46 protein-coding genes (2 of these 46 running past the window's edge) are annotated in these 57,671 nt (G+C 53.9%); 20 read left to right on the forward strand and 26 right to left on the reverse strand.

Translation table 11 applies throughout. The features are described 5' to 3' along the window. A protein-coding gene (locus tag H144_RS0116150; RefSeq protein ID WP_019943127.1) for a hypothetical protein crosses the window boundary here: on the forward strand, nt 1–229 show its end. It extends 353 nt beyond the left edge of the window; 229 of the gene's 582 nt are visible here — the last part of the coding sequence; the start codon falls outside the window, past its left edge; it ends in the stop codon at nt 227–229. Between the two features lie 26 nt (nt 230–255). Then, nucleotides 256–954: an aspartate/glutamate racemase family protein gene (locus H144_RS0116155; RefSeq protein ID WP_019943128.1), complete on the forward strand. Its 699-nt coding sequence runs from the start codon at nt 256–258 to the stop codon at nt 952–954. Nucleotides 955–1,018: 64 nt separating this feature from the next. Here the strand turns inward: H144_RS0116155 and H144_RS0116160 are convergent, their stop codons facing one another. From H144_RS0116160 to H144_RS0116210, 11 genes are all read right to left on the reverse strand, one after another. Beyond that, nucleotides 1,019–2,590 (reverse strand): M81 family metallopeptidase, encoded by a 1,572-nt coding sequence (locus H144_RS0116160; protein WP_019943129.1) that lies wholly within the window; start codon nt 2,588–2,590, stop codon nt 1,019–1,021. Nucleotides 2,591–2,685: 95 nt separating this feature from the next. Further along, entirely contained in the window at nt 2,686–3,993 is a 1,308-nt protein-coding gene (locus H144_RS0116165; RefSeq protein ID WP_019943130.1) for a glycoside hydrolase family 99 protein, read from the reverse strand. Nucleotides 3,994–4,120: 127 nt separating this feature from the next. After that, complete coding sequence (locus H144_RS0116170) at nt 4,121–4,810, reverse strand: DUF3823 domain-containing protein (protein ID WP_019943131.1); 690 nt, start codon at nt 4,808–4,810, stop codon at nt 4,121–4,123. A gap of 102 nt (nt 4,811–4,912) precedes the next feature. After that, complete coding sequence (locus tag H144_RS0116175; RefSeq protein WP_019943132.1) at nt 4,913–6,808, reverse strand: RagB/SusD family nutrient uptake outer membrane protein; 1,896 nt, start codon at nt 6,806–6,808, stop codon at nt 4,913–4,915. Nucleotides 6,809–6,820: 12 nt separating this feature from the next. Then, nucleotides 6,821–9,964, reverse strand: coding sequence for a SusC/RagA family TonB-linked outer membrane protein (locus H144_RS0116180; RefSeq protein WP_026350743.1), 3,144 nt, complete (start codon nt 9,962–9,964; stop codon nt 6,821–6,823). Between the two features lie 380 nt (nt 9,965–10,344). Beyond that, nucleotides 10,345–15,384 (reverse strand): Ig-like domain-containing protein, encoded by a 5,040-nt coding sequence (locus tag H144_RS0116185; RefSeq protein ID WP_019943134.1) that lies wholly within the window; start codon nt 15,382–15,384, stop codon nt 10,345–10,347. A 76-nt stretch (nt 15,385–15,460) separates the two neighbouring features. Then, nucleotides 15,461–15,769 carry a DUF6916 family protein gene (locus H144_RS0116190; protein WP_019943135.1) on the reverse strand — a complete coding sequence of 103 codons (309 nt, stop codon included), beginning with the start codon at nt 15,767–15,769 and terminating at the stop codon, nt 15,461–15,463. Next, entirely contained in the window at nt 15,751–16,248 is a 498-nt protein-coding gene (locus tag H144_RS0116195; protein WP_019943136.1) for a GNAT family N-acetyltransferase, read from the reverse strand. Before H144_RS0116195 ends, H144_RS0116190 begins: the two co-directional genes overlap by 19 nt. A 47-nt stretch (nt 16,249–16,295) precedes the next feature. Beyond that, complete coding sequence (locus H144_RS0116200) at nt 16,296–16,814, reverse strand: phage tail protein (protein WP_019943137.1); 519 nt, start codon at nt 16,812–16,814, stop codon at nt 16,296–16,298. A 46-nt stretch (nt 16,815–16,860) separates the two neighbouring features. After that, nucleotides 16,861–17,376 (reverse strand): phage tail protein, encoded by a 516-nt coding sequence (locus H144_RS0116205; protein ID WP_026350744.1) that lies wholly within the window; start codon nt 17,374–17,376, stop codon nt 16,861–16,863. Nucleotides 17,377–17,424: 48 nt separating this feature from the next. Continuing rightward, on the reverse strand, nt 17,425–17,934 hold the full coding sequence (locus H144_RS0116210; protein ID WP_026350745.1) for a phage tail protein: 510 nt from the start codon (nt 17,932–17,934) through the stop codon (nt 17,425–17,427). A gap of 564 nt (nt 17,935–18,498) precedes the next feature. Between H144_RS0116210 and H144_RS0116215 the strand changes: the two genes are divergently transcribed. The 8 genes from H144_RS0116215 (at nt 18,499) to H144_RS0116250 (ending at nt 35,187) form a co-directional block, all read left to right on the forward strand. Further along, the gene (locus H144_RS0116215) at nt 18,499–19,866 is read left to right on the forward strand and encodes a glycoside hydrolase family 140 protein (protein WP_019943140.1); all 1,368 of its coding nucleotides are present in this window, start codon (nt 18,499–18,501) and stop codon (nt 19,864–19,866) included. A gap of 151 nt (nt 19,867–20,017) precedes the next feature. After that, the gene (locus H144_RS33350) at nt 20,018–22,801 is read left to right on the forward strand and encodes a CshA/CshB family fibrillar adhesin-related protein (RefSeq protein ID WP_019943141.1); all 2,784 of its coding nucleotides are present in this window, start codon (nt 20,018–20,020) and stop codon (nt 22,799–22,801) included. 133 nt (nt 22,802–22,934) lie between these two features. Further along, nucleotides 22,935–23,507, forward strand: coding sequence for an RNA polymerase sigma factor (locus H144_RS0116225; protein ID WP_019943142.1), 573 nt, complete (start codon nt 22,935–22,937; stop codon nt 23,505–23,507). A 117-nt stretch (nt 23,508–23,624) separates the two neighbouring features. Next, a complete protein-coding gene (locus tag H144_RS0116230; RefSeq protein WP_026350747.1) occupies nt 23,625–24,710 on the forward strand; it encodes a FecR family protein in 1,086 nt (361 codons plus the stop codon). Nucleotides 24,711–24,952: 242 nt separating this feature from the next. After that, nucleotides 24,953–28,528 carry a SusC/RagA family TonB-linked outer membrane protein gene (locus H144_RS0116235; RefSeq protein WP_229207917.1) on the forward strand — a complete coding sequence of 1,192 codons (3,576 nt, stop codon included), beginning with the start codon at nt 24,953–24,955 and terminating at the stop codon, nt 28,526–28,528. Between the two features lie 12 nt (nt 28,529–28,540). Continuing rightward, nucleotides 28,541–30,259, forward strand: a complete 1,719-nt coding sequence (locus tag H144_RS0116240; protein WP_019943145.1) for a RagB/SusD family nutrient uptake outer membrane protein — start codon at nt 28,541–28,543, stop codon at nt 30,257–30,259. Nucleotides 30,260–30,430: 171 nt separating this feature from the next. Next, on the forward strand, nt 30,431–33,697 hold the full coding sequence (locus H144_RS0116245) for a DUF1553 domain-containing protein (RefSeq protein WP_019943146.1): 3,267 nt from the start codon (nt 30,431–30,433) through the stop codon (nt 33,695–33,697). Nucleotides 33,698–33,708: 11 nt separating this feature from the next. Next, nucleotides 33,709–35,187 carry a DUF1501 domain-containing protein gene (locus tag H144_RS0116250; protein WP_019943147.1) on the forward strand — a complete coding sequence of 493 codons (1,479 nt, stop codon included), beginning with the start codon at nt 33,709–33,711 and terminating at the stop codon, nt 35,185–35,187. A gap of 48 nt (nt 35,188–35,235) precedes the next feature. Here H144_RS0116250 and H144_RS0116255 read toward each other — a convergent pair whose 3' ends face one another. The 5 genes from H144_RS0116255 to H144_RS0116275 all read right to left on the reverse strand — a co-directional run bounded on the left by H144_RS0116255 (nt 35,236) and on the right by H144_RS0116275 (nt 38,094). After that, a complete protein-coding gene (locus H144_RS0116255; protein ID WP_019943148.1) occupies nt 35,236–35,679 on the reverse strand; it encodes a DUF3592 domain-containing protein in 444 nt (147 codons plus the stop codon). A gap of 12 nt (nt 35,680–35,691) precedes the next feature. Further along, the gene (locus H144_RS32040) at nt 35,692–36,042 is read right to left on the reverse strand and encodes a hypothetical protein (protein WP_019943149.1); all 351 of its coding nucleotides are present in this window, start codon (nt 36,040–36,042) and stop codon (nt 35,692–35,694) included. Nucleotides 36,043–36,054: 12 nt separating this feature from the next. Next, nucleotides 36,055–36,459 carry a hypothetical protein gene (locus tag H144_RS0116265; RefSeq protein WP_019943150.1) on the reverse strand — a complete coding sequence of 135 codons (405 nt, stop codon included), beginning with the start codon at nt 36,457–36,459 and terminating at the stop codon, nt 36,055–36,057. A gap of 2 nt (nt 36,460–36,461) precedes the next feature. Continuing rightward, the gene (locus tag H144_RS0116270; protein WP_019943151.1) at nt 36,462–36,962 is read right to left on the reverse strand and encodes a DUF4468 domain-containing protein; all 501 of its coding nucleotides are present in this window, start codon (nt 36,960–36,962) and stop codon (nt 36,462–36,464) included. A gap of 160 nt (nt 36,963–37,122) precedes the next feature. Beyond that, complete coding sequence (locus H144_RS0116275) at nt 37,123–38,094, reverse strand: GlxA family transcriptional regulator (RefSeq protein WP_019943152.1); 972 nt, start codon at nt 38,092–38,094, stop codon at nt 37,123–37,125. A gap of 180 nt (nt 38,095–38,274) precedes the next feature. Between H144_RS0116275 and H144_RS0116280 the strand changes: the two genes are divergently transcribed. The 4 genes from H144_RS0116280 (at nt 38,275) to H144_RS33915 (ending at nt 41,953) form a co-directional block, all read left to right on the forward strand. Beyond that, nucleotides 38,275–38,766 carry a VOC family protein gene (locus H144_RS0116280; RefSeq protein WP_019943153.1) on the forward strand — a complete coding sequence of 164 codons (492 nt, stop codon included), beginning with the start codon at nt 38,275–38,277 and terminating at the stop codon, nt 38,764–38,766. Between the two features lie 8 nt (nt 38,767–38,774). Next, a complete protein-coding gene (locus H144_RS0116285; protein WP_019943154.1) occupies nt 38,775–39,185 on the forward strand; it encodes a VOC family protein in 411 nt (136 codons plus the stop codon). A 50-nt stretch (nt 39,186–39,235) separates the two neighbouring features. Beyond that, on the forward strand, nt 39,236–41,488 hold the full coding sequence (locus H144_RS0116290; RefSeq protein WP_019943155.1) for an ATP-binding cassette domain-containing protein: 2,253 nt from the start codon (nt 39,236–39,238) through the stop codon (nt 41,486–41,488). A gap of 174 nt (nt 41,489–41,662) precedes the next feature. Then, a complete protein-coding gene (locus tag H144_RS33915) occupies nt 41,663–41,953 on the forward strand; it encodes a hypothetical protein (protein WP_026350750.1) in 291 nt (96 codons plus the stop codon). A 60-nt stretch (nt 41,954–42,013) separates the two neighbouring features. Here H144_RS33915 and H144_RS0116300 read toward each other — a convergent pair whose 3' ends face one another. The 8 genes from H144_RS0116300 to H144_RS0116335 form a co-directional block, all read right to left on the reverse strand. Further along, nucleotides 42,014–42,595: a hypothetical protein gene (locus H144_RS0116300; RefSeq protein ID WP_019943157.1), complete on the reverse strand. Its 582-nt coding sequence runs from the start codon at nt 42,593–42,595 to the stop codon at nt 42,014–42,016. A gap of 1 nt (nt 42,596) precedes the next feature. Further along, the gene (locus H144_RS0116305) at nt 42,597–43,442 is read right to left on the reverse strand and encodes a metallophosphoesterase family protein (protein ID WP_019943158.1); all 846 of its coding nucleotides are present in this window, start codon (nt 43,440–43,442) and stop codon (nt 42,597–42,599) included. A 12-nt stretch (nt 43,443–43,454) separates the two neighbouring features. After that, nucleotides 43,455–43,844, reverse strand: a complete 390-nt coding sequence (locus H144_RS0116310) for a hypothetical protein (RefSeq protein ID WP_019943159.1) — start codon at nt 43,842–43,844, stop codon at nt 43,455–43,457. Nucleotides 43,845–43,883: 39 nt separating this feature from the next. Beyond that, complete coding sequence (locus H144_RS0116315) at nt 43,884–44,282, reverse strand: hypothetical protein (RefSeq protein ID WP_169409403.1); 399 nt, start codon at nt 44,280–44,282, stop codon at nt 43,884–43,886. 1 nt (nt 44,283) lies between these two features. Next, on the reverse strand, nt 44,284–45,114 hold the full coding sequence (locus tag H144_RS0116320) for a hypothetical protein (RefSeq protein WP_019943161.1): 831 nt from the start codon (nt 45,112–45,114) through the stop codon (nt 44,284–44,286). A 94-nt stretch (nt 45,115–45,208) separates the two neighbouring features. Next, nucleotides 45,209–46,108 carry a hypothetical protein gene (locus H144_RS0116325; RefSeq protein WP_019943162.1) on the reverse strand — a complete coding sequence of 300 codons (900 nt, stop codon included), beginning with the start codon at nt 46,106–46,108 and terminating at the stop codon, nt 45,209–45,211. Nucleotides 46,109–46,119: 11 nt separating this feature from the next. Further along, entirely contained in the window at nt 46,120–46,686 is a 567-nt protein-coding gene (locus H144_RS0116330) for a hypothetical protein (RefSeq protein WP_019943163.1), read from the reverse strand. An 11-nt stretch (nt 46,687–46,697) separates the two neighbouring features. Then, on the reverse strand, nt 46,698–47,207 hold the full coding sequence (locus H144_RS0116335) for an RNA polymerase sigma factor (protein WP_019943164.1): 510 nt from the start codon (nt 47,205–47,207) through the stop codon (nt 46,698–46,700). Between the two features lie 810 nt (nt 47,208–48,017). On the opposite strand from H144_RS0116335, the gene H144_RS0116345 reads away from it, so the two are divergent. The 6 genes from H144_RS0116345 (at nt 48,018) to H144_RS32050 (ending at nt 56,061) form a co-directional block, all read left to right on the forward strand. Beyond that, nucleotides 48,018–51,374 (forward strand): SusC/RagA family TonB-linked outer membrane protein, encoded by a 3,357-nt coding sequence (locus H144_RS0116345; RefSeq protein ID WP_157504768.1) that lies wholly within the window; start codon nt 48,018–48,020, stop codon nt 51,372–51,374. 12 nt (nt 51,375–51,386) lie between these two features. After that, nucleotides 51,387–52,865, forward strand: coding sequence for a SusD/RagB family nutrient-binding outer membrane lipoprotein (locus H144_RS0116350; protein WP_019943167.1), 1,479 nt, complete (start codon nt 51,387–51,389; stop codon nt 52,863–52,865). 16 nt (nt 52,866–52,881) lie between these two features. After that, nucleotides 52,882–53,964: an alkaline phosphatase family protein gene (locus tag H144_RS0116355; RefSeq protein ID WP_019943168.1), complete on the forward strand. Its 1,083-nt coding sequence runs from the start codon at nt 52,882–52,884 to the stop codon at nt 53,962–53,964. Between the two features lie 120 nt (nt 53,965–54,084). After that, on the forward strand, nt 54,085–54,240 hold the full coding sequence (locus H144_RS34605) for a hypothetical protein (protein WP_019943169.1): 156 nt from the start codon (nt 54,085–54,087) through the stop codon (nt 54,238–54,240). Then, a complete protein-coding gene (locus tag H144_RS0116365; RefSeq protein ID WP_019943170.1) occupies nt 54,241–54,834 on the forward strand; it encodes a GNAT family N-acetyltransferase in 594 nt (197 codons plus the stop codon). Between the two features lie 84 nt (nt 54,835–54,918). Further along, entirely contained in the window at nt 54,919–56,061 is a 1,143-nt protein-coding gene (locus H144_RS32050) for a metallophosphoesterase family protein (protein ID WP_019943171.1), read from the forward strand. A gap of 2 nt (nt 56,062–56,063) precedes the next feature. Here the strand turns inward: H144_RS32050 and H144_RS0116375 are convergent, their stop codons facing one another. Together H144_RS0116375 and H144_RS0116380 are read right to left on the reverse strand one after the other, a co-directional pair. Then, entirely contained in the window at nt 56,064–56,849 is a 786-nt protein-coding gene (locus H144_RS0116375; protein ID WP_019943172.1) for a LytR/AlgR family response regulator transcription factor, read from the reverse strand. A 4-nt stretch (nt 56,850–56,853) separates the two neighbouring features. Next, on the reverse strand, nt 56,854–57,671 hold the 3' portion of the coding sequence (locus H144_RS0116380; protein WP_019943173.1) for a sensor histidine kinase. Its footprint extends 292 nt past the window's final position; 818 of the gene's 1,110 nt are visible here — the last part of the coding sequence; its start codon lies beyond the right edge, outside the window; the stop codon is at nt 56,854–56,856.

Here is a 57,671-nt window from a genome sequence, read left to right on the forward strand (position 1 = left end):
GATTTACCTGCTGATCGCCTGGGTGATCAACCTGCTGATCGACTACACGGCCTACCAGACCTGCCTCTATTACAAACTCAAAATAAACAACATCATCGCCGAACAGTCTTCGGAATGGGTGATCATATTGTTTTTTAAGAACCTATCGGTTATTCCTCTCACACTGATTTTCAATGCATTATTCCTGCTCTGGGTGACAGGCAGCGTTTCGGGCCGTGATAATGCCTGAGTTTTTTTAACTACACCAGTACAAAAATGAAGAAGTTAGGTCTCGTAGGCGGTATGAGCTGGGTCTCGACCGTCGATTATTATCGTTTTATCAACGAGGGTATCAATGCAAAGTTAGGTGGGTTAAACTATGCCGAATGCATGATCTATTCGGTGAATTTCAATGCGTTTGTAAGTAATAACACGGCCGGTAAATGGGACGACACCTTTCGCATTCTGTTGGATGCCTGCCGGAATCTCGAAAAAGCGGGAGCCGAAGCCATTGTGCTTTGCGCCAATACGGCTCACGCCGTTGCCGACCGACTGGAAGCTGAAATTAGCCTTCCGATAATCCATATTGTCACCGCAACCGCCGCGGCTATCCGGCAGGCGGGGCTTCGGAAAGTGGGGCTGCTTGGAACGAAGTTTACGATGGAAATGGATTTTTATAAAGATAAACTGGTAAGCCTGGGCATTGAACCGATTATTCCCGCTGAGCAGGAAGCCCGTGATTTCATACAAAACACCCTGCGGGACGAACTGGGAAAGGGCATTATCAGGGACGAGACTAAAAAGGGCTATCTCGCGATCATCGATGAACTGATCGCGCAGGGCGCAGAGGGGATCATCCTGGGCTGCACCGAAATTCCGGTGGTGCTCAATCAGGACGACGTGCCGGTACCCGTGTTTGATACAACGCGTATCCATTCCGATGCCGCCGTCGCATTTGCGCTTGATAGCCGATAAATGTATTCATAAAAAAGCCGGCCGTTCGTGTAAATGGACAGCCGGCTTTGTATTTCAAATAACCTTAAAGCGAGTCTGACGACGGCACCAGTTTTGCCTTCAAATCGGGATCTTTCATATCCTTGTCGAGTGGAAACATGGGGCGTTTGATGCGTTTGTACGGCAACCGCTCCAAATCCTGATCCACGCCGCCCGGCGTGAGGGACAAAATCCAGTCGGCGCGCATGTTGTACAGTTCCGGTTCGAGGTACCCGATTTTCACCACCACGATATCCGATTCGCGGGGTTTGAGGCCCAATCTGGTGAAGTCCGCTTCTTTGTGGTAAGGCTTCCGTTTTTTCGTCACAATCACGCGCACGCTGCCCACTTTGACTACCACTTCCGTTTCCGCATTCACATCACCGTGATGGATCGCTTCCACCGTTCCCACCAAATGCACCGGCGGCGCAAATCGCGCATCGACTTTCGCGCCGGCATAGGCATCAATTTTACCGCCAACACCCGCTTTCACGGCAGCCTCCACGAGTTCGGGGCCTGGAATGGATGCATAAATGAGCGAAGGGCCATTTTCGGGCTGGAATTCAGGGCGTTTCAGGATTTCGGTGATCGTCCAGGTAACGTCGCCTGCACCGCCCGCAGTAGGGTTATCGCCCGAATCACTGATAAAAAACGGATGTTTGTTGCTGGCGAGCGCTTTGTTCAATGCCCCTTTGAGATCGTCGGTAGGCGCTACGAATGCGAATTCCTTGCGCACATCCCAGAAGCTTTTGGCAAGCATTTCGGCGCTTTCGGTCACTTTGGCCTTATCGTCGCCCGTAACCATCACGACGGCGTGGTTACGAGGCTCGTCCGCCCACGCGTAACCCACCCACATGGCGGCATCAATCACACCCGGCTGCACGGAAGCAGGTGCTACCTTCGCGTAAAGCGATTTTCCAGGCTCAATGCGGGTACTCGTTTTTTCGCCGGGAAGCAAGACGGGAACTGGAATCCACGCCTTGTACGCGGGTTTACCCTTCCCGCTTTCGAGACGCGATAGGAGATTGGCAACGGCCCGGCGCTTGGATTGCATAGCGTCCTCGTGGGGCGCCATCCGGTAGCAGGTAATGAGGTCGGTATGGTGCGCGAGGCGCCACGACACATTGCCGTGCAAATCCATACAGGTCGAAATGAGCACTTTTTTGCCGATCACCTCGCGAATGCGGGTAATCAGGTCGCCTTCGGGGTCATCCAGCCCCTCAACGCTCATCGCGCCGTGAATATCGAAGTACAAGCCGTCGTACGGGCCATTCGTTTTCAGTAATTCCAGCGTCTGCTTCACCAGCGATTCATATGCCGCACGTGTTACCATCCCGCCCGGCAGCGACTTTCCTACGAGTGCCGGCAGCCATTCCGCGCGCTTCCGCAAACTGGAATCCGCGGCCATGAAGGGGTAGGAGGTAAAGATCTGTTCGCCGTATTTGGCCTTGAAAGCCGGTTCTTCCGTCCGGGCAGGCGAGAACGTGCTCGACTCGATACCCAGGCCGGCGATCGCAATGCGGGGAAGTGCTTTCAAATTTTTGTCTTCCCCGGCAAAGGAAAACGCGTGAAATGACGCAACGAAGAAAGAAATGATCAGAGAAAATGTAATTTTCATATAATATGTTTTAACAAACAGACTTTTGGGTTCTATTTTGTTTAAACATAGTGAAAAATGGGGAAAAATGCGGCTTTGCGTTTTTCCGCTATCAACTACTTACGAGCCGGTTTCGCGATGCTGTATTCACCATTTCCATGAAACCAGTTCGCGCCTTGGCCCACCAGCCACAGGTAGTAGTCCGAAGGCAGATCTGCTTCGATCCCTACGAACCGGCCGTCGCCATTTAGCGGGGTTTGGCCTTCTTTGACGGTTTTGAAGATGGCCGTGCCTTCGTCGACCTCGTCGAACATGGCTACGTAGAGGGCTTCGGCGCCGGACATCTTGGCGCCGGCGATTTGCTGCCACAAGAACTCGCCTTTGTTGCGGGGGATCTGGTTGTAGAGCGAATGGTCGTTTTTGAGGTTACCCCAGCTGAAACCCGGGAATACCAGCGGCGCATAATCGATCTTGTTCGTTTTGCACCAGGCGATGTCCGCAGGAAGGTTCGGGCCGGCGACGTTGGTATAGGTAGCGGCATTATACCTGCCTACCGCCCAGGGCATGATAATGTCGGCCTGCTTGATGACCGTGTGCAGCAGGGGCGAGTTTTCCGTATCACGGCCGAGTTCGCGCCAGTAATAGGGCACGCCGAGTAATATGGACGCCTTCTTGGTCGGGCCTTTTACCTTTTCAACAAGTTTCTGAATGTCGGCGATGGTGTATTTGCGGCCGTCGTTGAAGCCAATGCCCCAGATGGCGAGTAACGGGCGGCCGTTGTGCCGTAGGTAAGTCGGGTTTTCCTGGCCATCGAAAAGCCTGAACAGCTGTTGCAGCTCTTCCCAGTCTTTGGCAATGAAGTCCATATCCGCGGACGTCGAGCCGCTGAGGTCGTACATGATGCTGATCGCCCGGCCGTACTTTTTGGCAGCTTTCAATGCGTTGGCCAGCACTTTGTTGAAATGGCGTTTGCCGCTTTCGCCTTTGACCTCTACTACGAACCGCTGCATATATACCCCGTCGATGCCGTGTTCTTTCATCCATTTAAAATGCAGGTCCACACTTTGTTCATCGTAGGGGCTGTACACTTTCGCGGCTTCGCCGTTGGCGTATTTGAATGTGGTCTTGTAAGTGTTGGCGTATTCGGTCACGTCCGGCCAGAAATCGATCGATGCGAAGCCAGGTTCAAACTTGCCGGATTTCTGGTAGTGGTGCCAGCCGCGTCCGGCGCCATCGCCTTCGGCAGTGAACCAGCCCTGGTAACCCGCCATGACCAGGCCTTTATAGCTTTTGAACAGAGAATGTGATTCGTCGTATTTGACTTCTTCAACCGGTTTCGGGTCTTCGGTTTTGGGAGCATCGCCGCCGCCTTTGCAGCCGATTGAGATGATCGAGAGGCAGAACAGGAGTTTGAATAATTTCATTGGGGGCTGTAAGCGTGGGGCTGTAAGCACTAGGCTGTAAGCTGTAAGCTTTTTGTTTAATTGAGTTTGGTTTAATATTCAAGACCGTAGGCATATAGCTTATAGCCTGAAGCCTACGGCCGTTCACTTACAATGCCAACCGCACCGCTTTGGCATAATTAAACTTCGATTCCGGGGCGTCTATGATGGCCCCGGCGCGGAAAAAATACTGATTGCCGCTTTTCAGGACGTTACTGTTCGACGGCAGGTCGATTTCCACCTGGTACACCTTGTTCGGGTCGATTTTGCCATTGATCTCCTGTTCGGCCAGCGCCACGCGTACGGGTTCGCCCACGGACGGCTCCGGGTGCACGTAAAGGCCGATTTTGCGCACATTATTGATCACGGTTTGCTGCAATTTGAATTTCGCTACGACTTTGGTGCCCACTTTTTCAATGCTCGCTTCCTTCACGCGAATGTAGGGCTGGACTTTGAAATCCAGTTTCGTTTCCCCTTTGATCGTTACTTCCTGCGCGGTCATCGGTACAAAATTCCCGCGTACGGGCGTGATCGTGTACGTGTTCGCGAAGATGAGGTTGTTGCGGTAACTCCCATCGTTTTTGACGATCATCGTCTGCTTGGTTTGCGAAGCATACCCGTGCTCGATGAATTCGATCGTGCTGCCGCGGATGATGTCCTGCTCCACGGGCTCATTGGTTTCGGCATCCAGAAAAGTACCGTAGAGTTGTGAATCGGGCGCCGGGTAATTGTCGACGCTGCATGCGCCTGCGCCGAAAAGCAGCAGCAGGGCGGGAATATAGGTTAGTATTTGTTTCATTGTTTAAATGGGGTTTTTGCTTTAAGCTGTATGCTGTAAGCTTTAAGCTTTTTTCGCACACGAGCGTGAGCATATAGCCTATTGCTTAAAGCATACAGCCTGTTAATACTGCGGATTCTGGACCAGGCCATTCGCCCCGATACCGGGGATGTAGCGGTAGTATTGGCGGTAGTCGAATGTCGACGGGTTGCTTCTTGGCACATTGATGCGCACGAAAATGTATTTCGCGGGCGTCGCGCGCAGGTCGAGGATCGGCAGCAATGCGTGGCGCATCGTGTTGTTGAACAGCGTATGGTATTCGCGGCGGCGGATGAGGTCCCAGAAACGCTTGTTTTCGAATGCCAGCTCCACGCGTCGTTCGCGGATCACATTGTTGATTGTCAATGGGATCTCGGTTTTGTGACCGGCCCGTCGGCGGATGTCGTTCAATGCTTTCGCACCTTTCACTTTGTCGCCCGTGCCGCTTTCGGCGATGGCCTCGGCGTAGTTGAGCAGGATTTCGGCATAGCGGAAATCCGCAAAGTCGGTCACGCATTGGTTCCAGCCCGGGGCGATGTTGAGTCCTTCATTTAAAAACTTCTTGAAACTCACGCCCGTACGGGTATTGTTGCCGCCCCAGGTATCGAAGCCCGAGTATTTGGTACGGTCGGACGCGCCGTAGGTATAGTACGTCGTGCCGTTGTGGGTGAACGGGTCGCCGCCCATGATCTGCGCCGCACCGTCGGGCTTGATAAATCCGGCCTGGATTACGATTTTCTGGCCTTTCCAGCTCGTTCCGGGCAGGATCATCGTCGCCCACATGCGCGCGTCGCGACCTTTGAAAATATCGTTTTCGGTATCGAACCTTTTGTATTGTTTCGACGCATTGAAACCGGTATAATCCGTAAGGTCGTTGGCGGCGGCGGATGTGGCAATCGGAGCGCTTTCACCGGGCTTGTCGTAGCTTTCGTAAATGTCCATCAGTTCCAGCGTCGGGTTCATGCGGCCCGGGTGCGGCCAGCCGTTGGCGGTCTGGTTAGGCTGGAACCAGATGCCGTAGTTGTGGCCTGTGCCCGAGCCCGGTCTCGCGTAACCTTTGATAAAAATCACTTCTTCCGGCGCGTTGTTGGGATCTTCGAAAAGCAGCCGGTAGTTGTTTGCCGCTTCGTCGGGCGTGGCGGGCGAGGGTTTGAACAAGCTGAATTTGCCTGAATTGATGATCGCTTCCGAAGCATCGATGGCCGCTTTGTAGTACTCTGCCGCCGCCGCTTTGTCCAGGCCCACCAGCTTCTGATCTACCGCGGTGCCTGAAATAGGGGCGCGGTCGCTGTATTTGGCGAGAGACGCGGCATGCAATGCGGCGCGGGATTTCAAGGCATAGGCTACCCATTTGGTCGCACGGCGTTCGCCTCCCGGCCACGAGTCGCCGAGGTTGGAGATAGCCGTATCGCATTCTTTCATGACAAAATCCCAGGTTTCCTTCTCGGTGCTGCGGGGCACTTTCAATGCTTCCACATCGCCCTCATACTTCTGTACGGAAGTGATCAAAGGCACACCGCCATAGCGTTTCACCAGCGCGAAATAGGCATATGCGCGAATGAATGCGCTTTCGCCGATCAGCGCTTTGCGTTCGTCGTCGGTAACGTCCAGGGTAGGGATAATGTCGATCAGGATATTCACGTCCCGGATCAGCTTGTAACCCTGGTCCCACCATTGAAAATCACCATCTCCGATAAAATCACCGAATTCGGTATGCACAGCCTCGTCGGTCGACATGGCCGGGGCGAAGCCGCCGTTGTTCGGGTCGCCGGTGTTCCAGTTGAAGCCCTGGCGGAAGAAGGTAAAGTCCTCGATCGGCAGCTGGTAATACAGGTTCGCCATGTACAGCTTCACGCCCTCAGGGTTCGAAAAGAGGTTTTCACCCTGTAACTTATCCAGCGGCTGCTTGTCGAGCACATTGCCGCAGCTCATCGCTACCAGCACGACCAGCAGGGTTAGGGTATGTTTTAAATATCTCATTATCAATTAATATTAAAATTTGACATTGATACCGAAGTTGTAGCTCCGCGTAACAGGGTAGGTAAGTCCCGCCCCGAAAAGCCCTTCCACTTTTTCCGGATCGAACGGTTTCACGAACGAATCGGCCCAGGTGAAGATGTTGTGCGCGTTGCCATACACCCGGACGTCGTTGATACCGATCTTTTTCAGCCACGGCAGGTTAAACGTGTAGCCCAGCTGTGCGCTTTTGAAACGCAGGTAGGAAGCATCTTTCCGCCATGCGCCGCTCTCGGCGTACATGGCGCCCACATTGTAATTGAAGCGCGAGGCAGGCCATTCGCCGGGAATCCACTGTCCGTCTTCGGACTGGTGCCATCTGTCATAGAAATACTCCGGCGTGTTGCCGCGGAACGCGAATACTTCGGCATACACCTCTCGGAAGCGCACGCTGTATTTGCCCGAACCCTGGAACAATGCCGTGAAATCGAAACCTTTCCACGATGCGTTCAGCGTCACGCCATAATACATTTTAGGATCGCCTCCGAAGAACAGCGGTATCGCATCGTTGCCGTCTATCACACCGTTGCCGTCCACGTCTTTGTATTTAAAATCCCCGGGCAGCTCGCGGGTGTTGCCGAGGTCGCCGTTCTGGATGGGGGCGTAAATAACCTCGTCCTTGCTCTGGAACTGGCCTTCGAGCTGGTAAGCCCATACCACGTCGTTCCACCGGTTGGTAGCTCCGCCGCGCCATTTGTCCATGCTGCTCAGGAACTCGCCGCGTTCAACATAGCGGTTTTGCGTGCGGGCGAAGTTGAAATTGCCCGAAATGCCGTATTTGAAATCGCGGATCTGGCCATTGTAGCCTGCCGAGAACTCGATACCGCGCACGCGGTCGCTGTTCAGGTTTTCCTCGGGCAACGTACCGCCGAAGGTGTTCGGCAGCGATACGTTCCGGCGCGCGAGCAGCCCTTTGCGGTCGCGCTGGTAGATGTCGAAGGTAAGGTCGATTTTGTTATCCCAAAGGCCGACATCGATCCCCACGTCTTTGATATTCGATTTAAACCAGGTCAGCTTCTCGTTCACGATCGCCGGCGAGGCGGCGCCCGTGGTGTAGTTGCCGTTGGTAAACTCATACCCGCCGCCGCCCGTAAGCGAGAAGCCGGGCACATACTGGAACGGCGCACCCGCATCCGCACCCACGAGCCCGTACGAACCGCGCAGTTTCAGCATTGAAATGAAGGGGATCTGTTTCATGAAACCCTCTTCCGAAACGCGCCAGCCTGCCGATACGACCGGGAACAAGCCCCAGCGGCGGTCGGGATGGTAGCGGTAGGAACCGTCGTAGCGCGCCGCCACTTCAAGCAGGTATTTCTCTTTGTAATCATAATTCAAACGGCCTACGTACGATTGGCTCGCATATTCCGACTCTGAACCGCTCGTGGTCTGGTTGTTCAGCCCCGCCTGGTCGATCTGGTCGTTCGTGAAGAATGCATATTCGCGGCCCAGCCCCGCCCAGCGGTTATGGGATTCCTGCTGCTCGTACACGAGCGTTGCGCCGAGGTTGTGGTTTTTCGCGATCACCGTGTTGTACAGCAACTGCCCCTGGAAAGTAATGCGGTTGTTGTCGGTAAAATTGTTGCCGATCCGCGACGGGTTGCGCTGCGCGTGCGGCGTGTATTTGTCCGTTGCCGCGTCGTAGGTATAGAGGTTATACGCTTTCGACACGGATTTCGCGCGGTAGTTGTTGCTGTCGTATGCCACCAGCCCCTTAATGCGCAGTCCCGGCACGAAAGGTACGGTGTAGGTCAATGCGAAAGTCGATTGGAAGAACTTGTTTGCCTCCTGCGAATAGCCCGTCAGTTCCCTGTCGGCCAAGGCCACGGGATTGTAGCCGCCGCTCAGCAATGCGGGGTAACGCGGGTTGTCGTTGGCGTATGGGCGCTCGGTAGGCAATGCAATGCGGGTTCCTTTATAGATGTTAAAAAAGTTATCGCCCGGCTGGTCCCGTTTATCGAATAGCCCGGAGAGAATCAGGTCCGCCCGGAGGTTCTTGGTGAGGTCGATGCCGATATTAGAGCGGAAAGTGTACTTCTGGTAGCCCATGTCGCCGCTTTTGAGCAGGCCGTTTTCTTTCTGGTAACCAAATGAAGTGAAATAGCTCACTACCCCTTCGCCGCCCGACGCCGAGATGAAATGCTGCTGCTGGCTGGCAGATTTGTTCAGAGTTTCCTTATACCAATCGGTGCCCTGGTAACCCGGCGCGCCGCTGCGGAACTTCGCGATTTCTTCCGGCGTGAACACAGGGTTTTCGCCCAGATTCTTCGCTGCATCGTTCCGCATCTCGGCCCATTGTAACGCACTCGTCATTTTAGGTACGTCGGTAGGGCTTTGGCGGCCGTATACCATGTTGTAGCTGAACTGCGGCTTGCCCTGCTTGCCTTTTTTCGTCGTCACGATCACCACCCCGTTGCCCGCGCGGATACCGAATATCGCCGCGGAGGCATCTTTCAGCACCGAAATGCTCTCGATATCGTCCGGGTTGATCTTTTGAAATTCATAACCGCCGTCACGGGCCACACCGTCGACCACGTATAATGGTTCGCCGAAGCCGCGTATGTTAATGCTGGTGCTGAACGAACCGGGCTCGCCGGAATTCTGGCGGATCTGCACGCCGGCCACCTTTCCCTGCAAGCTTTGAGCGAGCGAGGTGTGCGTCGTCGTTTTGATCTGCTCCGACACAATGTTGGAGATCGCGCCCGTCAGCGTTTGCTTGCGCTGTGTACCGTAGCCCACCACGACCACCTCCTGCAACTCGTCGGTGCTGGGCTGTAACTGCACATCGAAACTGGTGCGGTTGCCTACCGCGATTTCCTGCCGCTTGTAGCCCAGGAAGCTCACGATGATCACCGAGCCCGATTTCGGCACCGCGAGGGAAAATTTACCGTTTACATCCGTGGTGGTACCCTTGGCGGTGCCTTGTAACACAATGCTCGCGCCGGGGATGGCGCTGCTTTTTTCGTCTTTGACTTCACCGCTGATGAGCGTCTCATCGGCGGCCGTTTGCGCGAACGCGGCTGCCTGTACGAGCAGCGTCACGCATAATGCAACGCACACGCGCCAGAACATCGTCCGGAATGGCGGCCTGCATGGGGGTTTTGATAGAAGTTGTTTGTTCATACCGTAGGGTTAAGTTCCTGTTCGTTTAAATCGTTGTTCGTTCTTGAATTTCGCGGCCCTCGTCGGGGCGGCTGGGAGTCTGGTTTACCACATAGTTTTCTATCCCCGCACGGGCCTGTGCGGGATCTTGCCATAGTTAAATTGTGAATGGGATGGATGATAAAACGGTCGGCCGAACCGTGGGGTCAAAGTAATCCGGGGCTAATTAAGAAATGGTTAACAAACCATTAATGCGGCGCTTAATTAGCCTGTTTTTTACATTTTCCGGGTAAAAACTTGGGGATTTTCGGGGTTGGGGCAAAAAAAATCAGGCGGAGAGAACCTCCCCGCCTGATACTGTTTAACCTAAACAACACTTTACTATTTCATCGGTGTCGCATTTATCGGTTGATAAGCACTTTCCGGTTGATCACCTCACCGTTCTGGTGCGTGATCGTCAGGATGTACATGCCCACCGGAATGTTTTTCACATCGATCGTTTTTGATACGGTTTTGCCTGATTTATACACGGCTGTACCGGTCATGTTATGCATTTCCACCGATTTCACCTGGCTCCAATCCGTGCTTTTCAGGTGCAGCACCTCGGATACCGGGTTCGGATAGAATTCCGATTTCAGGGCCAGCTCTGCGAAGGAGACCTTGATGATCGTGCTGTATGCAAACGTCCTGTCCGCATCCACCATTTTCAGGCGGTAGAAGTTGTCGCCCTGCTCCGGTTGCTTGTCAATGAAAGAGTAGTTCAGCACCGCGTAGCTTTCGCCATTGGATTTCTGCGTACCGATCGTCGACCAGTTTTTAGCATTCGTACTGCGCTGGATTTCGAAACGGTCGCTGTTCGTTTCCTCGGCAGTCCGCCATTTCAGCGAAACCGTTTTTTCCACTTTTGAACCGGTGAAATCAATGAGCGTTACCGGCAGCGAGCAATCCTTGTAGGCCAGCAACGTATCCGAGCAGGCACCCAGTGTCGCAATGATGGTCGCCGTTTCCTTGCTAGGAATGCCGATTACGGTATTGCCGCTAACGGTTCCCTTGTCGGTGGTGATTACCGCGCCGTCCGTGGCCGTAAAGAATACCGTGTAGGTATTGAGGTCACTCGTACATTGATATTCCTGCCCTGAAAGTGCAATCGTCGGTTTCAAACCTACATTCACCGTCGCCGTTTGCCCTGAAATCGGGGTCGAAGCGCCGCCTGCGCCGCTTACATTGGTCAGGCTGTACACGAAGTTTCCGGTTACAGAAGTCGGTACGTTCACGGTCGCGGTGGTGTTTGCCCCCGTCGTTGTCACGGTCAGGTCGGTGCCCCCGTTGATTTTATAGGTAAATGTAAATGGCGCGACACCGTTCACTGCCGTAAACGTAACCGCCGGCTGCGCGTCTCCCTGGCAGGCGTTGGTGCTGCCCGAGATGGTAGCTGTGAGGTTGTTAGACACGGTTACCGTTGCGGTTTGTGCCGGCGACGGTGTCAGCGTGCAGTTTTGTGCGTCGGTTACAGTTACCAGTTCGTAGGTGAATACGCCTACGGTGCCTGTTGGCTGCGCGACCGTCGCAGTGGTGTTTACGCCGGTCGTTGCTACGGTCTGGTTCGAGCCGCCATTAACCTTGTAGGTAAATGTGTAAGGCAATGTACCGCCCGTTGCACCGAATGTTACTACCGGAGGCGTAGTGCCCTGGTTTACGGCAGTGGTACCGGTGAGGGTGGAAGCGGTGATCTGCTTCACGGTCAGGACGGCGGCGGCGGAAGTGCTGTTGTTACAAGGGTTTGTAATGATACAACGGTATTCCGAAAGATTATCCGAAGTCGGAACGTTGGTCAATACCAGCGTCGCGTCGTCGGCGGTCGGGTTGGTGCCGGTCGTAATGTTCGCGAATGAACCACCGAATGGCTTTTTCTGCCATTGGTAGGTGACGCCGGCCTGGGAACTCGCTACGGTGAACGAAGTACCGGTGCCTGCGCAAATGGTCACAGCGTCCGGCTCGTCCGTGATCGGCGGCGCCGGGGTAGGGGTTACCGTCACGTTGAATGAGCAGGTAGGCGCAGTGCCAATGCCGTTCGATGCCGTTACGACCACCGTGGTTTCACCCGCGGGGAATGTGTACGGGAATGTGATCGGGTTGCCGTTGACGCGATAGGTGAGCGTCGCCGCCGGGCATGCATCGGCTGTTGCCGCGAATGTCTTGGTGGAAGTACACGTTCCCGGATCGGGCGAGAATGTCTGGTTGCCCGGGCAGGAAGTGATCACCGGTGTCGACGTTACAGTCGTGGTGGTCGGGTTATTGGTACCTGCGGTGTTAGGATCGTCGGTCAGTACCGAGGCAAAATTGCTGCCGCTCACCGTTCCCTGGGTTGAAAGCTGGCAAACCGATGCCGGGATATTGGCATTGATGGTGACACGGAACTTAATGGTCGTGCTTTTGCCGGCAGGGAGCGTAAAGCCGCTTCCGGTACCATTTACCGTCACTGTTTCACCCGCCTGTGCGGCTTCGGTCCTGGCAGGGCTTGGGACTGTGGTTTCCGCCGGTTCATCAGCGGCAGGTTTGCTTGGAAGGGTCACCGGTGCTGCCGCCGCCGATTCCGGCTGCGCTGCGGCTACCTCCGGCTGCGCTGCGGCTACCTCCGGTTGCACGGCGGCTGTTTCCGGCGCGTTCTGCTCAACCGGCGCAGCCGATGGCGCTGTGATCTTTTCGTCAGGCAACACTTCCACTAGTCCTTCACGGAAAGTAAGTGAGCCAGGTGTAAGGCATGTGGCGCCATAAGTAAACGACCCGCTACCGCTCGGAAATGCCCGGCCTGCCGGTGTGTTGCCATTGTTGTCCCAGACGGTTGGGATAGAAGCGCCTGTTCCTTGCGATTGAATGACGTTACCCACATTACCTGCCCTGGCCCGGTAAGCGAAGTTGGTAGGCACGGACAAGTTGACGGCATTGCCGCTTACATATGCGCAAATGGTGGCCGTATTGAGCGGAGCAGCCCCTTGTGCGGGTGTATTGACGTCGATACCATACCAGGCAATGGGGCCGGTAACCTGAATATTATTGTTTCTGATCACATAATGACTTTTTGCACCGCCCGTACTCAACGCGCTGGCCACGATACCATGGCCGTTCGTCGTGTTCTGGACCGTGTTGCCTTCGATACTTACGATGGCTTCCGGTGCATTTTCGCCTGCCGTAACGCCTTCAACGGAGGCAACGATACCCGAGATGCCATTAACAAGCGCGTAATTGTTGGTCGTGTTATTTTTGATCGTTCCCTCGATATTTGCATTGGCGTTTGCGAACGCATTAATACCGATGCCATTGTTATGCTTCACGTTGTTGCTTTCGATATTGAATCTGGTAGCTCCATCATTGAATGCGGCAACATCGAATCCTCTGCCGACGCCACTTCCGGGATCCACTACCGAGTTCTTGATCTCGGCGGTCATTTGTGCCGTGTTGTTGGCATACACTTCCACGCCCGCGGTCCGGCAATTGAAGAACCTGGAATTGTTCTGCACCTTCACCTTCATATTGGCATTGCCATACCCTATCACTTGCAGACCGGCAGCGCCGTTGGCATTCTGGAAAACGGAGTTGTCGACGGTCAGCAACGTCATATTGGTGCTGAAATTGGCAAAATAGGCAACGCGGCCCCCCGGATCGGACAACGTCGAATTGACGATCGAGTTGCTGCCGCCGGTATTTACCGCGAAAATACAGCCCTCCGTCGAAATGCCGGACGTTCCCGAAGCACCGATTGAACCATTGGTGAAATTGAAATTGCTCGAATTCCGGAGGTTGATACCTTCCTGGGCTACGGTCCCGCTGATCACCACGCGGTCCAGGGTCAGGCCGTTCGTATTGAGGGCATAAACCGCCGCGTTGGCTGCCCCATTGGCCATGTCGCTGCCTGACCCGGACGGGATTGTCCCGTCATTCTGGTTGGCATTTACCAGGTTCATGTTCTTAATGGTGATGCCCGCAGTATTCTGAAGTTCGATACCACGGTTGGTAATATTCTGGATGGTACCGCCTGATCCCGCGGTTGTGCCGCTGCCGTTGACATTGAATGTCCCGGTCGTATTGGCGATCGCGATACCCCTGGCACCTCCATTCGCGGAGACGGCTGTCAGTGAGACGTTCAGCGCAATGCTGCTGTTAATGTCGATGGCCGGTACCGACGTCGCGGTAATGCTGCCGCTGCCGATCGTGAGGCTTCCCGTACTGGTAGCAATCTTGATGGGGCTCACGCTTCCCGTGGCCGAAGTACTTGTTACTTCGGAGAAATTTGCGTCGAGGGTCTTGCCGCCCAGGTTGAGCGACGAGCCCGACCCGGAAAGCCCCACTTCCGACACATTCAGGGCACCCGCAGTGGTACCGGAGATTTTTGTTCCGGATGTGTTTCCGACATTGAACCCCCGCAGGTTGTTGTTGGCGCCCAGGTTAATGGCATTTACTGTACCACCCGAGGTCGTAAGCGTCGGCCGCGTGCCATTGGTGGCAGGCAATAAGTTGTTGCCGCTCGGCGCCGAAAGGCCCGTAATGCTCAATAGAGTAGCCGTAGCCCCCTGGCCGATCACTTTCTGGTTGTTACGCAGTGTGAGCGCGTCGGTATAGGATCCGGTGTAAATGAAAACAAATTGCCCGTCTTTGGGATGCAAGCCGCTACCGTCGTTGATCGAAGAGAAAGACGCGATGCTGTTAAACGGTCTGGCAAGCGTTCCGTCACCGCCTGCAGCGGCTCCTGAATTGATGAACCAGATCACATTCACAGCGCTTCCTACGGCGATGGTCACGGTGGCGGTCGAGGTCATGCCCGAGCCGTTCTGCACTTCATAGGTGAAGGTGTCATTACCTGTGTAACCCGCTGCCGGATTGTATGTAAATGCACCTGTTGCAGCCGTGATGGTAGCCGTACCGCCGCCCGTTGTTGTGACGGTCGTGGCGCTATTGACGCTGAGTGCCGTGCCTGCCGGGCTCACGTCGTTGGAAAGGATACCCTGGGCGGCAGGAACGTCGATCCCCACGTTACCGATTGTAGAATAGCTGTCGTTTACCGCGATGGGGCTGGCTACCAGTGAGCCGCCTACCAAAGTCGTGTTCACGTCGATCGTTTCGGTGAAGCTGGTGGCCGTGGCCGGATCAGGGCCCGTGTTGTTGATTACCACCGTGTATTCCAGCACGCCGCCGGCGGTGGCCCCGCCGCTGATGATGGCATAGGCATTAGTGGCACTGATACTCGGGGCAAGCATGGCCTTGGTGCCTGCTTTTTTGCGCGCCCTCGCAAAGGGCACCTTTTCCTGCGATTTCGTGCCGGTGTTTTTGGTCGGTTTCGCCACCCATTCGTGGGCGTTCGGCGTGTCGCCGGAAAGCTCGCGGGCCATTTCGGCCCCCGACGCCAGCAGGGCAATGCCTGCCAGGTAGAAGTAGAGATTTTTCATGGTTTCAGTTTGAAGCGTAAGTTTTGAATCATAGGGAGAATGTATTGATGGATATTTGGAACCGGGCTTGTCCCGATCAAGAAAAAACAGCTTCGTACCGAGTCCCAAGCGGATCCTGGGCAACCGGCACTAGAAAAAGATCGAAATACCGGCCGTTGGCACGAACGACCCGGTAAATGCCCTGCGCGACAACCCGGTGGTCGCCGGTAGTCTGGAACTCCACTGAAAAGGAAGCCCTTTCGAGCGGTGTATAGCCATTGAGCTCAGTTACCGTTCCGATCACTGCCGGCAAAGAAAAATTTGGTGCGAAATGGATTACTACCGGCTCGCCTGCCTGCGACTGGAATTCCGCCGCGGTGATCTGACTTAAATCGTATGTCTCCATTCCATTAAATGATAAACTCCATTGGTTTCACTGATTTTTTTAAATCCAAGGCGGGTATACAGATTCTTGGCGGGATTAAAGGCTTCCACATGAATGGTAAGCGGCCTTTCGAGATGCGCCGCCCGGTCCATGAGATCTTTAAAAATAGCCTGGCCGAATCCGCGGTTCCGGTACTGGGGCAGGATACTGATGTCAATGATCCGCATACCCTTACCTTGAAAATTCTCGTGGAGGTAGAGCCTCCCGACACTTTTCTTTTCAAATTCGATTACCCAAAACTCGGCACCGGTATAGTTTTTCTGATAATACTCGTGCTGTGCCTCGAACTGGCTCCTGAGAAATTCCTTTTTCATGAGATCAGTCCAGAACGGCACCCGCTCCATTTCTGCTTCCCTCGTACTGGCATATACTCCGCTGAGAAACGGTAAATCTTTCGGCGTAATGGGTCTCAGTGCAAGGGTGGTATTCGTAAGCTTCATCTTGTATTGATCATCAGAAAAACATAAACAATGCCGGTCGGGTCCTGCTAAGGCCTCTGCGGGAAGATACCCTGGAGCGCGATGCAGAAGTTCACGGTAATATATGGCGCCATGTTGTTATGGGGAAGGGTTCCGCCTACCAGCGACACCGCCTGGAAGTTCATCTGCACATTGGGCTGCGAGGTCGCGTAGATATTTCCCTGCGTGGAAAACCCGAGCGCGCTGTTGGTCGGTGTTTTGATTTCCGCAGCTTCCGGGGCAGCACTCATCGTGTGCGTATGGCTGGGAATTTCGCTGGCCAGCAATGTCACGCTTTGCGTGCCGGACATTTCCCCGAGGAAGCGCTCCGAAAGTCCCGGGCCCTGGCCCTGCTGCATGGGGGAATTACCCTGCATGTCTGGTAATGCAAATGTCGATTTGCCGTCGCCACCATAATAGGTCCCGAGCAATGAAAACAATGCGGTATTTTGGGAGATAGGCAAGAGTTGCCCGTTACAAAATGCCCAGCCTTTTGGCGGGAAATTGAAGGGGAATATTCTTATTTCTGCTACGAATTGATCTGCCATTTTGATGGATGATTTTGAGGTTCTACAATTACCGGGTGGCCTGGGCCTAGCCTTGCGATGGGAATACCCCGAACAACGAAATGATAAAGTTCACGCAAAGGAAGGGCTGCACGTTGGTGTGCGGCTGGCTGCCTCCGAACGGCGCGATGTCAGCTGCCATCGGCTGGCTCGGGATGCTGGCTATGTAGCCGTTCGTCGTTGTCGAAATACCCAGTACGGCATCTCTCGGGGACGCCACGTCGGCACCGGTTGTTGCTGCGAGGAAGGCGTGGTTGTGGTTCGGGATCTGCTGGAGTGTCAGCGTTACCTCTTCGCTTCCGCCCGATTCGCCGATCTGGTAGGTGCTGCCGCCCGATAGCGATCCCATATGCACAGGCAAACGGCCTTGCATATCCGGTAGCCGGAACGTTTCCTGGCCGTCGCCGCCGTAAGTTGTTCCGATCAATTGAAAAAGGACCTCGTTTTCAGAAATCGGAAGCGTCTGGCCCTGGCAGAGCATCCACCCAGCGGGTGCGAATGTGCCTGCAAAAAGTCTTATTTCTCCCACATAAGGCGTTGCCATATTATTTTGGGGTTTGGTTTAGATTAAATGGATAAAACTGGCCTGACACTAGTTCTGGCTTGGATAGATACCCTGCAGTGCAATGATAAAATTGATCACCAGGAAAGGTTGCAGGTTGTTGTGCGCCTGGCTGCCCCCCACATTGGAAATGGTTGCCGGGTGGAGTGCGGATTGCGTGCCCGGAACGGTCGAATAGAAGTTGTTGGGCTGCGTATTGGCCAGGTATGCCGTCGTCGGGTCGTTCAGCGAAGAAGCGCCGGAGTCGACGGCCCGCACAAAGTGGTTGTGCTGCGGCATTTCCTGCATCGTAACGGTGTGGGCCTCCTGGCCGCCCCTTTCACCGAGCGTGTGGCCGCTTCCCATGTGAATGGGTGTCCTGCCGCGGAAATCCGGCAATGCGAAGTTGGTTTGCCCGTTGCCGCCGTAGACAGTCCCGAGCAAGGAGAACAGTGCCTGGTTCTGGTTGATAGGGAGGAGTTGTCCATTGGCAAGTGCCCAGCCCTTCGGTGGGAAATTGAAACTCACCATCCGGATTTCAGATAGAAATGGTTCAGCCATAATGAAATGGGTTAATTGATGGATAATGTAAAATATTAAGAACGGGCTGCCGGCGCCTGGCAGAAGAGATCGATGAAGTGTTCCCGGGAAGTAGCCCAACGGGCGGTGTTGAAAGGGCCTTTGTTGCCCGGATCAGGATGATATCCGGTGGGTAGAAACGACAAAAGCAGGGGACGTAGAAATAATGATCATAGTGGAGGTACGTTTGGTTTAGGTTATGTAAAATTAGTACTTCAATATTAATGATATATCACCATTTCAAGGAATTTAATTACTTAACGGTAAAATTTATTCTACGTATAGAGATAGTCCTTTCGGTGATATTTCGTATTAAAATGCTGATTTATAGATAATTATACTTATTGATCGGCTATTTGAAATTATTTCCCGGAATAATACATTCAAAAGGTACAATTTGAAGAAGCGCAACGGGTCTTTGTCATGAAAATTCGACAGGCGGCCGCCATGGTGAAAATTGACTATGGACAGTTAAGAAATCAACACGGCTGCCTTTTCCTGCCAGACAATGATAGCATTCCGTTCAACCGATAGCCCGCCATTCCGATGAAGCCCTTCAAATGCCTGATTTTCATGTTGCTATGCGTGCCCGCGCTCACCAGTCACGCGCAATCATACACAGTAAGCGGAAACAAACGCTATCTACTCAAAGAAGGCAAGCCATTTTTCTGGCTCGGAGATACAGCCTGGGAGCTGTTCCACCGCCTCGACCGCGCCGACGCCGACTATTACCTGCAGAAACGCGCCGGGCAGGGATTTACCGTCATCCAGGCCGTAGCACTGGCAGAGTTCGACGGGCTCGAAGTACCGAATTCCTACGGCGAAAAGCCGCTCATCAAGAATGACCCGACGCAGCCGAATGAGGCCTATTTCAAACACGTGGACTATGTTATCGACAAAGCCGCGGATTACGGGCTCACCATCGCCTTCCTGCCGACCTGGGGCGACAAGGTGTTTAAAAGTACCTGGGGAAAGGGGCCGGAGGTATTTAACGAAAACAATGCAAAAGTGTACGGCAAATGGCTGGGAACGCGCTATAAGTCTAAAAAGAACCTCATTTGGGTACTCGGCGGTGACCGTCAGCCCCGTAAGGATAGTCGCGACGTGGAAATATGGCGTGCCATGGCCGCCGGCATTGCAGAAGGGGCCGGGGGCCAGGACCAGGTGCTGATGACCTACCATCCGCAGCCCAACAAGGAAGGGGCCAGCGAGTGGTTCCACGACGACGAGTGGTTCGATTTCAACATGTTCCAGACTGGTCATTGCCGCGATACGCCTGTTTACGACAACATCCAGCGCTCGTACAACCGCACGCTGGTGAAGCCCGTACTCGACGCGGAACCGGTTTATGAAGATCACCCGATTTGTTTTAATGTAAAGGAAAACGGCACGTCCAGCGCCTACGACGTCCGTAAATCGGCGTACCTCGACCTGTTCGCAGGCGCGTTCGGGCACACTTACGGGTGCCACGACATCTGGCAGATGTACTCGCCCAACCGCGAAGCCGTGAACGGCCCGCACGTGTACTGGCAGCAGGCGCTCGACCTGCCGGGCGCACTGGAAATGCAGTATGTCCGCAAGCTCATCGAATCCCGCCCGATTACCGATCGCGTGCCCGATCAATCGATCATCGTCGAGCATGCATTGTCCGCTCCGGAGCGTGTGCAGGCGACGCGCGGGAAGGATTACCTCTTTGTATATACGGCCGCCGGGAAAGCATTCTCGGTGAATCCCGGCAAAATTTCCGGGACGCAGCTCGAAGCGTTCTGGTATGACCCGCGCACCGGCAAAGTCCGCGACGCAGGCAAGTTCGATAACCATGCCGTGAACAAATTCATACCGCCGACCTCCGGCTACGGGCACGACTGGGTACTGGTGATCGACGACGCTTCGAAAGGCTACCGCAAACCGTAAGGCAGCTACCTCGCAATCGCAATTGGATCAAGACATTTCTCGGAGAATAACTCACAGGTGCCTGTTGATAAAATATCGGTTACTTAAACGCATTTTGCCAGCAGAAAGTCGGTAATTTGTGGGCTGTTTGACACGATAATATACACAAGCTATGAGGGGGTTTTATCTTAAAAGGATTTTGATTGCCACGTTGCTGCTGCACCAGGCGCTGCCGGCACATTTGGCATTTTCGCAGGCAACCTGGCCGCAGTACGGCACAGGGGTATTCAGGCCGACGTTGGCGTGGCTTACCTGGGACGATATTTTGCCGGCCAACGGCCTCGTGGCAGGGCAGAGCATTACGCGCACCGTGAATTTTGGCGATATGGTCGTGACGGTGGTGCTGGACGAGATCGCTTTTTCCGGGACCGTGCAAGCACCCGGCACGCTGGCCAGTACGAAACTAATAGGCTATACGCCGGGCACGAAGGCTACTGACGGCACGCAAACATTATATGCTTACCACCCCATGCTGGGGGAGAAGCCGCCCATCGCGCTCACCCCCAATTTCGCCGGTGCAGGCACCGGGCTCAAAGTCAATTTTAAGGTCACTGCCCGGGCGGTGCTGCACGGGCAGGCAATGGACCTGAGCATGTTCTTTGCACAGAATGAGGATGGTAACGAAGTTGCGGGGGCAATTAACGATTATACGCAAGTGACGACCAACGGCTCCGCGTGGAAGCTCGCGGCACAAACCGACTGGCAGGTGGCTAAATCCTCCAACCTGGCGGCTGCCGAGTTTACAGACGCCAACAAGACCGTCCGGGCCCATGTGGGCGGCTACAATTCCGCTGTTTTCCACACCATCAAAAATGAAGCCTCCGCCGCTGCGCCCTTGCAGGCCAATGTAGAAATGAATTGCGCGACCGGCTCTTCGATAGCCATTGGATTTATGGTTTATTACGATACCGGCGACGGCGACCCGACCTATGGGATGGCCATTAACAAGCAGCCGTTTGCGATTACCGGGGGAGACCCGGTGGGAAGCACAGCCACGATTACCAACTATTTCAACTGGAACCAGTCGTCGCCCGGGACCCCGCGCATTCAGCCGGGTACGGTTCCTGAGACTTTTTACAAAAATCTGCGTGTAGGGGCTTATGGTGCCGATGCCGATTCGTTTGGTCCCACCTACGGCGGCTTCGCAGATGAATACAACGGGTACGACGAGAACATCTGGCCGGTGAACGCGGAGGAGGTCGTGGAATTCCCGATCAACATAGCGCCCACATTTTCCTACATAGTTCCGGCGTACAAAAAATCGCCCGATCCGGCCACGCCGGCCTACGTGATGGCCTGGATCGACTTCAACCAGGATGGCGTTTTCAGTTCGTCGGAATATGCTTGGAATACGCTTACCGCCGACAACTCGCAAACCAGCCTCAATTTTACCTGGGACCTTACCGCTATTCCCTATGGTGCCGGGCAAACCTACACCCGCGTGCGAATCTCGTACACAGACCCTGCTACCCTCCCGGACGATCCCGCGACGCCCGCCGACGAGCGCAGCATTGCCATCCTGGGTGAGGGTGAAACCGAGGATCACCGGGTCTGGATGACCAAACCCAATATGATCAACGGTAAAGTATTTAATGATGCTAACGGTTTGACCGATAATGTAATAGGGGGAGCCGGAACGAACGCCGGCGGCTTGAATGTGATTGCCGTGGGTACGAACGGGAAAGTGTGGGGCTACGCGGCAGTGGACGGATCGGGTAATTTTTCGTTGCCGAATGTATATAATGGTACCTACTCATTAAGGCTTACCACGGCCAATGCCTATTTCACCCAGACAGCCGGGAATGCATTGCTGCCGCAGGGATGGGTGGCTGCGGGAGAAGGCACGGTAGAAACTGGCGACGGAAGCCCGAATGCGGTCATCGAGGGCGTAGACGTAACCCTGGCTACGCCACTGACGAACATCAATTTTGCCATTAACCGCCGGCCCGCTACCGACAGCAAAACATTCCTGATTCCTAATGATGCATTGTCCTCATCGCCTGCCGGCGGCCCCGGGCTTGCGGGGTATCGGGGTATTCCGCTGAGCAGCGCCTCGCTTACGGGGTATGTTTCAGGTGGCTCATTGTCCGGTAGCGATCCGGAAGACTGTGCTGCACCCGGAACCTGTCATGCAGGTAAAACTTTCGTGATCGAGAGCATTAAACCGAATTCCAAAATTTATTATGACGGCCAGGAGGTCATTGCCGGGTCTCCAAATGCTAAGATTGCCGCTTTCGATGCGGCAAAGCTCGTGCTTTACGGCCAGGTAGGGGCGGGAGGCCCCGGCGATCCGGTTGGGTTTACCTATTCATTGCAGGATGCCGCCGGAGTAAAAAGCAGCACGCCAGGCACATTCAATGTGACGGCTAATGCGGCCTTTCCCGTAAAGCTCGTCGGGTTTACGGCGAAAGTAGCCGAGCGTGACGTGTTGCTGGACTGGTCGACCTCGGAAGAATCTGCGAGCAGCCATTTTGAAATACTACATAGTACCGACGCCCGTAACTGGGCCCCCGTCGGCACGGTGGCTTCGGCAGGTAACAGCGCAGTTGCCCGGCATTACGGGTTCCTCCACAAGGATGTGGCGGCTGGCAATCATTTTTACAGGTTGAAAATCGTTGATACGGACGGTACCTATGCATGGAGCGCGATGCGCCACGTCTCGTTCCGGGCGGGCGACTTCAAAATTTACCCGAACCCGGCGGATAGTTTCGTGCATGTGCCCGCTCAGGAGGGCGAAGAAGCACGGGTTTATGATGTGAATGGGGTATTGAAATTAAAAACGAAGGTGTACAACGGCAAGATCGGTGTGGAAAGTCTTGAAAATGGGACCTACCTGCTGACGACCGGCGACAAGACGGCCAGCCGTTCGGGGCAAAAACTGGTTATTGTCAGGTAAATAACATCCGGCATTATTTGAAATCCTCTCAGGCGTCGATGGCTTGGGAGGATTTCTCTTTTTTGCAGTAATTCCGGGTAAAGTTTTACTTAATAAAGAAATTCGATCAATCGCAGCACACATTCGTACACGGATGGAACAGGACCTGGAACGTTGGAAAAGATTCAAACACGGCGACCCGGCCGCTTTTGAGGACATGATCCGCGGGGAATTCCGTGCGTTGTTCGAGTATGGCTCGCGCTTCATCCACGACCGCGACGCGCTGAACGACTGCATCCACGACCTTTTCGCCTCGCTTTGGGACCGCCGGCGCTTCCTGGCCGATACCGATCGGATCAGGCCGTACCTTATTAAGAGCTTGCGCAACCGCCTGCTCAAAGAAATCGAGCGGCGGCACGCGCTGACGACTTTCGAAACCTGGCACGAGAATGCGAACGCGGAGGAAGATACGGAAACCCGGCTGATCTCTTCCGAATCCGAAGCGCGCCGCAAGCAGCGCATCGGCACAGTACTGCATACGCTCACGCCGCGCCAGCGCGAAATCATTCATTTGAAATTTTTCGAAGACCTCTCCCACGAACAGATTGCCGAGGTGCTGGAAATCTCCCGGCCGGCCGTTGCGAACCTGCTTTCACAGGCATTAAGGCTGTTCCGCGCCAAATGGCAGACGATCCTGCCGTCGTTCTTGTTTGCTTTATTGTATTGATTTTTAAGCACTTGTAAAATATTTTAGTTGTCATCGAAAAATATTTTCACTTTTTCGATGATGATTCAGGCATTTGCCGATTATCCTCCCAGTAAGCGCACCAAATGGTGTTTTAATATGAAATATTATAAAGATTACGATCTTGAAGACTTCCTGCAAGATGATAGTTTCCGCAGCTGGGTAAGCGGTACGGCGGACGCGACGGCGGATCTTTGGGAGGAAATCGTACGCCTCTATCCGGATAAAAAAGTGATTATGCAGCAAGCCAGGGAGCTCATTCTCACCTGGCAGGAGCATTCGGCGATCGTCACCGATCAGCAGCTCGAAGACCAGGTGCAGCGGATATTGCACACTACTCAGGCCGCGACGGAGGAGCCCGGGCAGCGGCTTGCGTGGCGAAACTGGCTTTCGGTAGCCGCTATGGTGACGCTCCTGGTAGCATTAGGCGGGGCGTTTTTCTGGAAATCGGAGCAGCAGGCCGGGAAACCGGGCGGGCAGGTAGCCTACATGCCCGAAGCTACGGCGGCGATGAAAGAGGTCGTCAACACGTCGGCGCGGCAGATGCGGATCGGGTTGCCCGACGGCAGCCGTGTAAGCCTGGCGCCGAAGGGGAGGATCAGCTATGCCAATGATTTTATTAACCATAAAAAACGCGAGGTGTACCTCTCCGGCGAGGCGTTCTTCGACGTGACGAAAGACCCGCAGAACCCGTTTTTTGTCTACGCCAATGGCCTGGTAACGCGGGTTTTGGGCACGAGCTTTCTCGTGAAAACCTCCGATACCAACGTGGAAGTGCAGGTGCACAGCGGGCGGGTGTCGGTACTGCCGTTAAAAGATATCGAACATCCTTCCGAGCGCAGCAACGAACTGCTCCTCACCCCGAACCAGCAGGCGGTTTTTTCGGTGAAAGACAACGTCATTTCCAAAACCATCACCAACATGCCGCTCGAACTCATCAAGCCCGACGCGGAAGCAGGGTTCGTATTCGAAAACCAGCCCGTAAGCAAGGTGTTTTCGGCATTGGAAAAAGTATACGGCATCCCGATCGTCTACGACGCCGCCGTGATGGAACAATGCTCGCTGCGCGTGGAGCTCAGCAATGAACCGTTTTTCACAAAACTCGACATTATCACGCAAACGCTCGGCGCGGCATACCGCGTCAGCGACGGCCAGGTGGTCATTTCCAGCGAAGGTTGCCGGTAGTATTGATTTTCAACTAACCCATTCATCCTAAACCCTTACCGTATGATAAGACACCGGTTATAGCATGCAAAAAGCCGAAAACGGGTCCAGCGTTTCCGGCTTCGAAAATTCCCCTGATTTTAAGCGAAACTTAAAGCTCCCGCGAAGGGAGCGAGGAAGGTCTTTGTCGTTTGTGAACACCCAAAAACCATCGTAAAAGTATGAAAAAAAATAGTATACCATTTAAATATTTGGTTGCTGCGATGAAAGTTACATGCATACCATTTCTGGTGTCCCTCTTCTTTCAGAGCCTGGCCCTGGCCAACGACGGCGTGGCCCAGGAAATCCTGAACCGGGAGGTGACACTCCAAGCCCGGCAGCAGGACCTGAAACAGGTGCTGACGACCCTGGAAAAGAATGCCAAAGTGAAGTTTTCCTACATCCCGTCCCTGATCAGCAACCAGAAAGTGTCCATCGAGGCTTCGAACCAGAAGCTGAGCAAAGTGCTGAAAGAACTGCTCGAACCGCTGCAAATACGCTACTCTGTGTCGGGACATTACATTATCCTGATCCGCAAGTCGGAGGACGAATCATTTTCCGCGCCCAAGCTGTTCGAGCCTGTTCCGTTGCCTTACCTGCACCCGGTCGACGTCAGTATTCGCGGGAAAGTCACGGGGGCCGATAACAAGGAAGCGCTGCCCGGCGTGAGCGTGGTCGTGAAAGGCACGCAGCAAGGCGCCATTACCGGCGGCGACGGCAGTTTCGAACTCGTCGTGCCCGACGATAAGGCCGTACTCGTGTTCAGCTTCGTGGGCTATGTTTCACAGGAAATTCCCGTCGTGAACCGGTCGGTGATCAACGTCGTGCTCGATGCGGACATCAAGGCATTGAGCGAGGTGGTGGTGACGGGTTACACCACGCAGTCGCGGAGGGACATTACCGGGTCGGTGAGCGTCATCGACGCCGAAAAGCTGCTTTCCGTGCCGGCTACCAACCTCGCGCAGCAGCTGCAGGGGCGTGCGGCGGGCGTCACCGTGGGCACGGATAACACACCCGGCGGGGGCGTGGCCGTACGTGTACGCGGGTACGGAACGCTCGGGAACAACGACCCGCTCTACATTATCGACGGCGTACCGACGAAGGGTAACCTCAACTCGATCAACCAGAACGACATCGAGTCGATACAGATATTGAAAGATGCGTCGTCGGCTTCCATTTACGGCTCCCGTGCGGCGAACGGCGTGGTGATCATCACAACCAAACGCGGCAAATCCGGCGTGCCGAAGCTCACCTTCGACGCCTATTTCGGAACGCAGAAGCTGGCAAAAACGATGGATTTGCTTAATACGCAGGAATACGGCGAATACCTGTGGCGCAGCAAGAAAAATGCGAATGTCGTCAACCCGACTACCGGCAATCCCGAGCATTCGCAGTACGGCAACGGCCCGGAGCCGAAAATCCCCGATTACATTATCCCCGACGGCGCTTCCGAAGGCGATCCGCGCGTGAATCCGGCCAATTACAGCTACGACCGCTATACCGATCCGCAGTTCGGCAAAACCAAATTTTCCATCACCAAAGCCAACAAGCAGGGCACCGACTGGATGCGCGAGGTGTTCGACGATGCGCCTATTCAGAACTACCAGCTGGGTGTTTCGGGTGGTTCAGAAGTGAGCCGGTATTCGTTTTCAGGTAATTATTTCAACCAGACGGGCATTCTGCTATACAATGGCTACAAACGCTATTCGGTGCGGGCCAATACCGAGTTTACGATCAGGAAAAAGCTGCGGATCGGAGAGAACTTGCAGGTCGCCTATGGCAAGCGGCAGGGCAATTACGGCAATAACAGCGAAACGAGCCAGGTTTCGAACACGTACCGCGCGCAGCCGATCATTCCCGTGTACGACATTGGCGGCAATTTCGCCGGTACGCTCGGCAGTAACCTCGGCAATGCCAACAACCCCGTGGGCCAGCTCGTGCGGAACAAGGACAACGGGTATAAGGACCTTCGCCTGTTCGGTAATGCGTACGCGGAGTTTGATATACTCAAAAACCTGACGGCGAAAACGAGCTTCGGGCTCGACCTCACTGCCTCGGCCGGGAAATATTATACACCCGTCGAGATCGAACTGGCGCACGGCACGAATGTGAACAGCCTGAGCGAGAACAGAAGTTACGGTTATTCCTGGACCTGGACCAACACCCTTACTTATGACAAGACTTTCGGCGAATCGCATCATTTGAATGCATTCGTCGGCCTGGAATCGATCGATTCGTACGGCGATTTTGTGAATGCCTACCGGCAAGGCTTTTTCTCGAACAATATCGATCTGCGGTACATCGATGCCGGCAACCCGGCTACGGCCACCAACAGCGGCTATGCGTCGTCTTCCTGGTCACTGTTCTCCTATTTCGGCCGGGTGGATTATGCCTTCGACGACAAATACCTGCTGCAAGCCACACTGCGCCGCGATGCTTCCTCGCGTTTCCAGGCGGCGTCGCGCTATGCCACATTTCCGGCGGCGAGCGTGGGATGGCGTATTTCAAAGGAAAGCTTCATGTCGGGTGTCGATTTTGTGAGTGACCTGAAAATCCGTGCGGGGTGGGGGCAGACGGGTAACCAGGAAATCGGGGATTTCAATGCATTCTCGACCTACCAGAGCACGCCGAACAGCAGCGGTTACGGCCTGGGCAGCAGCCCGATCGGCTACGTACAAGGCTTCGACCTGGCGCGGTTCGGTAACCCCAAAGCCAAATGGGAAACGACCACGACGGTGAATGTGGGGATCGACGCCAATTTGTTCAAAGGTAAATTCGACCTCAGCCTCGACGTGTTCGACCGGCAAACGAAGGATTTGCTGTACACCAAAGCCTACGACCCGCGGCTGGGTGACGCGGCCATTCCTTCCCAGAACATTGCCTCCATGCAGAACAGGGGCGTCGACCTCGGCCTGAACTACCAGGACCATGCATTGGACGGCCAGCTGACGTACAGCATCGGCGTGAATTTCTCGACTTACCGCAACAAAATCATCGCCCTCGACCCGCAAAATCCCGACGATTTTCTGCCCGGGTTCTCGCTGCGCACGCCGCCGGTGACGCGCTCGATAGCCGGCCGGCCGATATCCTCTTTCTATGGCTACATCATCGACGGCATTATGCAGAATGAGGAAGAAGTACAAAATCACGCGAAGTTTCCCGGTTACTACGATTCGAATATTTACATCAACGGCCAGCGGACGCAAGGCGTGGGCAAGTTTAAATACCGCGACGTGAACGGCGATGGCATCATCAATGCACAGGACCAGACCTACATCGGTAACCCGCACCCGGATTTTACTTATGGCCTCAATCTGAATGTGGGATACAAAGGTTTCGACCTCTCGATTTTCGCCCAGGGCGTGCAGGGAAACGATATTTTCAATCACGTGCGCTACTGGACCGACTTCGAGGTTTTCCAGGGAAACCGTTCCAAAAGAATGCTCTACGAGTCGTGGCGGCCGGATAACCCGAATGCCAAACTGCCCATCCTGGACGCGAACGATGCCCAGAGCGGAGAGCCTTCCACGTATTTCGTAGAGAACGGATCTTACCTGCGGTTCAAGAATATCCAGCTGGGGTATAATCTGCCGAAAACGGTTTTGTCCAAAATCGGCGCCGATCACCTCCGCATTTACGTTCAGGGCCAGAACCTGCTCACTTTTACCCAGTACACCGGTCTGGACCCGGAGATCAACCTCCGCAACTTCAACAGCGGCTCCGACCGGCAGATCGGCGTGGACGAGGGTGTTTACCCAACCCCCAAAGCATTCATCGTAGGTATCAGTCTTGGCTTTTAACATTGATTCAATATGAAAAAGATATTCATACCGGTCCTGCTGGTCATCGCTACCTCCTGCGGGGATGATTTCCTCGAAAAACGGCCGCAGGGGCAATACAGTCCCGACATTATCCTCACTACGGCGGGCATCGAGGGGGCATTGGTGGGCGCATACGCATTGCTGGACGGCATCGGCACAAGCGGCGTGACGTCCTGGCACGGCGCGGTGTCCAACTGGATTTTCGGCAGCGTCGTTTCCGATGACGCCTACAAAGGTTCCGACGCCGGAGACCAGCCAGAGCAGACCTTTCTCGAACGCTACGTCTGGCTTTCCACCAACACGCATATTTACGGCAAATGGCGGAGCCTGTACGACGGCATCGCCCGTACCAACGACGTGCTGAAATCGCTGCCGAAGGTGCAAGGCCTGTCCGACGCCCGCAAAGCGCAGATTACCGCCGAAGCACGCTTCCTGCGGGGGCACTACCATTTCGAAGCGAAGAAAATGTGGGGCAATATCTCGTACCTTGACGAGCAGACCTGGGACCCCGAAAGCCCGGAAAGCGTGCTGGTGCCAAACACGGAAGACGCCTGGCCGAAGATCGAAGCAGACTTTAAATTCGCCGCCGAAAACCTGCCGGCATCACAAACCGAGCCGGGAAGGCCAACGAAGTTCGCGGCTTACGCTTACCTCGGCAAATGCCATATGTTCCAGGGTTTTCCCAAGGGCCAGGCGAATGTACAGCACCTTACCGCCGCCAAAGAAGCATTACTGCAAGTGGTGAACAGCGGAAAGTACAAGCTCGTAGATCGTTTTCATGATAATTTCGCCGCCGAAACCCGGAATAATGCCGAGTCGGTTTTCGAGGTACAATACACCGTTACCTCGGCCGACGGATCTGGCGGTAACCAGGGCGATGAGCTGACATATATGTACCCCAATGGTCCGGGCGGCTGCTGCGGCTTTTTCCAGGCATCGCAAAACCTCGTGAATGCGTATAAAACGGATGAAAAAGGTTTGCCGCTGATCAAGACATTCAATGATTCGAATGTGAAAAACGACGAGGGCCTGCTTTCTTCCGCGCCGTTTGAGCCTTACACCGGCCGGCTCGACGCCCGCCTGGACTGGACATTGGGCCGCCGCGGCATTCCCTACATTGACTGGGGCGTGCATCCGGGCCGGTTTTGGATTCGTGACCAATCATATGCCGGGCCATATTCGTCGAAAAAGCAGATCGTCAGCAAAGCGGAATCCGGCAAAACGGGTAACCCGCGCCTGAGCACAAACAATTACCGCCTCATGCGTTACGATCACGTGCTCCTGTGGCTGGCCGAATGTGAAGTAGAGCTCGGTAACCTTGAAAAAGCGCGTGAGTACGTGAATATGATCCGCAAAAGAGCCGCTAACCCGGACGGGTTCGTGAAAGCCGACGACGGCAAACCCGCCGCCAACTACGTGGTAGGCCTCTACATCGACGCCTGGAAAGACGCCGTCGCCGCCCGCGAGGCCGTACGCTTCGAAACCCGGCTGGAATTTGCGATGGAAGGCCACCGGTTCTTCGATCTGGTCCGCTGGGGCGTAGCCGCGCAGGTACTGAATGCATTCCTGGAAAAAGAAAAAACACTCCGCACATACCTGAGCGGCGCAAAGTTCGAGGAGCGGCACCAGTACTACCCGATCCCACAGCAGGCCATCGTGTACAGCACCAAAAATGGCAAAGCCACATTAACCCAAAACACTGGCTACTAGCCAAAAACAATCCTCTGCCGTCGACCTAAGTCGACGGCAATTGGGGACCTTTGCCAGCTGCTTTTTTAAGAAAATTTATTAAATTCAGATTAAGAAGATGGAGAATTGCGTGAATGAATGCTTTGTTATTTGTTATCAATCATGGGCTGCCCGCTAATATTTAAGTTTTGAATGATGTTGAATTCCTGGTTAAAATATAGTTTGCTTTTCCCCGCCGCCGGGATTTTCCTGTTGTCCTGTGACAAACAGGTAGATATCCCCGACGACGTGGCCGCCGAAATGAATGCGCTGGTGGCCCCGGTGGATTACACCTATGATGTGAAGCCGATCCTGTCCGATCGCTGTTTCGCGTGCCATGGGCCGGACGCCAATCACCAAAAGGCGAACCTGCGCCTGGACGTTGCCGAAGTAGCTTACAAAAAGGAAGGGGAAAATGGCTTGAAAGCGATCAAACCCGGCAAACCGGGCAGCAGCGAGCTCGTGCACCGCATTCTCTCTGCCGATCCCGACGTCGTGATGCCTACACCGGAATCGCATTTGTCGCTGACGGCCCGGGAGAAAGCTATTTTGATCCGCTGGGTAGAGGAAGGCGCCGAATACAAGCCGCATTGGGCATTCACCAAAGTGGAAAAACCGGCATTGCCGAAGGTGAAGAACGAAGCCTGGGTGCGCAACGACATCGACCGGTTTATTCTCAAAAAACTGGAAGACAAAAACCTCAAACCATCGCCGGAAGCTGAAAGAACGACATTGCTCCGCCGCGTATCGCTCGATTTGACGGGCTTGCCGCCGACACCCGAAGAAGTAGCGGCGTTTCTGAACGACCAATCGCCGAATGCGTACGAAAAAGCCGTGGACAAGCTGCTGGCATCGCCGCATTATGGCGAGCATATGGCCGTGCCGTGGCTGGATGCCGCCCGCTATGCCGATACCCACGGCTACCAGGACGACGGCCTGCGCACCGCCTGGCCATTCCGCGACTGGGTGATCAACTCCTTTAACCGCAACCAGCCTTACGATCAGTTTGTGACCTGGCAGCTCGCCGGCGACATGCTGCCCAACCCGACCCGCGACATGATGGTGGCGACGGCATTCAACCGGATGCACCAGCAGAGCCAGGAAGGAGGCATTATCCCCGAAGAGTACCGGAGCGCCTACGTTTCCGACCGCGTGGATACCTTTGGCAAGACATTCCTGGGCCTGACCGTCGAGTGTGCGCGCTGTCACGACCACAAGTATGACCCGATCAGCCATAAGGATTACTATTCGCTGTATGCGTTTTTCAATAATAATGATGAAAACGGGCAGATTCCCTACAACGGCGAGGCCAGTCCGGCCATTACGCTGCCAACGCCGGAAGCGGATGCGAAACTGAAATTTATCCATGCCAATCTGACGAAGGAACGCTCTTCGATGACTGCCAATGCGGCCACTTACGAGCGCAACTTTCAGCAATGGCTTGCTACCGCCCGTACGGCACCGGAAAAAGCATTGTTGCCGGAAAAGACCGATCTCCTGGGCCATTTCACGTTCGACGAGCCAAAGGGGAAAGAGTTTGCCAACCTCGCCGATCCGAAGCACAAAGCCAATGCCGAAGGGGATGATAGCCTTTCGAATGTTGCTTCCCGCAATGGCCGCATCGGAAAGGCCCGGTACATTTTCGGCGAAAATGCCGTGAGTTTCGGTGACAACTTCGCATTCTTTGAACGGAACCAGCCATTCAGCATCAGCATTTGGCTGAACCTGCACGATCCGGCGGTAAGTGGCTCGCTGGTGCACAAAAGTAATGGCGTGATGAACGGTTACCGCGGCTGGAATGTGTTTCGGGAAAAAGATGGGCGTATCCGTTTGACGATCAGTCATGTGTGGCCGGAGAATGCAATAGAGATACAAACTGTCGAAAAGTTTCCGATGGACAAATGGACACAGCTGGGCTTCACTTATGATGGTATGAGCAAAGCCTCAGGCCTGAAATTGTATGTGAACGGCCAGCCCGCGAAAGTGACCGTGCATAATGACCATTTGACGGAAAGCATTTTGTTCGGGAAAAATAAGACGAACTGGTACGTAGACCGGCTGAATATCGGCCGGTTGTCGGACCAGCGGACGAAAAACTTCGAAGTGGACGAGTTCCGCATTTATACCCGCGCGGTGAGCCCGCTGGAAATGCAGGGCTTGTTTACCCTGAAAAATGAATTGCTGACGGCCTTGAAAACACCTGCCGCACAGCTGAAACCGGCTCAGCTCGCGTCGTTGAAAGATTATTACCTGACCAATATCGACGCCGGGTATAAAAAAGAACTGGCGGCAAGCAGGGCGCTGATCGGCGAGGAGACGGAGATCATGGACAAGCAGATCGACGTGATGGTCATGAAAGAGCGCAAATTTCCCCGTAAGACATTCATTCTCAACCGCGGCGCATACGACGCGCCGGGTAAGGCCGTAACGAGCGACACCCCGGACGCATTCTTTAAAATACCGAAAGAATACCCGAGAAACCGATTAGGACTGGCTAAATGGCTGACGGACAAAGACCACCCGCTGTTCACCCGTGTGACGGTGAACCGGTTCTGGATGATGTATTTCGGAAAAGGGATCGTCGTTTCCAGCGACGATTACGGTAACCAGGGCGAGCTGCCGACACATCCGGAATTGCTCGATTACCTCGCGGCACGTTTCCGCGAATCCGGCTGGAATGTGAAGGCCATGCAAAAACTGATCGTCACCTCGGCTACCTACCGGCAATCGTCCAGGATCGAGCCGAGTGCAAAGGACGTCGATCCGGACAACCGCCTGTATGCACGCGGCCCCAGCTACCGCATGAGCGCCGAGCAGATTCGTGATAATGCGCTGGCATCGAGCGGATTACTTACGCGCCGGGTAGGGGGCAAGAGTGCGTACCCGTACCAGCCCGCGGGCCTGTGGGAAGCGCTCGCGACACGTAACGAGGTGACTTACAAGCAGCAGCATGGCGACAGTCTGTACCGCAGGAGCCTTTACACGATTTGGAAACGCAGCTCGCCGCCTCCGATGATGCTCAATTTCGACGCGGCCGAACGGCACTTTTGCATTACCAAACGGCAAAAAACCAGCACCCCGTTGCAGGCACTGGTGGTCATGAATGACCCGCAGTTTGTGGAAGCGTCGCGCGTTTTGGCACAGCATATGCTGAAAAACGGCAAAACCATCGACGAGCAGATCGACTATGCATTCACCGCATTGACGAGCCGCCGGCCCGATCCGAAGGAGAAAATGGTATTGAAAGAGCTATATGACGAAGAATTGAAGGATTTCAGCCATAATCCCCAACGTATGAAAGCCATTCTGGCGGCCGGCGAGTACCCGGTGGACAAGACGCTGAACCCGGCACAACTGGCAGCCGGAACGATCGTGGCGAGCACGGTGATGAATTTTGACGAATTTTTGATCAAGCGATAACAATCAAAGCAATGAGCCTTTACAGAGAACTTGAAAACCATGTCCACGAACAATTGAGCAGGCGTAATTTCCTCTCGAAGACCAGCTTGGGCCTGGGTGCAGCAGCGATGGCGTCGCTTTTGAGTGCGGATCATTCGCTCGCCAAAAAGGTGGGCGAAAAAGGGGCTGAGGCGGCCGGTTTGCCGATCGGGCATCCGCATTTCGCGCCGAAGGCCAAGCGGGTCATTTATCTCTTTCAAAGCGGCGCACCATCGCAGCTCGAACTGTTCGACTACAAGCCGAAACTGGAAGAAATGTGGGGCAAAGACCTGCCCGAGTCGGTGCGGAAGGGGCAGCGGCTAACTGGTATGACTGCCGGGCAAAGCAGCTTTCCGCTGGCGGCATCGAAATACAAATTTGCCCGACATGGTGATAATGATATGATGATCAGTGAGTTGATGCCTTATACGTCGGGCATTGTGAACGACGTCACATTCATTCGCTCGATGTTCACCGAGGCCATTAACCACGACCCGGCTGTAACTTTTTTCCAGACGGGCAGCCAGCAGGGCGGCAGGCCGTCGTGGGGATCCTGGGTGAGTTACGGGCTTGGTTCCGACAACCAGAACATGCCGTCGTTCGTGGTACTGCTCTCCAAGGGCCGCGGCGGCGATCAGCCGTTGTATGCCAAACTCTGGAGCAACGGATTTTTACCGTCCATTCATCAGGGCGTCGTGTTCCGTTCCGGTCCGGACCCTGTTTTTTACCTCAATAACCCCGAGGGAATCGACCGCACGAGCCGCCGGAGAATGCTGAATTCGCTAGCGAAATTGCAGCAGGGCCAGTTTGAAAAACTGCTCGACCCGGAGATCAACTACCGGATGGCGCAATATGAAATGGCTTATCGTATGCAAACCGCCGTGCCTGAAACGATGGATATTTCCAAAGAGCCCGACTACATTTTCGATATGTACGGCGAGGATTCGCGCAAGCCGGGTACATTCGCGGCCAACTGCGTGCTCGCGCGGAAGCTTATTGAAAAGGACGTGAAATTCGTGCAGCTGTACCACCAGGGCTGGGACCAGCACGGTAACCTGCCGAACGATATCAAAACGATGGCCAAGAGCGTCGACCAGGCATCGGCCGCATTGATCAACGACCTGAAACAGCGCGGGTTACTGGACGAAACGCTGGTTGTGTGGGGCGGGGAATTCGGCCGGGGCGCCTATTCGCAGGGTAAGCTCACACGCGATAACTACGGCCGCGACCATCATCCGCGCAGCTTCACGATCTGGATGGCGGGAGCGGGCGTGAAGAAAGGGTTCGTGTACGGCCAGACGGACGATTTTGGCTACAATATCGTCAAGGACCCCGTGCATGTGCATGATTTCCAGGCAACCGTGATGCATTTGATGGGCATCGATCACGAGCAGCTGGTATTCAAGCACCAGGGCCGCCGCTACCGTCTTACCGACGTGCACGGCAAGGTGGTGAAGCCGCTTTTAGTTTAGAATACGAAGACTCACACAAAAAAGGCGCCCGTCGGGACGCCTTTTTTGTTAACCGAAAAGCCATTGAAATACGGCCTTCACCGCGGAGCCGATGCCCCAGATCGAGAACAGCCAGAACACGGCGCCCATCCCGCCAAAAACATACACCAGGAGGTAGTTACCCTGTAAATGCACGTTAGCCGGGTCTTTCGGATCGTAATAAAGCGTTACTTCTTCGCCGAGCTGATAGGCTGGCGGGTTGCGTGCTTCTGAACTGTGAAATATCCGTTCGGTGCCGTTTTTGGTGAAAAAGCGGATGGAGGGTGCCAGCGGATATTCGCGGGGTTTCAAACGATGCAGGTCTATCACAATGCCTTTTGTTTCGATACCGTTTTCGATCAGGTTCCGGCTGTTACGGTAGGTGGTATACGATATAATGATAAATACGGCGCCAACCGAGAAAAACAGCAGCACGAACAGTTCGTAACCCGGAATTCCTTTACTTGTTTCCATGATTTCCGAAGGTTAAAGCCACTGGTAAATCTGGTAAAAAGTGCCTTCGAAATGCTTGGGCGGCCGTTTCGTAGAATTCGCAAACGGATAAAAGCCGCGTTCCGCCGTGCCGGTGCCTGTTGCGAGGTTCAGGCGGAGATCGCAGTACTCGCGGCCGGGGTAGAGGCGCGTTTTCAGCTCTACCGTGGAATCGTCGATCCAGATGGCCTCGTCGCAGCTCCACGTGGAGGGCATATCGAAGAGCAGCTGATTGTTTTGCACGCGGTAAATGCCCGGTTCATTGATCCAATGGCTCATACGCACTTCGTAGGCGCCGAATCTGACGGTATAGGTATTTTGCGGTGAGGGGACTGGGTCGACCATGTTGGAGGAATTTCAGGATTTGAATTTGACATACAGCGAAACGCCGATCATGCCGAGAAACAGAAGTATGACACCGAAAATGACCAGCATAATCCACAGGGTGCCTACGCCCGAGTTGCGCGAATCGTGGTAGTCGATTTTACTGCAAAAGCCGGTGGCCAGGAAAACAATGCCGGCCAAACCGGCAATGCCTATACGCACCATCGACCAGCCCAGGGTGGTCTGCATCCAGAACAGCGGCACAAACGAAAGCGCGATGGCACCCAGCAGAAAGTACCACGAAAGGCTTTCGAGCCGCACATTGCCCGGCTCCGTAGCAGGCTGGTTGGTCGCGGCGACCATTAGTACAATGCCGTACCCCACCAGCCAGAAAAGTTCGGGGCCGAGCAGGAGCGTAGCCATGCGGTTGGTGTTCATGGTCAGAACGCCTTGTAATCCCTGACGTTAGCCTGCAAGTCGGCGAGCATTTCTTTCAGCTTGCCTTCCAGATCGGCGGCAGCGGCTTTGTGCTCGGCTTTCTGGCTGAAAACGTCCAGCGCCACGGTGCGGCCGCCATTCCCGTCCTGATACTCCACATTGGCGACCGAGGCGCGGTACTTGCGGTTGGCGCATTCGATAGCGAGCACATAAGCGAATTTGTAAATGCCGCCGGCATTACTGTCCGAGCGTGGGACGATGATGGTTACGTGGCCCTGCGTCACGAAATCGCCGGTTTCCTTATCGTCGACGAGCGTTTTATTGTCGGGCGCCGACTGGCTGGCCCACAGGCGGGCACGTCTGAAAATGTCGGTCAGGGAAACGCTGCCGCAATCGATGGTTTCAGTGTAGGCAATTTTGGTTTTCATAGCAGGATGGATGTAATGAGCGTGCGCGGTACCGATCATGCAGGCGAGCACGACGATCAAAATGGATTTTGACATAGCAGTAAATTGGTTCGATTTTGAAAAATGCGGTGCAAAAGTGCGCAGAAGAAGAGCGCGCTGCAAATAAAATGAGCTACCGGTAAATCAGTGCTATTCTTTGAGAAACAATCGGTTAACGCAATGCCATTCGATAAAAAAAGCGGCCCGCAGGCCGCTGTCAGTTGTCTTTGCTGTATTTGTTCCGGTATTCGACGGGCGTCAGGCCCGTCACCTTCTTGAAAACGTCGCGAAAGGCCTTCGTATCCGTATAACCCACGTCGTACATGACCTCCGTCACGTTCTTGCGCGACACTTCGAAACTCCTTTTGGCCGCTTCCACGCGCACGCGGCGGACGTACTCATTGATCGTATTGTTGGTGGCATTCTTGAACCGCCTCTCGAAACTCCGCCGGCTGACGCTGGCAATGTCGGCCAGGTCGATGATCGTCAGCTTTTCCGTGTAATTTTTTTCGATATAATCCTGCGCGGCGAGAATGCCGTCGTCGTTGTGGTTTTTCTGCCCTTTGAAAATCGTAAACGCCCGCTGGTTATCCCGGTCGATGTCGATGGCGAAGTATTTGGCGGCCAGGATGGCAATGTCCCGGCTGGTGTACTTTTCGAGAATGTAAATCAGCAGGTTCCAGATGGAATTGGCACCGCCGCTTGAATACAATTTGCCCTCATCGGTAATAATGGTACCATCCACCACCTCGATCTGCGGGTATATTTCTTTAAATTCCTCATAGTAAGCCCAATGCGTGGAGCATTTGCGGCCGTCGAGCAGGCCGGTAGCGCCGAGCAGGAATGCGCCGAGGCACAGCGACGCGATCTCGGAGCCGTTCTGGTGCATGTCCAGCATCCACGGAATGGCGGGGCGGTCCAGTTCGACCGAATCGCGCAGGTTTCCGCACAATGCCGGTATTACGACGAGGTCGGTTTTGGATACTTCGCTGAGCAGCTTGTTGATACGGATCGTGTATTCGCCGTCCTGGGCCTTGATATCGTGGCTCAGGCCGACAAATTCGACATTGAATTTAGGTTCTTTGCCCGAAGCTCGCAGGAAGTCGTTGGCGGTATTGAAAAGCCGGTAAGCAGGCGAAACAGCTTCAATGTAAGAGCATTGGGGGACATATACCGAGATATGTTTCATAACGATTTTGGATTTAGAAGGTGTAAATATAGGAAAATATTCATTTGGCATTTTTACCCCTCGGGATAGGCGTATTTACACCCTTTTTATTTTATCCTAACCTGCCAAATTTGTAAAGTCAAACGTCAGCAAAGTAAAAACCATTTTTATCCAAACCATTCACCTTCAACAGTAGAAACAATGAGCGAAGTATCAACCACACAAGGCATTACCCCGTTTTTATGGTACAATGGCCAGGCAGAGGAAGCGATGAACCTGTATACCCGCATTTTCCCGGATTCGAAGATCAAACAGCTCAAAAAATGGGGTGAAGGCAGCCATATGCCGGCCGACCAGGTGATGATGGGCGTCATCGAGATCAACGGACTGACGCTCCATCTGTTCGATGCCGGGCCGATGTTCAAGTTTACGGAGGCTGTTTCGTTCTTTGTTTCCTGCAAAAATCAGGAGGAAGTCGATTTTTACTGGGACGCGCTCACCGCCGACGGGGGAGAGGAAAGCCAATGCGGCTGGCTGAAAGACAAATTCGGGCTGTCGTGGCAGATCGTACCTGCCATGCTGAACGAGCGGTTGTCCAGCGGCGACCCGAAGCGGGCGGGACAGATGTTTCAGGCAATTATGGGCATGAAAAAGCTCGACATTGCTGAAATGGACCGTGCTTATAACCAATAATTAACAAAATGGCGATTTACCCCTTTCTCACATTCAACGGTAATTGCAGGGAAGCCATGCATTTTTACCAGTCGTGCTTCGGTGGGGAACTGCATTTCACGTGCCTGGGCGACACGCCCGACGGCAAGCAGTTTCCCCTCGAAATACGTCGGCTGGTGCTGCATGCGAGCCTCGTGTCGGAACATGTCCGGCTGTTTGCATCCGACCTGGGTGGTGAGGAAGGGGTGGCCTCGGGGAACAGCATTTCGCTGTGGATCAGCATTGCGGCACCCGGTCAGCTGAAATCGGTATTTCAAAAACTGGCGAAAGAAGGAGAGGTGACTGCACCGCTTTCGCCCGGCATTCTCAAAGGCCAGTGGGCCACGCTCACAGACCGTTACGCGGTACAATGGATTTTTTCGGCCGCCAATGCTTCCTGAGGCAAATGCGTTTAGTTATGTTTGCCTATTAGCCATTCAAATCCATCATCATGATCCATCAGGAATACATCCGCATCCGCGGTGCCAGGGAGAATAATCTCAAAAATGTTTCACTCGATATTCCAAAGCGGAAAATTACCATTTTTACCGGCGTGTCCGGTTCGGGCAAATCTTCCATTGTTTTCGATACGATCGGCGCCGAGGCGCAGCGGCAGCTGAACGAAACTTTCAGCATGTTTATCCGCAACCGCCTGCCGCGCATCAGCCAGCCCGAAGCCGACGCGATCGAAAATCTTTCAACGTCGATCGTCATCGACCAGAAACGTCTCGGCGGCAATTCCCGCTCGACGATGGGTACCATTACCGACATTTCTGCGGTTCTGCGGCTGCTGTTTTCGAGGTTAGGCCAGCCGCACGCGGGTTTTTCCAATGCATTTTCCTTCAACGACCCGGCCGGCATGTGCCCGGAATGTAATGGGTTAGGTAAAAAAGTAGAGCTGGATCTCGACAAATTTCTGGACACCTCCAAGTCGCTCAACGAGGGCGCGATCCTGTTTCCCGTGTTCGCCGTGGGTACATGGTACTGGAAAGCCTATACGTTTTCGGGCATGCTCGATAATGATAAGAAGCTTGAAGACTACTCGGACGCGGAAATGCACACCCTGCTATTCGGAAAGGGTACGTACGAATCCAACTATAATGGAATGGTGTTCGACACCAAATACGAAGGGCTGGTCGACAAGTTCAACCGGTTGTACATTCAGAAGGACAGCAGCGAGATTTCGGAAAAGACGGTGAAAAAAGTGGAGCGGTTCCTGAAAATGGGCGACTGTCCCGCGTGCAAGGGCGCACGCCTGAATGCGAAGGCGCTCGCGAGCCGGATTAACGGCATGAATATCGCCGAGATGTCGGGTATGGAAGTGGCGGAATTGGTAAAGATCATTGAAAAAATCCATGACCCGGTTTCGAAGCCGATGATCGATACCCTCACGGAGCGGTTGCAGCATCTGGTCGATATCGGGCTCGGGTACCTGAGCCTCGACCGAGAAACGGGGACATTATCCGGCGGGGAATCGCAGCGGATCAAAATGGTGAAGCATCTGAACAGCAGCCTGATCGACATTACCTATATTTTCGACGAACCGAGCATCGGACTTCACCCGCGCGATGTGCACAGACTGAACGAGTTACTCCAAAAACTGCGTGACAAGGGCAATACGATCCTCGTAGTGGAGCACGATCCCGACGTGATCCGCGTGGCCGACCACGTCGTGGACGTAGGCCCGAAAGCGGGCGCAGGCGGCGGCCAGATCGTGTACCAGGGCGACTACCAGGGGCTGCTGAAAGCGCCGACTTTAACCGGCCAATTCATCAAACGCGATTTGAAGGTTAAACCGGTATTCCGGCAGGCCACGGGGGCATTGAAAGTGAAGAATGCAAAGCTGCACAATCTTAAAAATGTATCGGTTGAGATTCCTACCGGCATATTTACCGTGATTACCGGCGTAGCGGGATCGGGTAAGAGTTCGCTGATCAATGGCGTGTTCCTCTCGCAGCATCCCGAGGCGATTGTGATCGACCAGTCGGCGGTTGGGACGTCGATACGCTCCAATCCGGCGACTTACACCGGTATTATGGACGATATTCGCAAGTTGTTTGGTAAAACAAATAAAGTGAGCGCGTCGCTGTTCAGCTTCAATTCCGATGGTGCTTGTCCTGAATGTCAGGGACTTGGCTTTATTTTTACGGATCTTGCATTCTTGGAACCGGTAAAAACCGTGTGTGAAACCTGCGAAGGCAAGCGTTTCAAACAGGAAGTTTTGGCGTACAAGGTCAATGGCAAATCGATCACAGACGTGCTGGATATGCCTGTGGAAGAGGCGCTTACATTTTTCAAAACGAAAGATATTCTCAACAAACTGACGGCGATGAACCAGGTGGGGCTCAATTATCTCACCCTGGGACAGCCGCTCAGTACACTGTCGGGCGGGGAGTGCCAGCGCATCAAACTGGCCGGCGAGATCCACAAAAGCGGCACAATTTACGTGATGGACGAGCCGACGACGGGCCTGCATATGTCGGATACCGGCCATTTGCTCGAAATTATCGACCACCTTGTCGACCAGGGCAACTCCGTGATCGTCATCGAGCACAATACGGAGGTAATGAAGCACGCCGACTGGATCATCGACCTCGGTCCCGAAGGCGGCCACAAAGGCGGCCAGATCCTGTTCGAAGGCACGCCAGCAGCGCTGATGCAATCGAACGAATCGCTGACGGCGGCCTATTTGCGGGGTGCCTGACTATTTGGTTGGCAGCTGCGGAACAATGGCGCACCGAGGCCAATGCCGTCAGGCATATAACAACAAGGCCATGCAATTGGCGTGAACAGCCCCCCGAATGTCCTGTTTACCCAACACGGAGCAACCGCGCCGTTGCTAGCGTTGCCGTTCACCATACGACTCCATAGCGAAGCGATGGAAAAAATAGAGCAAATCAACTACATCAAAGCGCCTGTTTCAACAGTGTATGAAGCCCTCACCACGCAGCGCGGCCTCGGCAGCATCTGGACTACCGACCTGACCGTCGCCGGCGAAGTAGGCGCGACGAGTGATCAACTGGCGCGAGCTCACGGAATTCTACCAATGGTGCAACTACAATTGGGCCATGTTTTTGCTGAGTTTGAAAGATTATTGCGAGAAAGGAAAGGGCCTGGCAGCAGACAGTTTCTACGGGAAAGAATCGTTGGCTATTCAAATTCTCAATAACGGGGGTTCGGGTCCTGTCATAAATTATGATATCCGCGAGATAACCTTCTCAACTCATTCCTAAAACCCAACCCGCACACCGATTCCCGCTTTCACGACCTCGCCGATCCGCAGCGATCCTGCATTGAGAACGTAGCTTATCAGGTATAAATCATTGGTATTGAATTCCAGATAAGCGGTTACCGAGCGGATGCCGGCGGTTTTCGGGAGTTTGTAGGTTACTGAGGATTCCGTCGCCAGGTGCAGCCGGAATGCAGGCTTCCACCAGTAGTAGTTGGGCGGGTAGCGGGAGGGTAGGTTGAAGAAATAGTCTCGGCCGAACTGGTAGCTGCCTTTAAAGCCAATATCTAGTGGGTTGATTTGCAGGGTCTTATTGCTGTTAACGCGCAGCGGCCGGTAAAACAGGGCGACCGAGAGCATATGCAGTGGGCCACCCCTTTCCGGCGGGACGTAGCCATATTGTGCCTGTGTGCGCAGACGCCGGTGTAAAAGTTCGTAACCGGCGCCGATACCGAGCCAACCGTTGCTGCCGGCATACTGGATCTGGGCGAAATCGGGGACGAATTTCCCGACCGATTGGGCATGGGAGAGGCTTGCAGCTCCCATTGCGAGGAGCGCCGCCAGCGTGCAGGATCTGGTCATTTCAGTAGCTGATGATGGATTTCAGGATTTGTCCGTTTACGATTTGAAGCAGCACGAATGCGCTTTGTTCAAAAGAGAAACTCGTCATATACCGCACCTGGTCGCTGAATGGGTGGAAATCCTGGTGCTGGTGCACATGCCCGTGCAGGGAAAGGAGCAGGTCAGGGGTATTTTCGAGCAGCATTTTGTAAGGTTCCACCGATTCGGCGCCGAATTCGACCGTATTGTAAGGCGGGACGTGTGAAACAGTGATGATATGCCGGGCGCCTTCCGCGTTTTGCAGCTCGCGGGCCAGCCACCCGAGGTCCGGAATGTTCCGGCCGGGCGCTTCCAACCCGTTGGTATTGTGGGCGATGAACTTGATGCCGCCATACACAAACGAGTAATTCAGCGGGCCAAACATTTTACTGAAAATCCGCGCCCCGTTGGCGACCATATCGTGGTTACCGATGATCCCGAAATACGGCACGTGCAATGCAGAAAGCCTTTTTTGCACCCATTTGAATTCCTGCAAAAGCCCGAAATCCGATATATCTCCCGCCAATAGCACCAGGTCTATGTTGGGAAGGCTGTTTACTTTTTTGACAAATCGTTCCTGTTCGTCGTACCAGCGCTGGGTATCGCCCGCGAACACGATCGTAACCGTATCATCTTCTGCATTTCCGCGCAGGCGGGCCAGGTTTTGAGCATTCAGGTTCGTCGGGCTGGTCTGGTCGAACGTCTGGTTCGGGCTGAATTCGAATTGGTCGCATGCGGTGAGGAGTAACGCCAGCGTGAATTGTGTAAGTATAATCAGGGATTGTGTTACATAGTCGGCGATTCGGAAGGTGATTGATTTGATTTTCATAGCGTTGATGGTTTAGTTGGTTTCATTCATCCGCTCGATTCGTTCGATTTCCTTTAACACTGTTGTGAGCGGCGCATGGCGGTCGATCAATTGTTCCAGCGTAGCAAGACTGTCGGCAGAAAAAGGGCTCATTCGCTTGTTGATAACCTGAAACAGCACATCGCGGTCGTTCCACAATTCCCTGATGTCGAGCGCGGTATTTTGTGATACATGCATTTGACTTGTACCGTACTCATGCCGGAGATGCATCAGGTGCAATCCGATCTGCATGCGTGTCCGGCGGTACTTTTCTTGCCAGACGGTTTGCATGCGCGTATCTTCCGCGCGGCGCTGGACAAGGAACAATAAGACGATGATGATGGACAAAGCGACGCCAGCCCACATTTTCACAGTGCGTGTCATGGGTTTTACTATTAAGCAAAAAGGATTGTCAGGGATGGGTCAGAAAGCCAGGCCCAAAGTAATATTCGTTCTGAAACCAAAATCTGTTTCAGTACTTTTCAAATAATCCTGAAAATTGTACGACGTGTTGCAATCGAAATAACCGTGGTTGAACAAACGCAGCTGAAAACCGACCAACGGTCCCAGGTTGATCATGCTGTTTTCTTTCCGAAGGTTATCAGGCCGAATATCCGCGTGCGAACCTTTGTAATAGTAGTATTGTGTGTTCAGCGCGCCGTATAGGCCCGACATGCCATTGGTACTTTTCCCTCTCAGCTGCTGTCTTTTGGTTAACAAATAATACCTCGGCTGGACGGAGAACGATACGATTTTTTCGCGTGAATAGACATGCGTGTATTCGCGCTCGAAACGCCAGTCTTCGGTTTTATACTTGATCATGTTAAATCCGTTGTTCATAGCGGCATCCAATTGGAAATTCAGCGTAAGAGGCCAGGAGCCTAGTTTTTTGCTCAAATGCGACACCTGCCTTGATCCGGTTCAGATAGTACCCGACCGTCACTTCCGGCAAACGCACCTTCCACTGATGCCGGACCTGTGTGTCGCAAAACAAAATATCACAAAGCGGAACTCGATCGATCTTTTTCCAGTCACCGAATGCAATGCCGAGGATTGCTTGTGTTGAGCATTCGACCTTATCACCATTGTTGCGGATTGAAAAGGCGAAATCCATAAAGCCGCGGTTCAGAAAGCGTCTTTGCAAACCCAGGCGTAACCCGGTTCTAGGTTCAAAATGGTCTGCCGTGCCTGGTACACTTACAAAAAGACCGATGTAATTGCCGCTGAAATTGTTCGCGCTAAGCCCTTTCCTGATCCGCTTCCGCATTCCCACAAACCACCTTACCTGCCCGTCAATTACCGTGTTCTGCCACGAGGCCGATATAGGAGTGTTCAGGTCAAAAAACGGAATGTGTCCCGCGAACGCGACTGAAAAGGCCGGCAAAAATTTGAATTCATATCCGAGTTGCAAGGAGGTATTATTGATAATCCTGTCATCCCGAAGCGAAAATGCAATCGCCTGGTAATACTGCGACAGGCCGATTTTAAACATATGCCGCGTCGGGACTTTTGTCATAAACACATTCTCGTACCGGTCGATGAAGCGTTGTTTGATCAATGTGTCGGCTTCTTCCGAGTAGGAAACCTGAATAGAATCCTGGGCACGAAGGGTGCACGACGCGAGCATCAGGCAGAACAATAAACCTTTCAGCATAAATGGAATACGGGTTGGTTAGTGTGCGTAAAAATGTTGAATAGGCAGCGTAGGGGGTTATTTTATTTTCATGACTAATAGTTAAGCACCCGTTTTATTTAATCGTAACCCTCCCGAACTCGGCATTGATGTCGACGCTGGCGAGCTGGTTGCGGGAGAAAAATGCCTCTTTGAAATCGGCGGTGTTGCGCTTCCATTTGAAACCGTTGGGTAATTTCATCGTGGCATAGGCGCCGTTGATCGTGTAATCGAAATGCTGCCAGTTTTTTGCCAGGAGCGTTACTTCGGCTTTTTTGGAATGGATACCGAGGCTCGTGAGGCCCACCGTCGGGTATATTTCGACATTACCATATGCGGCATCGATGCGGATCGCTCCGGAGATGTGTTCGAGACGGACGTTAGTATGGTCGCTCCCGAATGTGAACGTACCGGCCAGCTCGTTGCCCGATAATTCGCCGAATGTAGTTTGCAGCGCGCCCTTGCCGCTCAATCCGGTCAGGTTTGTTGTGCAGAAATCCGCTTTGAGGTTCAGTTGGTTAGTCAGGCCGCGCAGCGTAATCGTGCCGAACGAATTTTTAAGGTCTACGGCGCAGGAAGCGGGCAAATGGATCGTATAACGCGCTTTCAGGTTCGATACGGGCTTGGATTCGCCGTTTTTAAGCACCACATAATTGCGCAGGAAGTAATCCTTGCCATTACGGTCGGCGATGTATTGCAGCTTAGACAGATCCTCCGTGGCGACGGCCCGGTCGGGATGGCGGGCGGAGAGCTCCATCAGCACGCTGATGTCGGTATTGTCCCACGTGAATATCTCAATATCAGCCTTTTCCGCACTGATGTAGAGTGTTCGCACGGCAGGCGCGCTGATCGTCCTTTCGATCTTTTTGGTCGCTACCTGCAATTTCCCCTGCGCGTAGGCCCTCGCAAGCGGGAGCGCCCACAGGAGAAGCGCCAGCGCGGCCGCGCGACAGCTGTTGATGATCTGTTTTTTCATTGTCCTGGTGCTTAAATCATTTTTGCCATTGCATTCAAAATATCCGTTTTCTGCCGCTCGATCTCGTTGTATTGCCGAAGCAGCGCGGGCTCGGTATTGTAATCGCCTATCGCCTGCTGCAACTGTTCGGAAGCCGAGCTCAATTGCTCGTATTCTTTTTGTAAGGTGCGGTACTCGCTGCTGTTGCATACCAATGTTTCGGTCTCGCAATAGGCTTTGAGCAACTGGTATTGCTGGTCTGTTTTGAGGGAGTTTTCCACCTGCAAGCGCTCGTCCACGGTCTCCTGTGAGTACGCGATGCGCGCGGAGCCCTGCGGCTGCGCCAGCCAGACCACCCCGGCCGCCAGTAAAACGCCCGCCGCGGCATACCACCATTTCAGTTTACCATTCCGTGTTTTTTTACGTTCAATCAAATTCCAAAGCTGTTCGTCCGGCTCGTAATCAGGCATTTGGCTGATCGCCACGCGCAAGGGTACCGTGTACAGTTCTTCCTGAATGCCCTCCCATACGTCATCGCCCGGCTCGTACGACGGGAAGCGGTGAATGGCGTTTTGCAGGGTGCTATGGTTCTTTTCCATGATTTTCAGTGTCAGTGGGCCGAGAGCATCGCGCGGAGCTTTCTTTTGGCATGAAACAATTGCGATTTGGAAGTCCCTTCCGAGATATTCAGCATCAAGGCGATTTCGCGGTGCATGTAGCCCTCCACTTCGGCGAGTACGAAAATGGTCCGGAAGCCGTCAGGCAGCGACAGCACGGCCGTTTCTAAGTGCGCCGCATTGATCTCCGACTCTCCCCAATCCACGCTTTCGCCTACATAATCCTCGACATTCTGCCAGAGCATGACCCGCTTCTTTTTCGTCGATTTCCGGACGACGATCTGCTTGATCCACGCACCCAGCGTCGATTCGCCGCGGAACTGGTTGAGGTGTTTGAAAACTTCCAGGAAAGCGTCCTGCAAAACATCGTTGGCATCGTCGAAGTCCCCCGTAATGCGGTAAGCGAGCGTATACATCGCTTTTTTATAGCGATCATACAACTGCCGCTGGGCAATGCGGTCGTTCAACAGGCAACCAGAAATCAAATCGGCCTCCGAGGTCATGCGGTGTTTTTTAGCGTTTCCAGGTCAAAGAGGCGGCAAGTTCGGGAAATGGTTGTATGGGGAGAGAAAAATGTTTCGGGCGATGGCTGACGGCTGACCGCTGACGGCTGACGGCCGTCGGCGGTCGGTAGTCGGCGGTCTGACAGGCACGCGTTCGCTGTGGAATGCACACCGTAATGCCGCGCCCTATATGCATTGCGGATGTCTTGCGCTATGCCGTGCCCATTGGTAACGCCCTCCCAGGCGCGGGCATGTACGTGAAAATTGCATTTCACCCATTGCGATGGCGAATTGTAGGGATTAGAAAGCGCCGGACCTTCGAACTGGACGATGCACGTTTGCCGCGTCCGGGCCATTCTATGGCTTGCTCTTGAAAAGTTAAATATTAATTAACATTCAAGTAAACCACGTTCAGATTTTGAAAAATATCTTTGTGCTGTGATTGAATGATATGCAGTATTTATAAACATTCTGAGATGTGATCGAGCACATTTGATACTTGATGCGAATAAATTTTTCCAAAAGTTTTTCAATTGTTAATTTATACTTTACTTTTAGATTTTAGCAGCAGAATCTTCCGAAGTAGTGCCATTCCTTAGGTTGTTTAGTATTTGTTCACAATCCTGACTGTCTATGATACTATCCTGATTTTCTTTTCTAACTGATCGGCTTCCCGGTAAACCGGCCGTGCCGATGACGGATGTCTCCGCCGGCGCCGCGTGCGCATGTCTGCAAGATGGTCTGCTGACCTTCGATGAACCGTTATTGACCTTTTTGAATACAGCTAATTAACAACCACTTATGAAAAAAATGACTACAATTTTGGACCGTCGTGGCGAGGGCCACCCTGGACAGGGCCACCCTGGCGATGGCCACCCTAGCGAGGGCCACCCTGGCAAGGGCCACCCTGGCGCCGGTCGTGCCGGCGGCTATCGGTCTGCCGCGCTGGCGCTTTGCCTGGGCTTCTCGGCATTGCTTCCCGCAAGCACACATGCGGGGGACCCTCGTTACTTGCACGAGAAAAGCTCCGCGAATACGAGCGCGTATAATGCATGGCGTTCGCTGAAACGGCCGGTCGCGAACGCCGAGCGGACCGTGAGCGGGAGGGTGACCGATGGTGCCGGGAAAGACGGCCTCGTGGGCGTGAATATCCTGATCAAGGGTACCTCGCGCGGAACGGTCACGGATGCGACAGGGAATTATGTATTACGTGTCGATACCGAGCGTGATACGCTCGTGTTTTCCTTCCTCGGCTTCCTTTCGCAGGAGGTAGCGGTGGGTAACCGGTCGGTCATTGACCTCGCGCTCAGCGCCGATCAACGGCAGCTCAACGAGGTGGTCGTGACGGCATTGGGTATCAAAAAAGAGAAGAAAGCCGTCGGTTACGCGGTGTCCGAAGTGAAGGGTGCTACGATGGTGAAAGCGCGTGAACCGAATGCGATCAGCTCGCTGACGGGCAAGGTGGCCGGCCTTACCATTGCACAAAGCCCCGATTTGCTTGCCAGCCCGCAGGTGACGCTGCGCGGTCGCGCCGGGGTATTGTACGTGGTTGACGGTGTGCCGATTAACACCGATTCATGGAACCTAAGCCCGGACGATATCGAAACCTATTCCGTGCTGAAAGGTGCCAGCGCAGCTGCATTGTACGGTAACCGCGGCCAGAACGGAGCTATTATCATTACCACCAAAAAAGGCAGCAGCGCCAAAAAGGGCTTTTCGGTCGATTTCAATTCGAGCACCCAGTTGCAGACGGGCTTCAATGCCATTCCCAAATACCAGACGGAATACGGCCCCGGCAGCGATTACGAATATGCATTCAAGGACGGCCGCGGGGGCGGCATCAACGATAACGATTACAATATCTGGGGGCCACGTTTTGAAGGTCAGCTAATTACCCAGTATAACAGCCCCAAAGACCCCGCGACCGGCGCGCTCGTACCTATTCCCTGGCTCGCGCGGGGAAAGGACAATTTGACCAACTTCCTTCGCAACGGTTTGCTGAGCACCAATAACCTCGCCATTTCAAGCAAGAACGAATTCGGCGACTTCCGCCTTTCCGTTTCACAAATGTTCCAGCGCGGACAAATGCCGAATACGAAGCTCGGCGGCACGAACGTGAACATTTCCGGCGGGATTAATGCTGGCAAAAAAGTACGTTTCGATGCAAGTATCAACTATAACCGCCAGTATTCGCCCAATTATCCCACGCTCGACTACGGCCCCGCCAGCCCCATCTACATTTTCACCGTATGGGGTGGTGTGGATTACGACGTGAACGACCTGCGCAACTACTGGCAGCCCGGCAAGGAAAATGCCCAGCAGTACAACCGCGAATACACGATCTACGATAACCCCTGGATGACTGCCTACGAAGCATTGAAGACCTATTATAAGAACGATGTGTACGGTTTTGTGCAAATGAATTACAAAATCAGCGACAAGCTGACGTTCAATGCGCGTACGAATGTGAGCACCTGGAACCGTAACCGCAGTACCCGCGCCCCGATTTCTTCCAACCTCTACAACTTCGGCTTCCCGAACCAGGCCGGCGGCTATTCCGAGACTTACGACACGTTCTGGGAGAACAATACCGAGGGCTCATTGAAATTCGAAAACCGCTTCGGGCAGGATTTCGGGCTGAATGCGTCGTTGTATGCCAACCTTCGCTCGGTAAAGGTGACGTCGCTGACAGGCACTACTTCCAAGGGCCTGATCGTGCCGGGCGTGTATGACCTGTCGAACTCCGTGCAGCCCGCCACTTCTTCCAATGACCAGGCAAAGCGCTGGGTGGGAAGTACTTATGGGTTTGTGGACCTGGATTATAAAGATTTCCTGTTCCTGAGCCTCACCGGGCGTGTAGACCGGTCGAGCACGATGCCTAAGAAGAACAATACCTATTTCTATCCGTCGGCGTCGCTCAGCGCAGTGCTTTCGGAAGTGATCGATTTGCCGAAAGTCGTTTCCTTTGCTAAAATCCGCGGTTCGTACGCCAACGTGGCGAGCGATTTTGTGGACGAGAGTTCGCAGTACGACATTTACAAGCTGCTGCCGACCTACACCAGCTCTACGCGTTGGAACAATTCCTACACCGGCGTAAGCTACACGGGCACGCTGTATAGCGATAACCTGCAAGCCGCTCGCGTGAAAACGCTCGAATTGGGCCTGGAAATGCGGTTTTTGCATAACCGGCTCGGTTTCGACGCCTCTGTGTTCCGCAATGTAGAAGGGCCGGGGATCGTGAGCGTGCCTGCTTCCATTACCTCGGGCGTGGCGGGCGTGCAGCGCAATGCGTATACGTACGTGCGGAAGGGCGTCGAGCTGGGTGTGGACGGTACAGCCGTGAAAAATGAATATCTGACCTGGAATGTTTCGGCCAACTGGTCGCTCAACCACAAATGGCTCGACAAGATCGACGGTACGCAGCAGCGCGACGGCAATATCCACGTCGGCGAACGCGCGGATGCCTATTATATCAAGGATTTCCAGCGCGACGAAACGGGCAAGATCATCGTCGGGTCGAACGGGATGCCGGCTTACAATCCGTTCAATTCCCGGATCGGCTACTACGACAATAATTTCACAGCGGGTATTAATAACACGTTCAGCCACAAGTCGTTCACGCTGAGCTTCCAGGTGGATGGCCGTTTCGGCGGGAAGGTTAACAACTACATGTATACCAAGCAGTTCGGTAGCGGAACGGCGCCGGAATCTGCCAATGAGTTCCGTTTGAAAGACTGGCAAAACCGCGATAACCCGGACTACAAAGGCTCTGTAATGACGGACGGCAAGCGCATTGTCAAAGGCCAGCTCAATACCGACCAGGACGGCAATGTGATTTCGGACACGCGCGAATTTGCGACGAACGACGTGCCGGTGCTCTGGCAGGCGTGGGCGACAAATTACTACCAGTCGGGGTACATTGCCGCTAAAAACCGCACCTATGTAAAGCTGCGCGAGGTGGTTTTGACCTACAATTTCCCGGCGAAACTGCTTTCGAAAACGCGTTTCGCCAGCTCGGCCAGCATTTCGCTCGTAGGACGTAACCTGTTGTATTTCACAGGAAAGTATACCAAAAACATCGACCTTGACCAGTTTACCGGCACCATTACGAGCTTCCAGACGCCGTCTGTGAAAAGCTTCGGTGCCAATCTGAACGTGACTTTTTAATCAGCATTACCAATGAAAAAGATCCAATATCTGCTATTGTCGCTGGCGATCGGCCTGGGAAGCTGCCAGGATATCGATACCCTGCAAAAGGACCCCGGCGCGATCACCAACCCCTCCGCGGACCTCATCCTGACGGGCATTCTCACCAACACCTGGGACGCCCCGTGGAGCACCGACCACCGTCATAACCAGTTTATGACCCAGAACGAAGCCTACTACGACGGCCAGGCATACGGTTGGACGACAGGCTCTTATGATGTATTTTACACCTCTCTGCGCAACGTGAACCGGATGGAGATCGAAGCCGCGAAAACCGGCGATGTGGGCGCGCATTACCTCACGCTCGCGAAGTTTTTCAAGGCTTATTTTTACAGCCGCGCCACCGAAATGTTTGGTGACGTGCCGATGTCGGAAGCGATCAAAGGTGTGAGCGACGAGAATTTCAAGCCGAAATACGATGCGCAGAAGGACATTTACGTGCAGGTTTTGAAATGGCTCGAAGAGGCCAATGCCGAAATGCCGGCCCTGATCGCGAAAAAGCCGGCTATCTCCGGCGATTATATGTATGGCGGGGATCTGGCCAAATGGCAGAAACTGATCAACTCGTACCGGCTGCGGGTCCTGATCAGCCTCAGCAAACGCGCCGACGACAGCCCGGAACTGAATGTGAAACAGCAGTTTGCGGCGATCGTGAACGATCCGTCTAAATACCCGCTCATTACGACGAATGCAGACAATTTCCAGGTCGTTTACAATACCATCAACACCTATCCGCTCTGGCCGAGCAATGGGGTAGTGGTGAAAAACGACAAGCGCAATACCCTCGGCGCGACATTCACCGACATCGCCAAAGCTACCCGCGACCCGCGCCTGCTGGTAGTAGCACTGCCTGCGGATGCATTGAAGGGCAATGCGGACGCCTACCAGCGCTACGGCGGCGGCAAAACGGGCGACCTGCAATCGACCCTGCTCGAACAGGCCGGTAAGGGGCTGCTTTCGATGATCAATTTCGATTATTGGGAAGCTTCGGCGGCCGGCGTGCCGGCGATACAGCTGGGCGCTCACGAGGTGCATTTCAGCATAGCGGAGGCCATTAACCGCGGCTGGCTCACGGGCAATGCAGCCGATTATTATGCAAAAGGTGTGACGGAATCGATGAAGTTTTATAACATTGCGCAGACGGAGATCGACCGCTTCCTTGCTGCTAATCCCTATCCGGGTAACAATGCGCAGGGTTTGCAGAAAATACTGGAACAGAAATACATGGCGTTCTTCGAGAATTCGGGCCGTCAGGCATTTTACAACTACCGTCGCACGGGCATTCCGGCATTCAGCATCGGCCAGTCCAACTCGAATAATAATCAGATCCCCGTGCGCTGGGCTTACCCGACAACGGAGTACACGACCAACGAAGTGAATGTGAAAGCATCGCTGAAAAGCCAGTTCAACGGCGCCGACACACAGAATAGCGTGATGTGGCTGATTAAATAAACTTAACCTTTTCACCATGAAAAACATCGTACTTTCCCTGGCGCTACTGACGCTGAGCCTGCTGGCATCGGCGCAAACCAAAACGCGCAATGTGGTCATGATCTCCGTCGACGGTTGTCGCTGGCAGGAAATTTTCCGCGGCGCCGATTCGGTTTTGTTCTTCAACAAGAAATATGTCCATCAGGATTCCGCCGCCATGATCGCCAAGTACTGGGCTAAAACGAGCGGCGAACGGCGGTCGAAACTCATGCCGTTCTTTTGGAATACCCTGTTAAAACAAGGGCAGCTGTACGGCAACCGAGACCTGGGAAACCTTGTGAATGTGCGCAATAAATACTGGTTTTCGTACCCCGGACGGAGCGAGACGCTTTGTGGCTATTACGATGAAAAAATCAATAGCAACGACTACCCGAACAACCCCAACGAGAATGTCCTCGAATTTTTCAACAGACAAAAAGGATATGAGGGTAAGGTGGTCACATTTGCTTCCTGGGACGCATTGTCGCGCATTCTTAACCGCGACCGCAACGGCATGCTGGTGAATATCCCCGGCGAGGTTGTCAAAGGCGCTAAACTGACCCCGGCGCAGAAGCTGGCCAACGAGCTGCAAAACTACCTGCCGGAGTATTTCGGCAAATCCGTGCGCTTCGATGCCCACACGTACGCGCTCACGCGCTCGTATGTCGAGGCCAACCATCCGCGCGTGGTGCATATCGACTTCGCGGACATGGACGAATTCGGCCACCACGGCCAGTACGACTCGTTTCTCGACGGCGCGCATTACGTCGACGGCATGGTAGCCAGCCTCTGGAACTACATGCAGGCGGACCCGTTCTACAAGGACCAGACGACGCTCATCATCTACCCCGACCACGGCCGCGGCCTCGGCGACCGCTGGACGAGCCACGGCACATCCGCACCGCATTCAAACGAAACCTGGATGGCCATCATCGGCCCGGACACCCCGGCCGCCGGTGAAATGAAAACCCAGTCGCAAATCTACCAGGACCAATTCGCCCAAACGGTTGCGCAGCTGATGGGTTTCAAATTCACGGCCAACCATCCGGTAGGGGAGATTGTGAAGAGCGTGTTTAAATGAGACTTTCAAACTGGCGCGTTTAATCATTGAAACAAGCTACCTGATAAGTGTTGCTGTTTTCAAAGTGTGATTTTGACGATGATTGTGTTATTTTGAACTATCAATTAAATCGCGGTCACCATGAAATACAAAGGAAACACGATATCGAAGCCTGTGGTGGGAAAAGAAGCGAAAGCTTTGCTGAAAGCGGTGAATTCCGGCGGTTATGTGGCAAATGAGCAAGGGGTAATCACGGCCAAAAGAATAGCAGAGCGGATCATTAAACAGCAGAAGTAAATGTCGCAAGCCAGATTTGAAGGAATCGATTTCTCAGAATTTGACGTAGTTGAAATGAACCCTGACCTGGAAAACCTGGGTCAGGGTTTTAAGTGTTTGCGAAACGATTTTGCGACTTACATTAAAGGTCGAAAGATCAGGCTGGAATGTAAATCCCTGACCAGCAAATGCTGGATCATCGAGCACGACGAGAAAATCGCAGGGTACATTACTTTGATGGCGGACAAGCTGACGACCGAGTATCGATTGCTTGAAAACGAAGGCGTTGAATACCGGACATTTCCGGCGGTGAAAATCGGCTGGCTGGCGGCCGACAAACGGGCTAAAGGTGCAGGACGAAGGTTGCTGGAATGGGCATTGGAATATGTAACGACCGACCTGATCAATCGGGTTGGTGTCCGTTTCGTTACGGTAGACGCGCTGCATGACCCGGATACCGGCTACGACATCGCATCCTATTACGCGCGTTTCGGATTCAAACACGTTGACCCGACGGAAAGTATCACGCCTAAATGCAATTTCAGGACTATGTATTTTGATATCAAAACCGTAGTGGAAGAGTTGAACGCGCTGCGCCGAACGAGGTTGATTTAATGCAAATTTTACACTTCTAACCCGCATTTTTCTTAGCTTGCCGTTGTTGACAGCAAAAAGGCTGGTAAATGGCAGCCATTCATAATGAAATCAGATTTTTCCAAGAAATTCTCCAAACCCGTTTTTAAACGCGACGTTCCCGACGATACATTCAAGTACCTGCCTGCTCCCAAACCGTCCGGGAAATATCCTTACCATCTCAACCTCGAAGCGATCGATCCCGTGCCTGACCAGCACAAACTGGCATTCCATATGGTGGGGGATACCGGCAGCATCCGCACACCGGATTTTCAGAAACTGGTCGTAGCGGAGATGGTGAAGCAGTTCGAAGCAGCCGAAAAGACGGGCTATGAGCCGCAGTTTCTCTTTCACCTCGGCGATGTAGTCTACAACCACGGCGAGGCCAGCGAGTACCAGCGACAATTTTTTGATCCCTATAAAAAATACCCCGGCCCGATTTTCGCGATCCCCGGCAACCACGATAGCGACGTTAACCCCGACAGCCGCGTCCGGTACCATAGCCTCGACGCGTTTACGACGGTTTTTTGCAATACCGAACGTCGCACGGTGGCTTTCAGCGGCCATGCGGAGCGCAAAAGCATGACCCAGCCCAATGTGTACTGGACGCTCCTGACGCCCCTCGCGAACATCATCGGCATGTATTCCAATGTGCCCAAATTCGGTGTGGTGACCGACGAGCAACGCCGCTGGCTCATCGACGAGCTCAAACGCGCCGATGCCGAACGCCCGCACAAGGCGGTGATCCTTTGCCTGCACCATTCGCCCTATTCGGCGGATATCAACCACGGTTCGAGCCTGCCGATGATCGAATTGCTGGAAGGTGTGTTTGAAGAAACAGGCATTTATCCCGACATTGTTTTTAGCGGTCATGTGCATAATTACCAGCGTTTTAGCCGGCATTATCGAAACGGCCGCAGCGGCGGAGGGCGCGTGCTGCCGTTCATCGTGGCGGGCAGCGGAGGGTACGACGAGCTCCATCCGGTCGCCTACACGAACGACGACCGGTTTACAGCCGAGTTGCCTGTTTTTGAAGGCATCAACCTCGAACACAGCTGCGATACGAAGCACGGGTTTCTGAAAGTTTTGCTCGAAAGGGTGTCGGACGGCATTACCATTACCGTCGAGTTTTACACGCTCCCGCACGAGCGGCGCATCGAGCCCGGCGTAAATGCGGCGCTGGAAGACAGGCTGGTACTGAAAGTGTAACCCTATTTACCCATCCAAATTTTAAAATCGCTGACCTTTTCCCGGCTCACGAGCACTTCCTTGTTGTGCGCCGGCCGCAGGGTAAGGGAAAGCCGGTTGCCGAAATACGGGTCGATCTTTTCTACCGACCGGTGCGTGACCATCATACCGCGGTTGATCCTGAAAAAACGCGCAGGATCGAGCGATTCGGCCAGTTCGTCGAGTGTGTAGTCAACGAGCATTTTTTGGTTGGAATCGGTCATGAAGAAGCTGTAACGGTCGTCGGTGAAGAAATAGGCGATCTCGCCGACTTCGATCGAGAGCATTTTTTGTCCCTGCTTGACGAGGAACCGCTGCCGGTATTCTACGGAAGACGCTTTTTTGAAATCTTCCAATAGCTGCCGGATGCCTGCAAGCGAATGGTCGGCTTCGGGCTTTCCCTTCATTTTATCGTACTTCTGCAGGGCGCGTTGCAGGTCGTCGCGGTGCACGGGTTTGAGCAGGTAGTCGATGCTGTTGTGCCGGAATGCCTGCAATGCATATTCGTCGTAGGACGTCGTGAAAATAATGGCGCTCGATACTTCAATGCGGTTGAAGATCTCGAAACTCTGGCCGTCGGACAGCTCGATGTCGAGGAAGATCAGGTCGGGGTCGGCCTCGCCGGTGCGCCGGTTTTCGAGGACCCATTCGACGGTCTGTTCGATGCTGTCGGTGACACCGGCGATATGCAGCGCCGGCGCCACTTCCCCGATTATTTTTTTGAGGCGGCGCACCGACAGGTCTTCATCTTCAACGATAAGCGCATTCATGCTTTCAGGAAATCAATGGTAAGGTGACGGTAAAAAACTCGTGATTGCTTTCGATCGCCGGCTGGGGCATTCCGGGCCGGTACTCGCTCAGTAGCTGGTACTTGGTCATGATATTGGTTAACCCCACGTGCGTCGATTCGATATTTTCCGCACCGGCCGTCAGGCTTTTCTTTTGCAGGTTGTTGCGCACCATCAGGCAGCCTTCCACGGTACTCAGTATAAATATGGTAAGCGGCCGGCTGGCGCGAATTACATTGTGCTTGACGGCGTTTTCGACCAGCAGCTGCAAGGTCAGCGGCGGTATCCGGCAGTCGAGGAAGCATTCCTCCACGTGAATGTACAGCTTCATGCCGTCGCCGTACCGCGTTTTGAGCAGATGCCCATAGGATTCGATGAACGACAGCTCCTTTTTCAGGGTCGTTAGCTGCTCGAAATCGCCCTGGTCGACCGATGAATGGTTTGTTTGAAGCAAATACCGGTATACCCGCGCCATTTCGTCAACAAATTCCTCCGCTTTTTCCGGGTCTTCGCCGATGAGCGCCGAGAGGGAATTAAGGGTATTGAACAAAAAATGCGGGCTGATCTGTGCTTTAAGGCTTTCGAGCTGCCCGTTGACATTCTCTTTCATCAACCGCTCGGCATTGATCTCATGCTGACGCCAGCGCGCAAGTGCGCCGAACGTTTCCCGCAGCGCGGTCACCAGCACCATCGCCGCGAAGTTGATCACGTACACGACGACCAGCGTATGCACGGAAAGCACCGAACCAAACAAGCCCATCCCGATATAGAGCCACGCGACGAGCAGCACAAATGCGCCCGAAA

Source organism: Dyadobacter beijingensis DSM 21582 (assembly GCF_000382205.1).
Taxonomy (GTDB): Bacteria; Bacteroidota; Bacteroidia; order Cytophagales; family Spirosomataceae; genus Dyadobacter; species Dyadobacter beijingensis.

Bases quoted from the DNA above. Each gene is read 5' to 3' on its own strand.
- H144_RS0116345 (WP_157504768.1), top strand. From the start codon at position 48,018: ATGACTACAATTTTGGACCGTCGTGGCGAGGGCCACCCTGGACAGGGC.
- H144_RS0116205 (WP_026350744.1), bottom strand. From the start codon at position 17,376: ATGGCAACGCCTTATGTGGGAGAAATAAGACTTTTTGCAGGCACATTC.
- H144_RS0116375 (WP_019943172.1), bottom strand. From the start codon at position 56,849: ATGAATGCGCTTATCGTTGAAGATGAAGACCTGTCGGTGCGCCGCCTC.
- H144_RS0116165 (WP_019943130.1), bottom strand. From the start codon at position 3,993: ATGAAATTATTCAAACTCCTGTTCTGCCTCTCGATCATCTCAATCGGC.
- H144_RS0116185 (WP_019943134.1), bottom strand. From the start codon at position 15,384: ATGAAAAATCTCTACTTCTACCTGGCAGGCATTGCCCTGCTGGCGTCG.
- H144_RS32040 (WP_019943149.1), bottom strand. From the start codon at position 36,042: ATGGTCGACCCAGTCCCCTCACCGCAAAATACCTATACCGTCAGATTC.
- H144_RS0116305 (WP_019943158.1), bottom strand. From the start codon at position 43,442: ATGAAAATCAAATCAATCACCTTCCGAATCGCCGACTATGTAACACAA.
- H144_RS0116320 (WP_019943161.1), bottom strand. From the start codon at position 45,114: ATGCTGAAAGGTTTATTGTTCTGCCTGATGCTCGCGTCGTGCACCCTT.
- H144_RS0116235 (WP_229207917.1), top strand. From the start codon at position 24,953: ATGAAAGTTACATGCATACCATTTCTGGTGTCCCTCTTCTTTCAGAGC.
- H144_RS33915 (WP_026350750.1), top strand. From the start codon at position 41,663: ATGGAAAAAATAGAGCAAATCAACTACATCAAAGCGCCTGTTTCAACA.
- H144_RS0116310 (WP_019943159.1), bottom strand. From the start codon at position 43,844: ATGACACGCACTGTGAAAATGTGGGCTGGCGTCGCTTTGTCCATCATC.
- H144_RS0116180 (WP_026350743.1), bottom strand. From the start codon at position 9,964: ATGAACAAACAACTTCTATCAAAACCCCCATGCAGGCCGCCATTCCGG.
- H144_RS0116280 (WP_019943153.1), top strand. From the start codon at position 38,275: ATGAGCGAAGTATCAACCACACAAGGCATTACCCCGTTTTTATGGTAC.
- H144_RS32050 (WP_019943171.1), top strand. From the start codon at position 54,919: ATGAAATCAGATTTTTCCAAGAAATTCTCCAAACCCGTTTTTAAACGC.
- H144_RS0116200 (WP_019943137.1), bottom strand. From the start codon at position 16,814: ATGGCAGATCAATTCGTAGCAGAAATAAGAATATTCCCCTTCAATTTC.
- H144_RS0116335 (WP_019943164.1), bottom strand. From the start codon at position 47,207: ATGACCTCGGAGGCCGATTTGATTTCTGGTTGCCTGTTGAACGACCGC.
- H144_RS0116315 (WP_169409403.1), bottom strand. From the start codon at position 44,282: ATGATCAAGTATAAAACCGAAGACTGGCGTTTCGAGCGCGAATACACG.
- H144_RS0116300 (WP_019943157.1), bottom strand. From the start codon at position 42,595: ATGACCAGATCCTGCACGCTGGCGGCGCTCCTCGCAATGGGAGCTGCA.
- H144_RS0116285 (WP_019943154.1), top strand. From the start codon at position 38,775: ATGGCGATTTACCCCTTTCTCACATTCAACGGTAATTGCAGGGAAGCC.
- H144_RS0116270 (WP_019943151.1), bottom strand. From the start codon at position 36,962: ATGTCAAAATCCATTTTGATCGTCGTGCTCGCCTGCATGATCGGTACC.
- H144_RS0116365 (WP_019943170.1), top strand. From the start codon at position 54,241: ATGTCGCAAGCCAGATTTGAAGGAATCGATTTCTCAGAATTTGACGTA.
- H144_RS0116195 (WP_019943136.1), bottom strand. From the start codon at position 16,248: ATGAAGCTTACGAATACCACCCTTGCACTGAGACCCATTACGCCGAAA.
- H144_RS0116290 (WP_019943155.1), top strand. From the start codon at position 39,236: ATGATCCATCAGGAATACATCCGCATCCGCGGTGCCAGGGAGAATAAT.
- H144_RS0116225 (WP_019943142.1), top strand. From the start codon at position 22,935: ATGGAACAGGACCTGGAACGTTGGAAAAGATTCAAACACGGCGACCCG.
- H144_RS0116160 (WP_019943129.1), bottom strand. From the start codon at position 2,590: ATGAAAATTACATTTTCTCTGATCATTTCTTTCTTCGTTGCGTCATTT.
- H144_RS0116350 (WP_019943167.1), top strand. From the start codon at position 51,387: ATGAAAAAGATCCAATATCTGCTATTGTCGCTGGCGATCGGCCTGGGA.
- H144_RS0116240 (WP_019943145.1), top strand. From the start codon at position 28,541: ATGAAAAAGATATTCATACCGGTCCTGCTGGTCATCGCTACCTCCTGC.
- H144_RS0116255 (WP_019943148.1), bottom strand. From the start codon at position 35,679: ATGGAAACAAGTAAAGGAATTCCGGGTTACGAACTGTTCGTGCTGCTG.
- H144_RS0116190 (WP_019943135.1), bottom strand. From the start codon at position 15,769: ATGGAGACATACGATTTAAGTCAGATCACCGCGGCGGAATTCCAGTCG.
- H144_RS0116155 (WP_019943128.1), top strand. From the start codon at position 256: ATGAAGAAGTTAGGTCTCGTAGGCGGTATGAGCTGGGTCTCGACCGTC.
- H144_RS33350 (WP_019943141.1), top strand. From the start codon at position 20,018: ATGAGGGGGTTTTATCTTAAAAGGATTTTGATTGCCACGTTGCTGCTG.
- H144_RS0116355 (WP_019943168.1), top strand. From the start codon at position 52,882: ATGAAAAACATCGTACTTTCCCTGGCGCTACTGACGCTGAGCCTGCTG.
- H144_RS0116170 (WP_019943131.1), bottom strand. From the start codon at position 4,810: ATGAAACAAATACTAACCTATATTCCCGCCCTGCTGCTGCTTTTCGGC.
- H144_RS0116330 (WP_019943163.1), bottom strand. From the start codon at position 46,686: ATGGAAAAGAACCATAGCACCCTGCAAAACGCCATTCACCGCTTCCCG.
- H144_RS0116210 (WP_026350745.1), bottom strand. From the start codon at position 17,934: ATGGCTGAACCATTTCTATCTGAAATCCGGATGGTGAGTTTCAATTTC.
- H144_RS0116250 (WP_019943147.1), top strand. From the start codon at position 33,709: ATGAGCCTTTACAGAGAACTTGAAAACCATGTCCACGAACAATTGAGC.
- H144_RS0116265 (WP_019943150.1), bottom strand. From the start codon at position 36,459: ATGAACACCAACCGCATGGCTACGCTCCTGCTCGGCCCCGAACTTTTC.
- H144_RS34605 (WP_019943169.1), top strand. From the start codon at position 54,085: ATGAAATACAAAGGAAACACGATATCGAAGCCTGTGGTGGGAAAAGAA.
- H144_RS0116245 (WP_019943146.1), top strand. From the start codon at position 30,431: ATGATGTTGAATTCCTGGTTAAAATATAGTTTGCTTTTCCCCGCCGCC.
- H144_RS0116325 (WP_019943162.1), bottom strand. From the start codon at position 46,108: ATGAAAAAACAGATCATCAACAGCTGTCGCGCGGCCGCGCTGGCGCTT.
- H144_RS0116215 (WP_019943140.1), top strand. From the start codon at position 18,499: ATGAAGCCCTTCAAATGCCTGATTTTCATGTTGCTATGCGTGCCCGCG.
- H144_RS0116275 (WP_019943152.1), bottom strand. From the start codon at position 38,094: ATGAAACATATCTCGGTATATGTCCCCCAATGCTCTTACATTGAAGCT.
- H144_RS0116175 (WP_019943132.1), bottom strand. From the start codon at position 6,808: ATGAGATATTTAAAACATACCCTAACCCTGCTGGTCGTGCTGGTAGCG.
- H144_RS0116230 (WP_026350747.1), top strand. From the start codon at position 23,625: ATGAAATATTATAAAGATTACGATCTTGAAGACTTCCTGCAAGATGAT.